The 43,509-nt window shown below is 71.4% G+C and carries 44 protein-coding genes and 2 pseudogenes; 16 read left to right on the top strand and 30 right to left on the bottom strand.

Annotation, left to right across the window (positions count from 1 at the left end):
* Positions 1-1,698: 1,698 nt before the first annotated feature.
* From CG723_RS49040 to CG723_RS37525, 6 genes and pseudogenes are all read right to left on the bottom strand, one after another.
* A pseudogene (locus CG723_RS49040) lies at positions 1,699-1,767 on the bottom strand (zinc-ribbon domain-containing protein); the annotation flags it as partial.
* 168 nt (positions 1,768-1,935) lie between these two features.
* Positions 1,936-2,625: a demethylmenaquinone methyltransferase gene (locus CG723_RS37545; RefSeq protein WP_100598020.1), complete on the bottom strand. Its 690-nt coding sequence runs from the start codon at positions 2,623-2,625 to the stop codon at positions 1,936-1,938.
* 34 nt (positions 2,626-2,659) lie between these two features.
* Positions 2,660-3,259: a hypothetical protein gene (locus tag CG723_RS37540; RefSeq protein WP_100598019.1), complete on the bottom strand. Its 600-nt coding sequence runs from the start codon at positions 3,257-3,259 to the stop codon at positions 2,660-2,662.
* A 7-nt stretch (positions 3,260-3,266) separates the two neighbouring features.
* Positions 3,267-4,466, bottom strand: a complete 1,200-nt coding sequence (mqnC, locus tag CG723_RS37535; protein WP_100598018.1) for a cyclic dehypoxanthinyl futalosine synthase — start codon at positions 4,464-4,466, stop codon at positions 3,267-3,269.
* A gap of 79 nt (positions 4,467-4,545) precedes the next feature.
* The gene (locus CG723_RS37530; protein ID WP_100598017.1) at positions 4,546-5,283 is read right to left on the bottom strand and encodes a prepilin peptidase; all 738 of its coding nucleotides are present in this window, start codon (positions 5,281-5,283) and stop codon (positions 4,546-4,548) included.
* Positions 5,284-5,317: 34 nt separating this feature from the next.
* On the bottom strand, positions 5,318-6,013 hold the full coding sequence (locus CG723_RS37525; RefSeq protein ID WP_100598016.1) for a hypothetical protein: 696 nt from the start codon (positions 6,011-6,013) through the stop codon (positions 5,318-5,320).
* Between the two features lie 51 nt (positions 6,014-6,064).
* Between CG723_RS37525 and CG723_RS37520 the strand changes: the two genes are divergently transcribed.
* A complete protein-coding gene (locus CG723_RS37520; protein ID WP_100598015.1) occupies positions 6,065-6,571 on the top strand; it encodes a hypothetical protein in 507 nt (168 codons plus the stop codon).
* Here the strand turns inward: CG723_RS37520 and CG723_RS37515 are convergent.
* The gene (locus tag CG723_RS37515; protein WP_100598014.1) at positions 6,549-8,246 is read right to left on the bottom strand and encodes a serine/threonine-protein kinase; all 1,698 of its coding nucleotides are present in this window, start codon (positions 8,244-8,246) and stop codon (positions 6,549-6,551) included. The two genes, CG723_RS37520 and CG723_RS37515, sit on opposite strands and share 23 nt — an antisense overlap.
* Before the next feature lie 312 nt (positions 8,247-8,558).
* A complete protein-coding gene (locus CG723_RS37510; protein ID WP_100598013.1) occupies positions 8,559-9,422 on the bottom strand; it encodes a menaquinone biosynthetic enzyme MqnA/MqnD family protein in 864 nt (287 codons plus the stop codon).
* 292 nt (positions 9,423-9,714) lie between these two features.
* Between CG723_RS37510 and CG723_RS37505 the strand changes: the two genes are divergently transcribed.
* Entirely contained in the window at positions 9,715-9,918 is a 204-nt protein-coding gene (locus CG723_RS37505; protein WP_006138897.1) for a cold-shock protein, read from the top strand.
* A 121-nt stretch (positions 9,919-10,039) separates the two neighbouring features.
* Here CG723_RS37505 and CG723_RS37500 read toward each other — a convergent pair whose 3' ends face one another.
* Entirely contained in the window at positions 10,040-10,603 is a 564-nt protein-coding gene (locus tag CG723_RS37500; RefSeq protein ID WP_100598012.1) for a helix-turn-helix domain-containing protein, read from the bottom strand.
* Positions 10,604-10,688: 85 nt separating this feature from the next.
* Here CG723_RS37500 and CG723_RS37495 point away from each other — a divergent pair, with 85 nt between their 5' ends.
* The 3 genes from CG723_RS37495 to CG723_RS37485 all read left to right on the top strand — a co-directional run bounded on the left by CG723_RS37495 (position 10,689) and on the right by CG723_RS37485 (position 13,183).
* Positions 10,689-11,525: an AzlC family ABC transporter permease gene (locus tag CG723_RS37495; RefSeq protein WP_100598011.1), complete on the top strand. Its 837-nt coding sequence runs from the start codon at positions 10,689-10,691 to the stop codon at positions 11,523-11,525.
* Positions 11,522-11,836 (top strand): AzlD domain-containing protein, encoded by a 315-nt coding sequence (locus CG723_RS37490; RefSeq protein WP_100598010.1) that lies wholly within the window; start codon positions 11,522-11,524, stop codon positions 11,834-11,836. Before CG723_RS37495 ends, CG723_RS37490 begins: the two co-directional genes overlap by 4 nt.
* A 297-nt stretch (positions 11,837-12,133) precedes the next feature.
* Positions 12,134-13,183, top strand: coding sequence for an ATP-binding protein (locus tag CG723_RS37485; RefSeq protein ID WP_100598009.1), 1,050 nt, complete (start codon positions 12,134-12,136; stop codon positions 13,181-13,183).
* On the opposite strand, the gene CG723_RS37480 is transcribed toward CG723_RS37485, so the two are convergent.
* Positions 13,180-14,604, bottom strand: a complete 1,425-nt coding sequence (locus CG723_RS37480; RefSeq protein ID WP_100598008.1) for an MFS transporter — start codon at positions 14,602-14,604, stop codon at positions 13,180-13,182. The two genes, CG723_RS37485 and CG723_RS37480, sit on opposite strands and share 4 nt — an antisense overlap.
* Before the next feature lie 264 nt (positions 14,605-14,868).
* Here CG723_RS37480 and CG723_RS37475 point away from each other — a divergent pair, with 264 nt between their 5' ends.
* The 3 genes from CG723_RS37475 to CG723_RS37465 all read left to right on the top strand — a co-directional run bounded on the left by CG723_RS37475 (position 14,869) and on the right by CG723_RS37465 (position 18,044).
* Positions 14,869-15,741: a helix-turn-helix domain-containing protein gene (locus CG723_RS37475; protein ID WP_100598007.1), complete on the top strand. Its 873-nt coding sequence runs from the start codon at positions 14,869-14,871 to the stop codon at positions 15,739-15,741.
* A gap of 132 nt (positions 15,742-15,873) precedes the next feature.
* Positions 15,874-17,187, top strand: a complete 1,314-nt coding sequence (locus tag CG723_RS37470; RefSeq protein WP_100598006.1) for a 3-oxoacyl-ACP reductase — start codon at positions 15,874-15,876, stop codon at positions 17,185-17,187.
* 5 nt (positions 17,188-17,192) lie between these two features.
* Positions 17,193-18,044: a MaoC/PaaZ C-terminal domain-containing protein gene (locus tag CG723_RS37465; protein ID WP_100598072.1), complete on the top strand. Its 852-nt coding sequence runs from the start codon at positions 17,193-17,195 to the stop codon at positions 18,042-18,044.
* Here CG723_RS37465 and CG723_RS37460 read toward each other — a convergent pair.
* The 3 genes from CG723_RS37460 to CG723_RS37450 all read right to left on the bottom strand — a co-directional run bounded on the left by CG723_RS37460 (position 18,024) and on the right by CG723_RS37450 (position 20,822).
* Positions 18,024-18,671 carry a TetR/AcrR family transcriptional regulator gene (locus CG723_RS37460; RefSeq protein ID WP_100598005.1) on the bottom strand — a complete coding sequence of 216 codons (648 nt, stop codon included), beginning with the start codon at positions 18,669-18,671 and terminating at the stop codon, positions 18,024-18,026. The two genes, CG723_RS37465 and CG723_RS37460, sit on opposite strands and share 21 nt — an antisense overlap.
* Before the next feature lie 125 nt (positions 18,672-18,796).
* A complete protein-coding gene (locus CG723_RS37455) occupies positions 18,797-20,143 on the bottom strand; it encodes a dicarboxylate/amino acid:cation symporter (RefSeq protein WP_100598004.1) in 1,347 nt (448 codons plus the stop codon).
* Between the two features lie 382 nt (positions 20,144-20,525).
* Positions 20,526-20,822: a DUF4229 domain-containing protein gene (locus CG723_RS37450; RefSeq protein ID WP_100598003.1), complete on the bottom strand. Its 297-nt coding sequence runs from the start codon at positions 20,820-20,822 to the stop codon at positions 20,526-20,528.
* Between the two features lie 106 nt (positions 20,823-20,928).
* Between CG723_RS37450 and CG723_RS37445 the strand changes: the two genes are divergently transcribed.
* Entirely contained in the window at positions 20,929-21,453 is a 525-nt protein-coding gene (locus CG723_RS37445; RefSeq protein WP_100598002.1) for a GNAT family N-acetyltransferase, read from the top strand.
* A gap of 90 nt (positions 21,454-21,543) precedes the next feature.
* Here CG723_RS37445 and mqnE read toward each other — a convergent pair whose 3' ends face one another.
* Together mqnE and CG723_RS37435 are read right to left on the bottom strand one after the other, a co-directional pair.
* On the bottom strand, positions 21,544-22,707 hold the full coding sequence (gene mqnE / locus CG723_RS37440; protein WP_100598001.1) for an aminofutalosine synthase MqnE: 1,164 nt from the start codon (positions 22,705-22,707) through the stop codon (positions 21,544-21,546).
* Between the two features lie 90 nt (positions 22,708-22,797).
* Complete coding sequence (locus CG723_RS37435; protein ID WP_100598000.1) at positions 22,798-23,253, bottom strand: Lrp/AsnC family transcriptional regulator; 456 nt, start codon at positions 23,251-23,253, stop codon at positions 22,798-22,800.
* A gap of 172 nt (positions 23,254-23,425) precedes the next feature.
* On the opposite strand from CG723_RS37435, the gene CG723_RS48775 reads away from it, so the two are divergent.
* Positions 23,426-23,557, top strand: a complete 132-nt coding sequence (locus CG723_RS48775; protein ID WP_267893758.1) for a hypothetical protein — start codon at positions 23,426-23,428, stop codon at positions 23,555-23,557.
* Here the strand turns inward: CG723_RS48775 and CG723_RS37430 are convergent.
* Genes CG723_RS37430 through CG723_RS37420 form a run of 3 tightly spaced genes read right to left on the bottom strand, consistent with a single transcriptional unit; the run spans position 23,554 to position 26,616 of the window.
* Positions 23,554-24,234 (bottom strand): UbiX family flavin prenyltransferase, encoded by a 681-nt coding sequence (locus CG723_RS37430; protein ID WP_100597999.1) that lies wholly within the window; start codon positions 24,232-24,234, stop codon positions 23,554-23,556. The two genes, CG723_RS48775 and CG723_RS37430, sit on opposite strands and share 4 nt — an antisense overlap.
* Before the next feature lie 31 nt (positions 24,235-24,265).
* Entirely contained in the window at positions 24,266-25,168 is a 903-nt protein-coding gene (gene mqnP / locus CG723_RS37425) for a menaquinone biosynthesis prenyltransferase MqnP (RefSeq protein WP_100597998.1), read from the bottom strand.
* Positions 25,165-26,616 carry a menaquinone biosynthesis decarboxylase gene (locus tag CG723_RS37420; protein WP_100597997.1) on the bottom strand — a complete coding sequence of 484 codons (1,452 nt, stop codon included), beginning with the start codon at positions 26,614-26,616 and terminating at the stop codon, positions 25,165-25,167. The genes mqnP and CG723_RS37420 overlap by 4 nt, the downstream gene beginning before the upstream one ends.
* An 89-nt stretch (positions 26,617-26,705) precedes the next feature.
* Here CG723_RS37420 and CG723_RS37415 point away from each other — a divergent pair, with 89 nt between their 5' ends.
* From CG723_RS37415 to CG723_RS37405, 3 genes are read left to right on the top strand one after another with little or no spacing between them, the layout of a single operon-like run.
* The gene (locus CG723_RS37415; RefSeq protein ID WP_100597996.1) at positions 26,706-27,116 is read left to right on the top strand and encodes a PLD nuclease N-terminal domain-containing protein; all 411 of its coding nucleotides are present in this window, start codon (positions 26,706-26,708) and stop codon (positions 27,114-27,116) included.
* The gene (locus tag CG723_RS37410) at positions 27,113-27,571 is read left to right on the top strand and encodes a nucleoside deaminase (RefSeq protein WP_100597995.1); all 459 of its coding nucleotides are present in this window, start codon (positions 27,113-27,115) and stop codon (positions 27,569-27,571) included. The genes CG723_RS37415 and CG723_RS37410 overlap by 4 nt, the downstream gene beginning before the upstream one ends.
* 60 nt (positions 27,572-27,631) lie before the next feature.
* Entirely contained in the window at positions 27,632-28,615 is a 984-nt protein-coding gene (locus tag CG723_RS37405) for an isopenicillin N synthase family dioxygenase (protein WP_100597994.1), read from the top strand.
* A gap of 79 nt (positions 28,616-28,694) precedes the next feature.
* On the opposite strand, the gene CG723_RS37400 is transcribed toward CG723_RS37405, so the two are convergent.
* The 10 genes from CG723_RS37400 to hemL form a co-directional block, all read right to left on the bottom strand.
* Positions 28,695-29,243, bottom strand: coding sequence for an SRPBCC family protein (locus tag CG723_RS37400; RefSeq protein ID WP_100597993.1), 549 nt, complete (start codon positions 29,241-29,243; stop codon positions 28,695-28,697).
* Positions 29,244-29,308: 65 nt separating this feature from the next.
* Positions 29,309-30,238, bottom strand: coding sequence for a CU044_5270 family protein (locus CG723_RS37395; RefSeq protein WP_100597992.1), 930 nt, complete (start codon positions 30,236-30,238; stop codon positions 29,309-29,311).
* Positions 30,222-30,731 carry an RNA polymerase sigma factor gene (locus tag CG723_RS37390; protein ID WP_351255701.1) on the bottom strand — a complete coding sequence of 170 codons (510 nt, stop codon included), beginning with the start codon at positions 30,729-30,731 and terminating at the stop codon, positions 30,222-30,224. The genes CG723_RS37395 and CG723_RS37390 overlap by 17 nt, the downstream gene beginning before the upstream one ends.
* Before the next feature lie 177 nt (positions 30,732-30,908).
* A complete protein-coding gene (gene ccsB / locus CG723_RS37385; protein ID WP_199842051.1) occupies positions 30,909-32,000 on the bottom strand; it encodes a c-type cytochrome biogenesis protein CcsB in 1,092 nt (363 codons plus the stop codon).
* Positions 31,997-33,697 carry a cytochrome c biogenesis protein ResB gene (resB, locus tag CG723_RS37380; RefSeq protein WP_100597991.1) on the bottom strand — a complete coding sequence of 567 codons (1,701 nt, stop codon included), beginning with the start codon at positions 33,695-33,697 and terminating at the stop codon, positions 31,997-31,999. Before resB ends, ccsB begins: the two co-directional genes overlap by 4 nt.
* A 3-nt stretch (positions 33,698-33,700) precedes the next feature.
* Entirely contained in the window at positions 33,701-34,477 is a 777-nt protein-coding gene (locus tag CG723_RS37375) for a cytochrome c biogenesis CcdA family protein (protein WP_100597990.1), read from the bottom strand.
* 6 nt (positions 34,478-34,483) lie between these two features.
* The gene (locus tag CG723_RS37370) at positions 34,484-35,104 is read right to left on the bottom strand and encodes a TlpA family protein disulfide reductase (RefSeq protein WP_100597989.1); all 621 of its coding nucleotides are present in this window, start codon (positions 35,102-35,104) and stop codon (positions 34,484-34,486) included.
* Positions 35,105-35,203: 99 nt separating this feature from the next.
* Positions 35,204-36,451, bottom strand: coding sequence for a hypothetical protein (locus tag CG723_RS37365; RefSeq protein ID WP_100597988.1), 1,248 nt, complete (start codon positions 36,449-36,451; stop codon positions 35,204-35,206).
* A gap of 175 nt (positions 36,452-36,626) precedes the next feature.
* Positions 36,627-37,322 (bottom strand): histidine phosphatase family protein, encoded by a 696-nt coding sequence (locus CG723_RS37360; RefSeq protein WP_100597987.1) that lies wholly within the window; start codon positions 37,320-37,322, stop codon positions 36,627-36,629.
* Positions 37,319-38,683, bottom strand: coding sequence for a glutamate-1-semialdehyde 2,1-aminomutase (gene hemL, locus CG723_RS37355; RefSeq protein WP_100597986.1), 1,365 nt, complete (start codon positions 38,681-38,683; stop codon positions 37,319-37,321). Before hemL ends, CG723_RS37360 begins: the two co-directional genes overlap by 4 nt.
* Positions 38,684-38,966: 283 nt before the next feature.
* Here hemL and CG723_RS37345 point away from each other — a divergent pair, with 283 nt between their 5' ends.
* Entirely contained in the window at positions 38,967-39,566 is a 600-nt protein-coding gene (locus tag CG723_RS37345; protein ID WP_100597985.1) for a hypothetical protein, read from the top strand.
* Positions 39,567-39,569: 3 nt separating this feature from the next.
* Here the strand turns inward: CG723_RS37345 and CG723_RS37340 are convergent, their stop codons facing one another.
* Positions 39,570-41,039 (bottom strand): sensor histidine kinase, encoded by a 1,470-nt coding sequence (locus CG723_RS37340; RefSeq protein WP_100597984.1) that lies wholly within the window; start codon positions 41,037-41,039, stop codon positions 39,570-39,572.
* A gap of 2 nt (positions 41,040-41,041) precedes the next feature.
* Positions 41,042-41,797 (bottom strand): response regulator transcription factor, encoded by a 756-nt coding sequence (locus tag CG723_RS37335; RefSeq protein WP_324906504.1) that lies wholly within the window; start codon positions 41,795-41,797, stop codon positions 41,042-41,044.
* Positions 41,798-41,959: 162 nt separating this feature from the next.
* Between CG723_RS37335 and CG723_RS37330 the strand changes: the two genes are divergently transcribed.
* Together CG723_RS37330 and CG723_RS48205 are read left to right on the top strand one after the other, a co-directional pair.
* Positions 41,960-43,234, top strand: a complete 1,275-nt coding sequence (locus CG723_RS37330) for a glycosyltransferase family 4 protein (RefSeq protein ID WP_100597983.1) — start codon at positions 41,960-41,962, stop codon at positions 43,232-43,234.
* 19 nt (positions 43,235-43,253) lie between these two features.
* Positions 43,254-43,509: pseudogene (locus CG723_RS48205) on the top strand (hypothetical protein); the annotation flags it as partial.

Genomic DNA, 43,509 nt, shown 5'->3' with positions numbered 1-43,509 from the left:
GGACGCCTGCCTGGTAGTGGTTGCCTTGCACCAGCAGGCCGTCGGTCGGATACATCCAGCCGTGTCCCGCGGGTGTGGTCTCCAGGTCGATGGCGAAGTCGGCAGGGCGGCCGCGACGGCGGGGCTCGGCGGGTCGATGGGGGCGGGCGGCTCGCTGGCGGCGGGCGGCTCGGCGGGCGCTTCCGGCATGGCAGTCGCCGGCGCCGGGACACCCCGCGCGGACCCGAACGCCCCCGGCGGCACCTGCGGTTCCGGCACGATCCCGGTCCGCGCCCCCGCCATCTGCATCAGATACGGCGCGAGGAACGCCGCCGCGAACACCCACAGCAGCCCGAACAGGAGCGCCTCCGCCATGCCGAGGCCCACGCCGGCGCTGCCCGTGCCGCTGCCGCCGAGGTCGGACGCGGCCCCGGTGGCCCGCACCCCGAGGCCGCCGAGCGCGCCGAGCAGCAGGAAGAGACCGAGGAAGATCCCGGCAGAAAGGAGCTGTTCACGACGGTCGGCCGACCTGCGCGCGGCCATCACGCCCACGGTCAGCGCGCAGACGGCGCCGAGGGCCAGCGCCCCCACGACCGCCCAGGCGTTGGTGGCGTCGCCGAGCTCGGAGAGGCCGAACGACTGGTGCTGGTAGCCGCCCCCGTACGTCGAACTGCCGCCCGCCTCGAAGGAGATGGGCGCGCCCCAGCCGAGGCCGAGCGCCATGGCGCCGAGGTTCGGCAGCACGAGCAGGGCGAGGACCAGCGGCGACAGGTCGGCCCGGCCCAGGTCGGACACGTCGGAGACGTCGCCCAGGCCGTCGATCTGGGCGATGCCGATGAAGGCGGCGACCGAGCAGATCACGAGGACGACGGCGAGCGCGCGCAGCGCCGTTCCGATGGCCCGCACCAGCGCCGGCGCCCCCGGCCGTGCGGCGAGCCACTGGGCCAGGTCGTCCCGGTGCAGCATTCCGGCGGCGACGGTGAGCGAGATGAGGAGCGCCCCGAGCGCGGCGAGCACCGGCGACGACGAGATCCGCACGCCCTGGACCGAGGGCTGCGCGAACAGGCCGAGCACGAGGACGCCGACGGTCACCAACAGGGCGACGCGCAGGGCGGCTTCGAGCCCGGGCGTGCCGGGGACGGGCGTGGGGTGACCGTCGGGGACGGCCGCGCGGGCCCGGAGGCGCGAGCGCAGGACGCGTACGCCGATCCAGAGCGCCAGGATCCACAGGGCGGTGACGGTGAGAGGGACGAGGGAGAGCGCGGCGCCACCGCTGAGCTCCGCCCCCATGCCACCGCCCCCGGAGCCGAACGGCGAGTCCCCGCCGCCGAAGGGCGAGGAGCCTGAGGAGGCCGACACCTCGAAGCCGCCGCCGAGCGACTGGAGCAGCAACGCGAGCGAGATCCGCATGCGGTCGCCGAACCCGACGACGACGTCACTGCCCTGCCCGTACGAGGGGACGGCGAGGGCGACAGCGGCGATCACCAGGAGTCCGACGGGCCACAGCGCGGCCTGCGCCGAGCCGGCCCAGTCGCCGCGGAAGGCACGCCCGAGGAAGGCGGCGACGGGCGAGGGCCCGCCGGGGGCGAACGCGGGCGGTGGCGGGGCGGCGGGCGGCGCGAGCGGCGGAACAGGCGGCTGACCGGGCTGACCGAAGGGTGCGGCGGGAGGCGCCGACGGAACCTGAACATCGGGCTCGCGCTCCGGCGTTCGTTCCCGCCCGCACTTCATGCAGAAGCGGGCCTCGTCGGGAGCCTGGGCTCCGCAGTGCGGGCAGAACGACGCCATGGGAAGTGCTCCGTCATCCGGGAAAGTCGTACCGTCACCAAGGGTGACCGGCAGTCACCACGTACTCAACGGACACATCTTTCCCGGTGACCGGTTCCCCGTGACGGGGAATCGGCACAACGGACGGGCACCGAACGGGACTTGAAGGCCCGCTGCTCAAAGGACCGGCTACTTGACGCCCCGGTGCAGCGCCACGACACCACCGGTCAGGTTGCGCCACGCCACGTCCGACCAGCCGGCCTTCTGGAGGCGGGCCGCGAGCGCGGGCTGGTCGGGCCAGCTGCGGATCGACTCGGCGAGGTAGACGTACGCGTCCGGGTTCGAGGACACGGCGCGGGCCACCGGAGGCAGGGCGCGCATCAGGTACTCGGTGTACAGGGTGCGGAACGGCGCCCACGTCGGCTGCGAGAACTCGCAGATCACCACGCGCCCGCCGGGCTTCGTCACCCGGTACAGCTCGCGCAGCGCCGTGTCCGTGTCCTGCACGTTCCTGAGGCCGAAGGAGATGGTCACGGCGTCGAACGTGTCGTCCTTGAACGGCAGCTTCGTCGCATCGCCCGCGGTGAACGGCATCCACGGGTGCCGCTTCTTGCCGACCTGGAGCATCCCGATCGAGAAGTCGCAGGGCACGACGTACGCGCCGGCCTGCGCGAACGGCTGCGAGGAAGTCGCCGTACCGGCCGCGAGGTCGAGGACCTTCTGCGCGGGCCGCGCGTCGACTGCCTTCGCGACCTCCTTGCGCCACAGCCGGGCCTGGCCGAGCGAGAGCACGTCGTTGGTGAGGTCGTACCGGTCCGCCACGTCGTCGAACATCGAAGCGACTTCGTGCGGCTGCTTGTCCAGGGATGCGCGGGTCACGCGTCCATTGTGGCAGTACGCCCCCGGGCAGGCGTCAGCGGCGCCGGTACACCAGGCGCCCTTCGATGACCGTGGCCACACAGCTGGCCGGGCCGAGCCGCACGAGCGAGGCGCGGTCCGGCACGTCGAACACGGCGAACCTGGCCGGTCCGCCCACGGTCAGCGGCGGCAGCAGGACGAGCGGCGCCGGCGAGAAGGACACCGGCCCCGGCTGGTTCGGCGGGCGCTGCCCGAGCGCGAGCCCGGCCCTGCGCACCGCGTCCACCACCGCGCGCGAGCGCAGCTCCCCGGCCACGGCGACCGTGCCGTGGGCGAACAGCTGCTGGATGCCGCGCCGCGCGCTGGCCCCGACCCGGGACGGATCGGCGCGGAAGATCTCCCGCGCGCGCTCCCCGACGACCGGCCGCGTGCCGAACTCGTCGGCCTCGCGCGGGTCCGGGTGGTACGTGCCTTCGAGGATCTCGGGCCCGTACGGGTTGAGCAGGCCGGGCGTGAGGATGCCGGGCCACCGTCGCACCCGCGCCTGCGGGCGGACGGCGGCGAGGTCCTCGTACGGGCCGAGGGCGGCGACGGACGCGCCGTCGACCAGGACCGCGGCCTCGGGCGAGGCCTCGGCCACGTGAATCGTCAGCAAAAGGGCCTCAGTTGGTGGAGACGAGCTTCAGCTCGGGGTGCGCCGTGCCGCCCTCGATCGCGGTGGACGAGATGTGCGACTGGACGCGGTCGTCGACCGGGTCGTTCGCCGGGTCGTCGTGCACGACGAGGTGCTCGTACGTCGTGGCGCGCTGCGCGGGGACGCGGCCCGCCTTGCGGATGAGGTCGATGATCTCCAGGCGGTTCGAGCGGTGCTTGGCACCGGCCGAGGAGACGACGTTCTCCTCCAGCATGATCGAACCGAGGTCGTCGGCGCCGTAGTGCAGCGACAGCTGGCCGACCTCCTTGCCGGTGGTCAGCCAGGAGCCCTGGATGTGGGCCACGTTGTCGAGGAAGATCCGCGCGATGGCGATCATCCGCAGGTACTCGAAGAGCGTCGCCTGCGTGCGGCCCTTCAGGTGGTTGTTCTCCGGCTGGTACGTGTACGGGATGAACGCGCGGAAGCCGCCCGTGCGGTCCTGTACGTCGCGGATCATGCTCAGGTGCTCGATGCGCTCGGCGTTGGTCTCGCCGGTGCCCATCAGCATCGTGGACGTCGACTCGACGCCGAGGCGGTGGGCCGCCTCCATGATCTCCAGCCAGCGCTCGCCGGACTCCTTCAGCGGGGCGATCGCCTTGCGGGGGCGGGCCGGGAGGAGCTCGGCGCCGGCGCCCGCGAAGGAGTCGAGGCCGGCCGCGTGGATCCGCTCGATGGCCTCCTCCACGGAGACCTTGGAGATACGGGCCATGTGCTCGACCTCGGACGCGCCGAGGGAGTGGATGACCAGCTGCGGGTACGCCTGCTTGATGGCGGAGAAGTGCTTCTCGTAGTACTCGACGCCGTAGTCCGGGTGGTGGCCGCCCTGGAACATGATCTGGGTGCCGCCGAGTTCGACGGTCTCGGCGCAGCGGCGCAGGATGTCGTCGAGGTCGCGCGTCCAGCCCTTGGCGGTGTCCTTGGGCGCGGCGTAGAAGGCGCAGAACTTGCACGCCGTCACGCAGACGTTCGTGTAGTTGATGTTCCGCTCGATGATGTACGTCGCGATGTGCTCGGTGCCGGCGTAGCGGCGGCGCCTGATGGCGTCGGCGGCCGCGCCGAGCGCGTGCAGGGGGGCGTCGCGGTAGAGGTCGAGCGCCTCTTCGGGGGTGATGCGTCCACCCGCGGCGGCACGGTCGAGGACGGTCTGAAGGTCGGCCTTCTCGGTCACCGGGCGTCCCTTTCGTTTCGTTCGTAAGGGTTGTGGACGGACCGTCTCAGCGTACGCCAGCACGTCCTGCCGCCCGACGTCAGGCGGCGTACGCGCCCATCAGTACGCCCGCCAGCGCGCCCGCGAGCAGGAACGGCCCGAACGGGATCGCCGTCCTGCGGCCGGCCCGCCGGGCGATCACGAGACCCGCGCCGTACAGCGCGGCGAACAGGAACCCGGCGAACGTGCCGATGAACAGGAGCCCCCACCCGTACCAGCCGAGCACCGCCCCCAGGCCGACCGCCAGTTTCACGTCGCCGAACCCCATCCCCTGGGGGTGGATGAGGAAGAGCACGAGGTAGCCGACGCCGAGCGCCACCGCGCCGAGCAGCGCCGTCGGCCAGTCGCCGCCCGGCTCGGGCAGCAGCGCGGCCAGGCCGAGCAGGACGGGGGCGGCCGCGGCTAGGGGCAGGGTGAGGACGTCGGGCAGGCGCTTCACCCGGGCGTCGACCACCGCGAGGAGCACTGCGGGCGGGACGAGGAGGAGCCAGGCGCCCAGTTCGGGGCGGATGCCGGTGGCGGCGGCGAGGGCTGCGCAGACGGCGGCGGTGAGCAGTACGGGCATCGGGGCGCCCGGGCCGAGGGCCCTGCCGCACTCCCCGCACCGCCCGCGCCCCAGCCATCCGCGCACACCGCCCGGCAGCGGATGCCCGTCCGGGCAACTCGCCCGCCAGGTTTCGTCCGGCTCCACGGACAGCCGGTACGCGGCCCGCGGCACGAACAGCCCGGCCACGGCACCCCAGACCGCCCCGGCCACGACCAGCAACAGATCCACCATCCCCACCCCTTCCCCCCGCACCTGTCGGCGTCGCCTACCGGCCGAGCACCGCCAGCGCGAACGCGAGCCGCCGGTCGAGCCAACCGGCCTGCGGCACATACGACTTGACGTCATCGACGTACCCCTGCGTCAGTACGGTCTCCTCGCCGGCCCGCCATGTCACCGGCTTCGCCGTGCGCGTACCGGACTGGTCGCCGCCCTCGGCGCCCAGGCTGAGCACGGAGTCGACGACGCTGCCGACGAGCGCGCCCGCGCCCCGCACCGCGCCGTCCTTGCCGCGCGTCGCGATGCCCTTCGCGCTGCCCTTGGCCCAGTGGTAGCGGGCGACGGCGTCGGGCCGGTCCGGCTGCCGCAGCCAAAGCCCGTGCTGGACAGTGCGCTTCACGGCGGAGGTGCGGTGGACGCGGCCGAGTTCGGCGCCCGCCGCGTCGGTGACCAGATGTGCGTCGCCCGCCGCCGTCACCGTGCACACGAGCCGCTGCGCGCCCCCGGCCTCGTACAGCTCGTGGGGTCCGCCGTCCTCGCCGTCCCCCACGACGTACGCCGCCGGGGCGAAGTGGCGCACGCCCGCGACCGCCGTGGGGACACGTACGGCGAGGCGGCCCTTCACCGGCTTGCGCGGGAACGAGGCGGCCCTCTCGACGTCGGTCACCACGAACCAGCTGACGTCCTCCCACGCCACCGGCTCGACCAGCGGCCCGGCCGCACCCCTGTTCCTGCCGAATCCCATGTCCCCTGCTCCCCCTCTGTGTGTCCCCCCGCACCGTGACACACTCCCCGGATGCCCCGCCCCTCCAAGCCGCCCAAGCCTCCCCGGCCGCGCAAGGCCCGTGGTGGCAACGCCCTGTTCGGCTGTCTGATCTTTCTCGTGATCGGCGGCGGCATCGTCCTCATGGCGGTCGGCGCCTTCCTGTGGGGCGAGACCGTGTGGCGTTGGGCGGACGACGCGTGGCCCGGCGGTGTGCACGCGTTCGCGGTCGTGCTGGGGGCCGTGTTCCCGGCCCTGGTGTGGGCGTTCGCGTTCTCCGGGTTCCGCGTCAACGGCGTGGCGGGCAAAGGGCGTTCGCCGCTGCACCTCGCCGCGGCCGTCCTTGAGGGGATCGCGCTGGTGCTCCTGCTGAGCCTCGTCGTCGACACCTGGCCGCCGTCGGGCCGCGGCGCGTCGAGCCCGAGCTGGGTGTTCGACCACCACCCCTGGGTCTGCGGTACGGGCCTGGCCGCGACGCTCGCCGCGGCGGCGGCCCTGGTCGTGGGGTACATCCGCGTCAGCCGGCGCGCCGCATCGTAGCGACGGGGTCGCCCGCGCGCGGGTTGTCCGTCTCGTAGGTGAGACGGTCGCCCGACTTCGACTCGATCAGGCGGACTTCGTGGCGGCCGGTGGTGCACTGCCCGCCGTTCGACTTCTTGGCGATGCCCGTGGCGACGATCCGGTCCTTCTCGACCCGCTTGAGGACGAGGACGTCCTCGCAGACTGCGCCGATCGGGTCGGTCTGGTGGAACGTGCCGAACTCCTCGCCGATCCGGCCCTGTTCGACGGTGACGCGGAACGTGCCCATCGGCAGCGTGCCGCCGAGGCCGGTGCCGGGTCCTTCCCAAGTGCCCACGAAGGAGGCGGGGACGGTGCCCTTCGGGGCGGAGGCGGAGGCCGTCGCTGCGGGTGGATGGCCGCCCGCGGTGTCGCTCCCGCCCTTCGAGGAGCCGGGCAATAGGTCGAAGAGGAACACCGAGCCGAGGGTGACGGCGGCGAGCGCGCCCGCGACACCGAGCGCGACCGTGCAGCTGATCCTCCGCCCGCGACCGCCTGAGCCCGGCACGGACGTCGCGGCCACACTGACGGAGAGCTTCCCGGCACCCGGCACCTCGGTGCGCGGCGCGGGGACGGCGGCGTCGGCGGAGGCGGGAGCGGGGGCAGAGTCGGCGGGCGCGTGCACGGGCGGGACGACCGGTCCGTACGCGGGATCGGGGGGCCCGAACACCCCGGCGGGCGCCCCCGCCGCGTCCGACGGCCAGTCGACCGACGGCTCGCTGAATCCGACCGGCCCCGAACGTTCCGCGGCACCCGCCGGCGCCGCGCCCTCCAGGTCCAGAAGCGCCACCGCGCTGCGCCCCACCTGCTCCACCAGCGCGCCCGGCAGCCACCCCGCCGCCACGAGCCGGGCCGCGCCCTGCGGGGCGAGAGCGCTCGCGACTTCCTCGGGCGTGGGCCGCGCGGCCGGGTCCTTCGCCAGGCACGCGGCGGCGACGTCGCGCAGTTCCCCGCGCGCCAGGCCGAGTTCGGGCTCCTCGTGCACCACCTTGTAGAGGAGCGCGGCCGACGAGTCGCCGGAGAACGGAGAGGTGCCGGTCACCGCGTAGACGAGGACCGCGCCGAGGGAGAAGACATCGGCGGCGCCCGTGACGCCCTTGCCGAGGATCTGCTCGGGCGCCATGTATCCGGGCGACCCGATCGAGACGCCGGTGGAGGTGAGGGAGGCGGTGCCGTCGGTGGCGCGGGCGATACCGAAGTCGATCAGGCGCGGGCCGTCCACGGTGAGCAGCACGTTCGACGGCTTCACGTCGCGGTGGACGAGCCCGAGGCCGTGCACCGCCGCCAGCGCCTCGGCGAGGCCCGCACCCAGGACCTGTACGGAGTGGTCGGGCAGGGCGCGCTCCTTCACGGCCTGCGCGAGGGAGGGACCGGCCACGTAACCGGTCGCCACCCACGGCACGGACGCCTCCGGGTCGGCGTCGAGGACCGGCGCGGTCCAGGCGCCCCCGACCCGCCGCGCGGCGTCCACCTCGCGCCGGAAGCGCGCCCGGAACTCCTCGTCGAGCGCGAAGTGCGGATGGACGACCTTCACTGCGACGGTGCGGCCTCCGGCGCTGCGCCCCAGATAGACGCGGCCCATGCCGCCGGAACCAAGCCTTCCGAGCAGCCGGTAGGGCCCGATCGTGGTCGGTTCGCCGGCTTCCAGCGACTGCATGGCCTGGCCTCCCCCTGTGCCCACGCTCCAGTCGGGCCAGGGTAGTCCTCCCCTGTCACGCCCTCCCGTATGTCACGCCTTCCCGTAGTCGCCGCCTCGCGGAACGCATCGCTCCGATATCCGCGCGCCTCGTGTATTCAAAACGTTCACCGGTGAAATTCCTGACGTTCACAGCCGATCGTCACCGAACAGCCCGTTGTTTCCGGATAGCCGGAATTGCCCCGCACGCGAGAGGGGCGGCACGCAGAAGGCGTACGCGAATTCCCGCGGGGGAATTCCCGTACGCCTTCCGGGGACGGCGGAGCTACCGCGTCAGGGTTGCAGCAGATCGACCCGGACATCGGCCGCGAAGCCGGTCGTCGGGCCCACCCGGCGGGCGAACTCCGTGACGCCCTCCAACTGCCGCGCGCCGAAGCGGAAGTCGAGCGTCGTGAAATAGCGCTCGAGGACCTGCTCGTCGAAGACCTCCCAGCGCGAGGCCTGCTCGGCGACCTTGGTGACCTCTTCCAGGGACACGTCCCGGGAGGCGAGGAACGCCTCGTGCACCTTGCGCGTGATGAGCGGCTCGCGCTCCGCGTAGTCCTTGCGGGCGGCCCACACGGCGAAGACGAACGGCAGTCCCGTCCACTCCTTCCACAGGGCGCCCAGGTCGTGGACCTGGAGCCCGAGGCGCGGCGCGTCGTGGAGGTTGGCGCGCAGGGCCGCGTCCCCGATGAGCACGGCCGCGTCCGCGTCCTGCATCATCAGGCCCAGGTCCGGCGGGCACGTGTAGTAGTCGGGCTGCACGCCGAAACGGTCGGCGAGCAGCAGCTGCGCGAGGCGCACGGACGTGCGCGAGGTGGAGCCGAGCGCGACCCGCCGCCCGTCGAGCTGGTCGAGAGGTACCTGCGAGACGATCACGCAGGACATCACCGGGCCGTCGCAGCCGACCGCGAGGTCGGGGAAGGCGACGAGCTGGTCGGCGGCCTTCAGGAACTCGACGAGGGTGATGGGCGCGATGTCGAGGTCGCCCTGGACGAGGCTCTCGCTGAGCTTCTCCGGGGTGTCCTTCGTGAGCTCGAGGTCGAGGAGCGTTCCCGTCCTGGCAAGTCCCCAGTACAGGGGCATGCAGTTGAGGAACTGGATGTGGCCGACTCGTGGCCGGTTGCGCTGCGGGGTCTCGGGAGAATTGTCCACATCGCGAGGCTAGACCCCATGCGGTACGGTGCAGGCTTCAGGGTCCCCGAGTCGGCTCTGTCAACCCTTTGACGCCCCGTGTCAAACCTCCGGGTGACGTGATCTTTCCCTCTATTGCATTCCGGCGCCTGCGTGCTAGGCTCGCCCGCAAGTTGCAGTTTGGTTTCCCTTGCAGTACAGAGCCTGCGGAGCATGTGACCGCGGGCTCTCGTCGTATTCAGACTTTTGCAGTTGTTCGCAAGTGCATTTGCAGGTTCTGGAGCAGGGCGACCCTTTGGCCCAAGGAGGGCTTATGGCTACCGGAACCGTGAAGTGGTTCAACGCTGAAAAGGGCTTTGGCTTCATTGCCCAGGAAGGCGGCGGCCCGGACGTCTTCGTCCACTACTCCGCGATCAACGCAAACGGCTTCCGCTCCCTCGAGGAGAACCAGGCCGTGAGCTTCGACGTCACGCAGGGTCCGAAGGGCCCGCAGGCGGAGAACGTCACCCCCATGTAAGTGGGGCGTCCCCAGGTTTTGCCCTTGGGACGTCGTGACTCCGGAACGGATGCAGTACCCAAGGAGCCCCGCTCCGCCAAGTGCCCCGGCACGAGGCGGAGACGGGGCTCCTGCCTTTTGCTCACGCGTACTGCATGACCAGGACGCACGTCGTACCCGGCTCCAGGGCGCGGCAGGTGTGCGGGACGTCGCCGGGGTACGACATGTAGTCGCCCGGGCCGAGTTCGACCGGGTCGTCCTGGGGTCCCGCGAGGACCCGGCCGGTGCCCACCACGATGTGCTCGACAGCGCCCGGCATATGGGGCTCCGAGTCGCGGGGCGCGCCGGGTTCGACCTGAAGGAAGTAGAGGTCGCGCCGGGAGCCCGGCGGGTTCGGCGAGAGCAGCGTCGCCGCGTAGTCGGCCTGCTCCGACGGGACCGCGACCCCCTCGCCCGCCCTGATGACCTGGACGACGGGGCGGGGCGCGTCGAGCAGCAGACTCGGCGGCACGTCGAGCGCGACGCTCAGCGCCCAGAGGGTCTCCAGACTCGGGTTCCCGCTCGCCGACTCCAGTTGCGAGAGCGTGGACTTGGCGATCCCCGCGCGCTTGGCCAGCTCGGACAGGGAGATCCCGGCCCGGCCGCGCTCCCGGCGCAGGGCCGCGGCGATCCGGTCGAGGGGGAGGCGGGGGGTCTGGCCGGCCATGCTGCTCCTACTCACCGTTCGTTCGCTAGGGCGGACCAGATCGTTCGCCTTGACGAACAGACGGCCCTGTGCCCATTCTACGAGTATGCGTTCGCCACACCGAACAGATGGTCCTCTTGAACGAACAGCCGAGGACCGGGCCGCACCCTCGGACCCCGCCGCCGCTCCCGCCCACAGCGACCGGCGGCTCCTGCGCGACATCGCGCTCGTCTGCCTCGCCGACGCCGTCGTGGGGGTCTCCTTCGGCGCGATCGCGGTCACCGGCGGGCTGCCCGTCTGGGTTCCCGTACTGATGTCGCTGATCGTCTTCGCCGGGTCGGCGCAGTTCAGCACCGTCGCCGTACTCGCGGCGGGTGGCGGCCCCGTGGCCGCCGCGGCGACCGGGCTGCTGCTCAACACGCGCACAGCGGCGTTCAGTCTGGCCGTCGCCGACGCGCTCGGCCGGTCCTGGCCCGCGCGTCTCGTCGGCGCACACCTCGTCACCGACGAGACGGCGGCGTTCGTCCTCGCCCAGCGGGATCCCCGGCGGCGCAGGGCGGCGTTCTGGATATCGGGCCTCGGGCTCTTCGCGGCCTGGAACCTCAGCGTGCTCGCCGGGGCGCTGGCGGGCTCCGCGCTCGGGGACACGGCCAGGTTCGGTCTGGACGCGGCGTTCCCGGCGGTGCTCCTTGCCCTCGTCCTGCCCGCGCTGCGCGGCGGGGCCGGGGTGCGACGGGCCGCGGCGGCCGGTGCGGTGATCGCGGTCGCCGCGACGCCGGTGCTGCCCGCGGGGATGCCGGTCCTGCTGGCGCTGACGGGCCTGCTCGTGGCCCGCACTCCCCGCCGGGGATCCCCGTCCCTCACGACCGGACGGGGATCCTCCTCCCCTACGACCGGCCCGGAGGCCCCGACCCGTACGACCTCCCCGGGAGCCTCCTCGTGAACGCCACGCTCGTCGCCGTCCTCGTCCTGGCCGCCGGGACCTATGCCTTCCGGCTCACCGGGCCCCTGTTGCACGGGCGGGCCGAACTGCCCGCGCGGGTACAGGAGTTGCTGACCGTCGGGGCGACCGTGCTGCTGGTGGCGCTGCTCGCGACGGGGGCGCTGACCGAGGGACACGGGTTCGCCGGGTGGGCCCGGCCCGCCGGGGTGCTGGCCGGCGGGCTGCTCGCGTGGCGGAAGGCGCCCTTCGCCGTCGTCGTCGTGGTGGCCGCCGCGACGACGGGCCTCCTGCGGCTCGCGGGCGTGTCGTAACGACCCCTGCCGATACGGGAATCCGCTCCCGATCGGGCGGGTTACGCCTCCAACTCGCTCCCGGACGGGCCGATTCGGCAACGTACGGACGGATAGCGGACCCGACCGGTCACGCGGACCGCCTTCGTGGGAACCGCCGCTACTCTGATCGGCCCGCGTCACCGACCGGACCCCGGCGCAGAGGTTGGGTATACCGATTTCTGCGCCCGCACCGATGCCAGGGCCCGCCCGCCCGGCACGTGCTGGCCGCATCCGACCGGAACGCAGCACGACGCAGCACGACGGAGGCACCAGAACATGCCGGAGCTCCTGCACACCCGGGCCGCGGGACTCGTCGGCAGGGGCGGCGCCGCGGCCGCGCTCGAACGGCTGCTGCGCGAGAAGCGCCTGGTGACGGTCGCCGGGCCGGGCGGGGTCGGCAAGAGCGCGCTCGCCGCCGAAGTCGTACGGCGCATGCACCGCGAACCCTGGTCCGCGAAGGGCACCGCCGACCTGGCCACGCTCGACATCCCCGGGCTCGTGCCGCACGCGCTCGCCCGCGCCCTGCGCCTCGCCCGCGATCCCGCGGTGCCGCAGCTCCCCGCGCTGGCCGCCGCGATCGGGCGGCGCCCGGCGCTCCTCGTCGTCGACACCTGCGAGCGGCAGGCCGCCGAGTGCGCCGCCACGCTGCTGCACCTCGTACAGGCGTGCCCGGAGCTGCGCGTCATCGCCACCAGCAGGGTCCCGCTGGACACCCCGGTCACGTTCCCGCTGCCCCCGCTCGCCCCCGACGTCGCGGCCCGCCTGCTCAGGACGGCCGCGCTGGCACTCGGCGCGCCGCGGGCCCCGGACCCCGAGCCGGCCCGCCGCATCTGCGCGGCGCTCGGCGGTCTGCCGCTCGCCCTGCGCATCGCCGCGGGCCAGCTGAAGGGCCACGACGCCGACGATCTGCTGTCACTGATCGGCCGCCCCGAGCGCCTGCTCGACCTGCCCGCCCCGATGCCCGGACTGCCGCACCGGCTGCGCACGCTGCGCGCCTCGCTGCGCTGGAGCCAGCGGCTCTGCCCGCCCGGCGAGCGGCTGCTGTGGGCGCGGGCCTCCGTCTTCACGGGACCCTTCACCCTGGCCGACACGGTGACGGTGTGCGCGGACGACCGGCTGCCGCCCGACGAACTCGCCCGTGCCTTCGAGGGGCTCGCGGCCCACTGCCTGATCACACCCGAACCGTCGGGCCCCGGCGCCTTCCGCATGACGGCGGCCACGCGCGCGTACGGCAAGCATCTGCTGGAACGGCTCGGCGAGGACGCCGAGTTCCGGCGGCGCTGCCTGGCGCACTGCCTGCACAACGCCCCCGCCTTGCCGTCCTAGCCCTTCTTGGGCAGGGCCCAGGCCGCCAGCGCCGCCGTCACGCACAGGAGCCCGCCCGCGACGATCAGGCTGGCACGCATGCCCCCGAGGGAGAAGCCGTCGCTCGCGCCGCCGGCGATGAGGGAGCCGAAGAGGGCGACGGCGAGGGCGCCGCCGGTCTGACGGAACGCGTTCAGGAGGCCGGAGGCCGTGCCCGCGCGGGCCGCCGGGACGCTGTCCATGAGCAGGGCGGTGAGCGCGGGGACCGCGAACGCGCCGCCCATGCCCGTCGGGACGAGCAGCAGAAGGATGAGCCAGACCGGGGTGTCCGCGGCCAGGGGCAGGAGGCAGAACATGCCGAGGGCGAGGACGGCCTGTCCGGTCACGATGACGGGACGGCGGCCGAAGCGTTCGGCCATCGGCGGGGAGATCAGGTTGGTCGACGTGATGATCGCCGCCAGCGGTACGAACATGAGGCCGGCCTCGGTGCCGGACATGCCGCGCAGCTGCTGGTAGTAGAGGCCGAGCAGGAAGATCGCGCCGTAGAAGGCCACGTTGACCGCGAAGCCGATGGCGAGGGACACGCTCACGTCGCGCCGCCGCAGCAGGGGCAGCGGGACCATGGGCGCGCGGTGGCGCTTCTCGGCGGCGAGGAAGGCGAGCGCCCCGGCGACGGCCACGGCGAGTGCCGCGAGGACCGACGGGGCGGTCCAGCCGGCGTGGCCGCCCTCGATGACCGCGAAGGCGAGCCCGGCGAGCGCGAGGACCGCGGTGACCTGACCGGCCAGGTCGAGCGGGGCGGGACGGCGCGGGGAGCGCGGGACGCTGACGAGGAGGGCCAGGATCAGGGCGCCCACGGGCAGGTTCAGGAAGAAGACGGCGCGCCAGCCGGCGGCCTCGGTGAGGATGCCGCCGAGGACAGGGCCTACGGCCATGGCGACCGAACCGCCCACCGTCCACAGCGCGATGGCCCGAGCGCGGTGCCGCGCGTCGTCGTAGGCCTGGCGGATCAGCGCGAGCGAGGCCGGCATCACGATGGCAGCGGCGCCGCCCTGGACGACACGGGCCGCGACGAGCGTGCCGATGCCGGGCGCGAGGGCGCAGGCGAGCGAGGCCAGGGTGAACAGTCCGACGCCCCAGGCGTAGGCCCGCCGCGCACCGGCCCGGTCGGCGAGCGCACCGGCGGAGAGCATGAGCGCGGCGAACATCAGGGTGTACGCGTCGACGATCCACTGAAGCCCGGTGATGCCGCCGTGCAGCGACGTACGGATGGCGGGCAGGGCGATGTTCACGGCGGACACGTCGATGGAGATGACGGTGAAGCCGAGGAGCGCGGCGACGAGGGCGTGACCGGACGCCTGTACGGGTGTCGGCGCACCGGCCGCCGGGCCGGGGGCGCGGGTCGGGTTCCGCTGGTCGGGGCGGGTGGCGGCGGACGGCATGTTCGGGGCTCCTCGGGTGGAGAAACGGGTGGGCGACGCGGTCCGTCGGTCCTCCCCGGTAAGGCTTCGTGCGGGCGGCTCCGGCGACCGCGTCCGCGGCCCGGTGTCGTGCACCCCCTGGGTCCGCGGTGGCCGGGCCGCCCGCAACGGGATCAACTCTGCGCGGAGTTGGCGCGAGGTGGCAGGGCGCCGTTCACCGGGGCGCGCTGTTCCTGGCCCTGACACGGCCCCCCACAGACGTCGCCGGGCAGGGAGAATGGGGGTATGGCTGGTGGAGCGACGCAGGACGGCACGGAACTGGGCAGGTACCTCAAGGCGCGGCGCGCGCTCGTGAGCCCGCAGGACGCGGGGCTGCCCGCGGGAGCGGGGATCCGGCGAACGCCCGGCCTGCGCCGCGAGGAGCTGGCGACGCTCTCCGGCGTCAGCGTCGACTACTACACGCGGCTGGAGCGCGGCCGCGAGACGAACCCCTCCACGGCCGTGATCGACGCCATCAGCCGAGCCCTGCGGCTGTGCGGCGACGCGCACGAGCGCCTCCACGACCTGGCCGAGCTGGCTTCGGGCCGCCTCACCGAGCCGCACCCCACGACCGACCGCACGGTGCGCGACTCGGTCCTGCGGGTCCTGGAGGCGCTCAGCCCGCTGCCCGCGTACGTGGTGAGCCGGCACAACTACGTGCTGGCGGCGAACCCGGCGGGCCGCCGCCTCCTGCCCGGCCTGTGGGACTGGCCGGACGAGGAGCGCAACATCACGCGGTATCTGTTCCTGCACCCCGTGGGCCGCAAGCTCTACGTCCCCTGGGAGGAGACGGTCGCGCAGTCGGTGGCGCACCTGCGCGCAGTGGGCGGCAAGGACCCGAACTCGCCGGAACTGGCCGCCCTCGTCGGTGAACTCGTCCTGAAGTCACCGGAGTTCGCGAGACTCTGGGACCGTTACGAGGTCCTGGAGCGCGGCGGCGGCACCAAGACGTTCGCGCACCCCAAGGTCGGCGCGATGACCCTCACGTTCGAGGTCATGCAGCTGGCGCGCACGGGCGGGCAGCGCCTCGTCACCTATCAGGCCCAGCTCGGCAGCCCGGACGAGGCGGCGATGCTGCGCCTGGACCCGGCGGCCCGCCCGGACCGCCGGGAGTCCTGAACTCCCTTACGCCACAGTCCGGTTCGAGTTTCCTCGTGCACCGGGCGCGCAGGGCGTTCCATCTCGACCAATTCCTGACCGTTGAGTAACCTTACTCGGAAGTAAATTACTGACCGAGCAGGGAGCCGGACCATGGCCGACCGCTATCTGAACTTCACCGGCACGGCCCCGGGCCGCTTCCTGACCCGCCGCCTGGGTCTCCCCCAGCCCGCACAGCTGCACCGCTGGACGCCCGAACGGCCCGCGCTGGACGGCCCGTTGCTCCATCTCACGGCTGGCGAATCCGTGCACACGGCGGAGCTCGCGGGGCTGCTTGCGCGCACCGGCCTCGATGTGCGGGCGGCGGCCGAGCGCCCCGCCGCGATCGTCCTCGACGCCACGGCGGTCACGGACGTTCCCACGCTCGCCGAGGTGCAGGCGGCCCTGCACCCGGTCGCGCGCTCGGTCGCGTCCAGTGGCCGGATCGTGGTGCTCGGCGCCCCGCTCTCCCGCGACGACCACCACCAGGCCGCCACCCAGCAGGCACTCGAAGGGTTCGTGCGCTCCCTCGGCAAGGAGACCGGCCGCGGCCGCACCGTCACCCTCGTACGGGTCGAAGGGCCCGTGGCAGCCGCCGAGTCGACGCTGCGTTTCCTCCTGTCCCCCAAGTCCGCGTACGTCAGCGGCCAGGTGATCGAGGTCGCTGCCGGCGAGACCACAGCGCCCGCCGACTGGGCGCGTCCCCTGGCCGGCCGCACGGCCCTGATCACCGGCGCCGCGCGCGGCATCGGCGAGGCGGTGGCGGAGGTCCTCGCGCGGGACGGGGCCCGCCTGATCCTCTTGGACGTCCCGTCCGCGCAGGCGGACCTCGAGGCATTGGCCGCCCGCCTCGACGCGACCGCGCTGCCCCTTGACATCACGTCCCCCGACGCGGCCGAGCGGATCGCGGACGCCGTCCCCGCCCTGGACACCCTCGTCCACAACGCGGGCATCACCCGGGACCGCACCCTGGCCAAGATGCCCGCCGACCGCTGGGCCACGGTCCTCGACGTGAACCTGGCGAGCGTCCTGACCACCACGGACGCGCTGCTCAAGTCCGGCACGCTCAGCCACGGCGGCCGCATCGTCGCCACCGCGTCCATCGCCGGTCTCGCGGGCAACGCGGGCCAGACGAACTACGCGGCGAGCAAGGCGGGCATCGCCGGACTGACCCGGGCCCTCGCCCCCAAGGCACTCGCCGAACACGGCGTCACGGTCAACGCGGTGGCACCCGGCTTCATCGAGACGAAGATGACGGCCGCGGTCCCGCTGTTCATCCGCGAGGCGGGCCGCCGCATGAACTCGCTCGGGCAGGGCGGGCTGCCGGTGGACGTGGCGGAGACGACGGCGTGGTTCGCGCACCCCGCCTCCGGCGCCGTCAACGGCCAGGTCGTCCGGGTCTGCGGCCAGAGCCTGCTCGGGGCGTGACGACCATGACGACCGTCACGCTCACCGCCACCCCGTCCCTGCCGCCCCTCCTCGCCCGCGGCGCCCTCCTCTCCCCCCTCAAGCGCCCGCGCCCCGGCGCCGAGGCCCCCGTGACCCGCCTGGTCCTGCCCGCCGCACGCGCCGACCGCACCCGCCTGGCCGCGTACCGCGAGGTGTGCGGCTTCGACCGGGACGCCGCCGCGCTCCCGGTCACGTATCCGCACGTCCTCGGCTTCCCCCTGGCGATGCGGATCATGGCGGGGCGGCGCTTCCCGCTCCCCCTGCTCGGCCTCGTCCACACCTCCCTCACCGTCACCCAGGGGCACGACCTGCCGGTCGACGAGGCGTACGAACTCTCCGTATACGTCAAGGAGTTGGTACCCCACCGGCGCGGCACCGAGGCCACCGTCGTCACCGAGCTGCGGGCGGGCGACACGCGCGCGTGGACCTCGACCAGCACCTACCTGGCGCGCCACCGCACCGACACACCCCCCAGGGACAACGCAGCGCCCGAGGAGCGTCCCGAACCGCTGCCCGCAGTGGCCGAGTGGAAACTGCCGGGCGACCTGGGCCGCCGCTACGGCGCCGCGTCCGGCGACCGCAACCCCATCCATCTGCACCCGCTCACGGCCCGCCTCTTCGGCTTCCCGCGCGCCATCGCGCACGGCATGTGGACCGTCGCCCGCTGCATCGCCGAACACGGCGCCGAGGGCGAGGTGCAGGTGCGCGCCGCGTTCAAGGCACCCGTACTCCTGCCGGCGAGCGTGACGTACGCGTCCCGGGGGCCCGCCTTCGAGCTCCGGTCGGCGACGCGCACCCATGTCACGGGCGAGGTGCTACGCGCCGGGGGCGGGTGACCAGCGCCGACCCTCCATCAGGTTCCCGAGGCCCGACCAGGCGAAGTTCATCAGCGTGGCCGCGGCCTCCTTGGCCGTGACCGACGGGTCCGTGTTGGCCCAGCCGGCCAGCGACTCCGCGGCCCCGACCAGCGCCTGCGCGAGCCCGGCGACCTCGCGGTCGGGCAGCGCGGGATCGCCGTGCGCCTTTCTGGCCGCCGCCGCGAGCAGCCCGGTCACGAACGCGACGATCTCCTCCCGCACGGCGGTGACCTCGACGACGAACGGTTCGCCTCCCGTCCGCGCGTGGCTGTGCAGGACGGCCCAGCCGTCGGGGTTCTGAGCCGTGTGCGTGAAGAACGCCCGGAGCCCGTCCCACAGCTGCCGGTCGGCGTCCCCGCCTCCGGAGACGCCCACGCGTACCGCCGCGACCAGGGCCGCCGACTCGCGCTGGATGCACGCGGAGAAGAGCTCTTCCTTGGAGTTCAGATAGAGGTAGACCAGCGGTTTCGACACTCCGGCGAACTCCGCGATCTCGTCCATCGACGCGGCCCGGTACCCACGCTCCCCGAACACCCGCACCGCCGCGTCGAGCATCTGACGCTCCCGCACGGCCCGCGGCATCCGCTTCACCCTCACTTCGCCCACCCCGGCCCCCGCCTCTCTCCACACCGCGTCCGCCCGCAAGCGTAGCCACCACAACGCACACACCCCGCACCACGACCGGAGGGAACCGGCGGGTGCGGGGTGCGGACGGGTACGAGCCTGGGGACTCAGGCGGCGGCACCCACCGCCTGAGGCTCGTCCTCGTGCCGGCTCTCGACCACGAGCTCCTCGACGGGAGACGCGGTGGCGTTGTCGTACTTCACGCGGTCCAGGATGTTCTCGCGGGCGGCCACGATGACCGGCACGAGCGCCTGTCCGGCCACGTTGGTGGCGGTGCGCATCATGTCCAGGATCGGGTCGATGGCGAGGAGCAGGCCCACGCCCTCCATCGGGAGGCCGAGCGTCGACAGGGTCAGGGTCAGCATGACCGTGGCGCCGGTGAGTCCGGCGGTCGCGGCGGAGCCGATCACCGAGACGAACGCGATGAGCAGGTACTCCTTGATGCCGAGCTGTACGTCGAAGATCTGCGCGACGAAGATCGCGGAGATCGCCGGGTAGATCGCGGCGCAGCCGTCCATCTTGGTCGTCGCGCCGAACGGCACGGCGAAGGAGGCGTAGTTGCGCGGGACGCCGAGGCGCTCGGCGGACTGCTGGGTGACGGGCATCGTGCCGACGGAGGAGCGGGACACGAAGGCCAGCTGGATCGCGGGCCAGGCGCCCTTGAAGAACTGGAGCGGGTTCAGCTTGGCGACGGTCGCGAGGAGCAGCGGGTAGACGCCGAAGAGGACCAGGGCGCAGCCGACGTAGATGTCGATCGTGAACGTCGCGTAGTTGCCGAGGAGGTCCCAGCCGTACTGGACGATGGCGCGGCCGATGAGGCCGGCGGAGCCGATCGGGGCGAGCAGGATGACCCACCACAGGGCCTTCTGCAGCAGCTCGAGCACCGACTCGGACAGGGAGAGGATCGGCTGGGCCTTCGGGCCGATCTTCAGGATGGCGACACCGGCGACGACCGCCATGAAGACGATCTGCAGGACGTTGAGCTCGGTGAACGGCGTGACGACATCGGTCGGGACGATGCCGGTCAGGAAGTCCAGCCAGGAGCCGGCGTGGTCGGGCTTGGAGCCGTCGGCCGGGGTGAGGTTCGAGCCGTTGCCCGGGTTGGTGATCAGGCCGATCGCGAGGCCGATGACGACCGCGATCAGCGAGGTGATCATGAACCACAGGAGGGTGCGGCTGGCGAGCCGCGCAGCGTTGTTGACCTTCCGCAGATTGGTGATGGACACCAGGATCGCGAAGAAGACCAGCGGGGCCACGGCCAGCTTCAGGAGCTGGATGAAGATGCCGCCGACCTTGTCGAGGGTCGTGGCGAGCCAGGACACGTCGTAGGTGCGGGCGACGTAGCCGAGCACGAGGCCGACGACCAGGCCGAGCAGGACCTGGGCCCAGAAGGGGATGGGTATCCGGAAGCGGGGCTTCTGCTTCTCGGACGCGGACGCGGTGTTCGCGGACACGGACACACTCCAGTGATGACGCGCGGGTGGGGTTGGACGTAAGGAAGCGGCCACCGCGGGAGGAAGAACCAGGGGCGCCGCTGCATCGGGGGGAGTCGCTTCAGAGGCGACAGGCCGCGGACATGCAACGGCAGAGGTCGACATGCAGGCGCGCCACGAGCGGAACACTCATGGGCATGCGGGCTGCGGATGTCTTCATGTCAATCACGTTAACACTCATGCTTTGAGAACATCAAAGGGGTTCTTTGGGGAAGAAATGACCCACTCCATGACCCTTGGGCCTGGAAAACGCAGGTGGCCCCGGCATCGAGCGATGCCGGGGCCACCTGCGTTGTGACGAAGCTTACGAGTCCCTTACACGGGACTTCGGGGACAAGGTGCGTTACGAGGCGCTCTGCGCGCGGGCCGTGTCGTCCGCGATGTCTTCCTGCGTGCGGTTGCGCTCGTAGTTGGCCTTCGTGCGGTCGACGCGCTCGACGATCTTGACCGAGGCCCGGTCGCGCTCCTTGCGCAGCGCGACGTAGCTGATCGGCGCGGAGATGACGAGACCGAGCAGGGCGATCCACAGGAAGTACGAGCCGCCGGCGCCGCGGGGCACGATGCCCGTCGAGGCGAGACCCCAGACGACAAGGAAGCAGCCCGCGAAGATCCCGAAGCGCATCAGCGTGTAGCGGAGCATGTCAATCCACTCTTCCGTTCCGAATCGGTCCTACGCACCACCAAGTGAAGCATGCGGCCCCGGAAGGGCATTGAGCGGTACCGCAAGTAATGGTTAGAGTGACCCAATGACCCTTACGTTTCAGCTGGACCCGCCGACCGATCCGGCGCTGCGGGACGACGTCCTCGCGCTCTGGGCCGACGTGTCCAACGCGGGCGGAGCGGTCGGCTTCGTCCCGCCCGTCACCACCGAGGACATCCGCCCCGAGCTGGTCAGGCACCTCGCCGCGATGGCCGAGGGCCGCACCCGGCTCCTGGTCGGACGTGACGAGGAGGGCGCTGTCGCGGCGACGGCCTTCTTCACGCACAACCAGCACCGCCTGCAGAAGCACTACATCTGGCTGTACACGGTGATGATCCACCCGCGGTACCAGGGCAAGGGGTACGGGCGGGAGCTGATGGCCGCCGCGGCCGACGCCGCCCGCGCCTTCGACGGCATCGAGGCCATCCGTCTCACCTGCCGCGGCGGCACCGGCGCCGACCGTTTCTACGCGGCGTGCGGCTACAAGGAGGTCGGCCGTGTCCCCGGCGCGATCCGGGTGGCCCCCGGCGACGACCGCGACGACATCACGATGCTGCTGCCGGTGACATGACATGAGCGAAGAGGGGCCCCGGCAAACCGGCCGGAGCCCCTCTTCGCGATTGCGTCTGTCGTCAGAGACGTCGTCAGATCAGAGACGACGTCAGACCCGCATCGCCTGCGGCGTCTCGCGCCGCGCCGGGTCCGGGCCGTCGTACTCGCGGATGATCTCGTACCGGGTGTTCCGCTCGACGGGCCGGAAGCCGGCGTCGCGGATCAGGTCGAGCAGGTCCTCACGGGTCAGCTTGTTCGGCGTCCCGTAGTTGTCCGCGTCGTGCGTGATCTTGTACTCGACGACCGAGCCGTCCATGTCGTCGGCGCCGTGCTGGAGCGCGAGCTGGGTGGTCTGCACGCCGTGCATGACCCAGAAGCACTTCACGTGCGGCACGTTGTCGAACAGGAGCCGGGAGACCGCGAAGGTCTTGAGCGCCTCGGCGCCGGTCGCCATGGTCGTACGCGCCTGGAGGCGGTTGCGGACCTTGCCGTCCTTCATGTCGACGAAGTCGTGCTGGTAGCGCAGCGGGATGAAGACCTGGAAACCGCCGGTCTCGTCCTGGAGTTCGCGCAGGCGCAGCACGTGGTCGACGCGGTGACGGGGCTCCTCGATGTGCCCGTACAGCATCGTGGACGGGGTCTTGAGACCCTTCTCGTGCGCGAGGCGGTGAATCCGCGACCAGTCCTCCCAGTGGGTGGCGTGGTCGACGATGTGCTGGCGGATCTCCCAGTCGAAGATCTCCGCGCCGCCGCCGGTCAGCGACTCGAGACCGGCGTCGATCAGCTCGTCGAGGATCTCGGAGGCGGAGAGCCCGGAGATCGTCTCGAAGTGGTGGATCTCCGTCGCCGTGAACGCCTTCAGCGCGACGTTCGGCAGCGCCTCCTTGAGGGCCTTCAGGGAGCGCGGGTAGTAACGCCAGGGCAGCGTCGGGTGCAGGCCGTTGACGATGTGCAGCTCGGTGAGGTTCTCGTTCTCCATCGCCTTGGCGAGGCGGACGGCCTCCTCGATGCGCATCGTGTACGCGTCCTTCTCGCCCGGCTTGCGCTGGAACGAGCAGTACGCACACGAGGCGGTGCACACGTTCGTCATGTTGAGGTGGCGGTTGACGTTGAAGTGGACGACGTCGCCGTTCTTGCGCGTGCGCACCTCGTGGGCGAGTCCGCCCAGCCAGGCCAGGTCGTCCGACTCGTACAGCGCGACGCCGTCCTCACGGGACAGCCGCTCGCCGTCCCGCACCTTCTGCTCCAGCTCGCGCTTGAGCCCTACGTCCATTGCCATTGCTCCTCACCAAAGACTGCGGCCAACCGTACTCCCCCACCCTTCGGGCGGGAGGGGCCCCCATCAGGCACTACGTGCCCGCCCCTACTCCTCCTCCGGCAGCTCCCCCACTCGGTTCTCCCACTTGGTGGACAGCACGATCGTGGTGCGCGTGCGTGAGACACCCTTCGTGCCGCTGAGCCGGCGGATGGTGCGCTCCAGGCCGTCCACGTCGCCGACCCGCACCTTGAGCATGTACGAGTCGTCGCCCGCGATGAACCAGCAGTCCTCGATCTCGTGCAGGTCCTTGAGCCGGTGCGCCACGTCCTCGTGGTCGGCGGCGTCGGAGAGCGAGATGCCGATCAGGGCGGTGACGCCGAGGCCGAGCGAGGGCGAGTCGACGGTCGCGCGGTACCCGGTGATGACGCCGGCCGCTTCGAGACGGTTGATGCGGTCGGTGACGCTGGGCCCGGACAGGCCTACGAGGCGTCCCAGCTCGGCATACGAGGCGCGGCCGTTCTCGCGCAGAGCCTGAATGAGCTGCCTGTCCACGGCGTCCATAGGTCCATGCCTTTCATTATTCTGCGTTGACGCGAGTTTACGTGTAGAATCTAAGGCGTGCAGGGCGTTGCCCCTGTGAATCTTTCAGCCGAAACCCGGTTTCACCTTCGGCTGACCTTTCAAGCGATCTTCGACTACCGATCAAAGACGATCATTCAGGAGTGTTGCCACCGTGTACACGATCGAGATGGCCTACGCCCGTATGCGCGAGCTGCAGGACCAGGCCAACCGCTCGCGTGCCCACCAGTCCGCCGTCGAGGCGCGTGCCGCTGAGAAGCGGGCCGCGCGCGCCAAGAAGCGCTAACGGTCCGGAGAGCCGCCCCCGAGCTCTCCCTGCCACCGGCGGTAGAGCCGATGCGGCACCCCCGCCGCGTCGAGCGCCCGCCCGGCGACGAAGTCCACCAGATCCTGGATGTGCGTCGCCCCCGCGTAGAACGCCGGAGAGGCGGGCAGCACCACGGCGCCCGCCTCGTCCAGCGCCACCAGATGCTTCAGCGTCTGTCCGTTCAGCGGTGTCTCGCGCACCGCGACGACCAGCCTGCGCCCTTCCTTGAGCGTCACGCTCGCCGCGCGCTGGAGCAGATCCTTCGACAGGCCGAGCGCCACACCCGCCACGCACGCCGTGGACGCGGGGACGATGATCATGCCCTTCGCCGGATACGACCCGGACGACGGTCCCGCCGCCAGATCCCCGGCGGACCAGTACCTGACCTGGTCGAGCCGGTCGCCCATCGCGAACGTGGCCGGCTTCCCGTCCGCCCCGCGCGCCAGCCACTCACCCAGGTCCTCGCGCCAGTGCGCGTCCCGGAACGCGATACCCGTCTCGTCGAGCAGCGTCAGCCGCGAGGCCCGCGAGACGACGAGGTCCACGCTCTCCCCCGCGTCGAGCAGCGCGCGCAGAACCGCGGCGGCATACGGGGTCCCCGACGCGCCGGACACCCCCACGATCCAAGGCCGGCGCCCATTTTCTCCTGCGGTCATGCCGTCGAGCCTATCCGGCACCCGGCCGCAGTCAGACAGTCAGGCCGCGCACGAGGAGGTCGAGCAGCGCGCACACGAACAGGGCGATCCCGATGAAGCCGTTGACCTGGAAGAAGGCCCGGTTGAGCCGGGAAAGGTCGCGCGGCCGCACGATCGTGTGCTCGTAGAGGAAGGCGCCCGCGACGATGACGAGGCCGAGCCAGAAGAACGCACCCGCGTCCGTGGCCAGGGCGTACCAGACGAACAGCGCCGTGGTGAGCGTGTGGCAGCCGCGCGCTCCCCAGATCGCCGCCGGGATTCCGAAGCGGGCCGGCACCGACATCACGCCGACCTCGCGGTCCGTCTCCACGTCCTGGCAGGCGTAGATGAGGTCGAAGCCGCCGATCCAGATGCCGACCGCGAGCCCGAGGATCACCCCGTCCCACGACCACTCGCCGGTGATCGCCAGCCAGGCGCCGACCGGCCCCATCGCCTGGGCGAGACCCAGGATGGCCTGCGGGAAGTTCGTGAACCGCTTGCCGTACGGATAGACGACCATCGGGATCACCGCGATGGGCGCGAGCGCCAGGCACAGCGGGTTGAGCAGGGCGGCCGCGCCGAGGAAGACGACGAGCGCGATGAGCGCGCCGGTCCAGGCGGACTTCACGGACATCGCGCCCGTGACGAGTTCGCGGTGCGCGGTCCTCGGGTTACGGGCGTCGATCTCGCGGTCGATGATCCGGTTCACGGCCATCGCGAACGTGCGCAGGCCGACCATCGCGATCGTCACGAGCAGCAGCCGCCACCAGTGGATGTTCCCGTCCATCCGGAACATCGCGGTGAGCGCCGCGATGTACGCGAACGGCAGCGCGAACACCGAGTGCTCGATCATGACGAGCCGCAGGAACGCCTTGGTGCGGCCCGGCTGCGGGATCGCGGCGGAAGCGCTGGTCACAGGCCGTACTCCTTCCAGCGGCGGTCGACCGTCGCCGCCGTCTGCGGGTCGGACAGCACCATCTCGGGCCAGCCGCCGTCCCGCGTGTAGCCCTCCTCGGGCCACTTCTTCGTCGCGTCGATGCCCGCCTTGCCGCCCCAGAACTGCTGGTACGACGCGTGGTCGAGGTGGTCGACGGGACCCTCGGCGACCGTCAGGTCACGGGCGTAGTCCGTGTTCCCGAGCGCCCGCCACGCGACCTCGTGCAGATCGTGCACGTCGCAGTCCGAGTCGACGACCACGATCAGTTTGGTCAGCGACATCATGTGGGCGCCCCACACGGCGTGCATCACCTTCTGCGCGTGTTTCGGGTACTTCTTGTCGATCGAGACGATCGCGCAGTTGTGGAAGCCGCCCGACTCGGGCAGGTGGTAGTCCACGATGTCCGGCACGATGATCTTGAGGAGCGGCAGGAAGAAGCGCTCCGTGGCCCGGCCGAGGGGACCGTCCTCCGTCGGCGGGCGCCCCACCACGATGGACTGCAGCAGCGGACGCTTGCGCATCGTCACGCAGTCGATCGTCAGCGCGGGGAAGGGTTCCTGCGGCGTGTAGAAACCGGTGTGGTCGCCGAACGGGCCCTCGGGGAGCATCTCCCCGGGCTCCAGCCAGCCCTCGAGAACGACCTCGGCGTTCGCCGGCACCTGGAGCGGCACCGTCTTGCAGTCGACCATCTCGATCCGCTTGCCCTGGATGAACCCGGCGAAGAGGTACTCGTCGATGTCCCCGGGCAGCGGGGCCGTGGACGCGTACGTCACGGCGGGCGGGCAGCCGAAGGCGATCGCGACCGGCAGCTTCTCGCCCTTCCTGGCGGCCACCTGGTAGTGGTTGCGGCTGTCCTTGTGGATCTGCCAGTGCATGCCGATGGTGCGCCGGTCGTGGCGCTGGAGCCGGTAGAGCCCGAGGTTGCGGATGCCGCTCTCAGGGTCCTTGGTGTGCGTGAGACCGAGGTTGAAGAAGGAGCCGCCGTCCTCGGGCCAGGTGAACAGGGCCGGGAGCTGGTCCAGGTCCACGTCGTCGCCGCGCAGGACGACCTCCTGCACCGGCGCGTCCTTCACCTTCTTCGGCGGCACGTGCACCATCGAGCCGAGCTTGCCGAACGCCTCGCGCACGCCCACGAAGCCGTGCGGCAGCTCGGGGCGCAGCAGGCCGCCGATCTTGTCGCTGATCTCCTCGTAGGACTTCAGGCCGAGCGCCTTGAGCAGGCGCCGGTCGGTCCCGTACACATTCATCGCGAGCGGCATCGAGGAGCCGCGCACGTTCTCGAAGAGGAGAGCGGGGCCGCCGGACTTCTGCACCCGGTCGACGATCTCACCGACCTCCAGATAGGGGTCGACCTCGGCCTTGATGCGCTTGAGGTCACCCTCGCGCTCCAGCGCCCGCAGGAGGGAGCGAAGATCGTCGTAAGCCATGCGTCCCAGTATCGAGCACCGGCTACCCTGACCCGGTCACCGGGGGGCCTGCGTCGTCCCCACGCCGCTCCTTGGGGGATCGCGACACCATGCTCCGCTACTTGCCGTTCCTGCTGGTCCTGGCGTTGTGGATCTACGCCTTCATCGACTGCCTGAACACTCCGGAGGAGGAGGTCAGGGGCCTGCCGAAGGTCGTGTGGGTCATCATCATCCTGCTCTTCGGCGAAGTGCTCGTCGGCCCGATCGCCTGGCTCGTCGCGGGCCGGCACCGGCACGCGCCCGCGAACGGCTCGACACCGTCCGAGTGGCACCGCAGCCACCGCACCACGTTCGTCGCACCCGACGACAACCCCGAGTTCCTGCACTCCCTGCGCGAGGAGGCTGCGTCTTCTGAAGAAGTGAAGGACGAGTCGCTCCTCAAGGACTGGGAGGCCGATCTGCGCCGCCGCGAGGAGGAGCTCAGGAAGCGCGAGGGTGAGCAGGGCGGGGAGCCTGCGTGAGCGCCTTCGACCCCGAACTGGCGCGGACCTGGCTGGCCACGGCCGTCGAGGAGGCGCGGGCGGGGCTCGCCGAGGGCGGCATCCCGATCGGCGCGGCCCTCTACTCGGCGGACGGGAAGGTCCTCGGGCGTGGGCACAACCGCCGTGTGCAGGACGCGGATCCGTCCGTGCACGGCGAGACCGACGCCTTCCGCAACGCGGGCCGGCAGCGCTCGTACAAGGGCACGACGATGGTGACGACGCTCTCGCCGTGCTGGTACTGCTCCGGTCTGGTGCGGCAGTTCGGCATCTCGCGGGTCGTCGTCGGTGAGGCTCGGACGTTCCACGGAGGCCACGACTGGCTGGCCGAGCACGGCGTGGAGATCGTGATGCTCGACGACCCCGAGTGCGTCGCGATGATGGAGGAGTTCATCGCGGCCCGTCCCGAGCTGTGGAACGAGGACATCGGCGAGTAGCGCGGATCCGGCCGGTCGGGCGTCGTTGCCCGCGTGCCGCGCCGCGTCCACAGTGGAGCCATGACGGAACCCCGTGCGCCACAGCCCCGTATCCCCACGATCGATCTGCGGCCCTGGCTCCTGGGCGGTCCGAACGCGCGCGCCGGAATCGCCCGTACCGTCGACGAGGCGCTGCGGACGGCCGGATTCCTGCTGGTCACCGGGCACGGCGTGGACCCGGGCCTGCGCTCCCGGATCCGGGAGGCGGCGCGCGGCTTCTTCCGGCTGCCGCCCGCGGTGAAGGAGCCGTACGCCGTGAAGGTGGGCGGGCGCGGCTGGCTGGGCCCCGGCGCCGAGGCGAACGGCTACGCGGAGGGCACCGAGACCCCGCCCGACCTCAAGGAGTCCCTGTCGTACGCCTCCGAACTGCCCACCGGGGACGCGGAGATCGACGCGGAGTGGTTCCTGCCCAACACCTGGCCCGCCGAGACGCCCGAGCTGCGCGCGCTCGTCGAGACGTATCTCGGGCGGATGCGGGAGCTGTCCGACCTGCTGCTCGAACTCCTCGCGGTCGCGCTCGGCGAGGAGGAGGACTTCTTCACCCGGCACACCACGCACCCCACTTGGGGCTTCAACATCAACTGGTACCCGGGCAGGGATGTCGTGGGCGAGCCCGAGGAGGGCCAGTTCCGCATCGGCCCGCACACCGACTTCGGGACCGTCACGGTCCTCGACCGGCAGGCCGGCAAGGGCGGGCTCCAGGTCTACACCGACGAGGGCGGCTGGCAGGACGCGCCGTTCGACCCGGAGGCGTTCACCATCAACATCGGCGACTTGATGGCGCGTTGGACCGGCGACCGCTGGCGCTCCGGCCGCCACCGCGTCCTGCCGCCCCCGGCCGACCTGCCCGCCGAGGAGCTGATGTCCCTCGTCTACTTCTACGAGTGCGACCCGCGCACGACCGTCGAGTCCGTGCCCGCGCCGAAGGGCCGGGTCGCGCACGAGCCGGTCGACTCGCACACGTATCTGCGGGCGAAGCTGGACACGATCACTGTGGAGCCTTGATCACTGCGGCGTCCGATCACTGCGGCGTCTGATCACTGCAGCGTCTGATCACTGCAGCGTCTGATCACTGCGTATCCGATCACTGTGGAGCCTCGAGATAGCCGTCCCGGAGCTCCTGCCATCGGGACGGGGTCCAGGCCGCCCAGGCCCGCTCGTCCGTCGGGCGCCCGTCGAGGGCGGCGGCCAGGTGCTCGAAGTGGTCGTGCCAGGCGGCCAGGTAGTCCAGGCGCGCCGAGTCGTCGCCGTCGATCTCGCCGGTGAACCGCAGGGTCGTCGCGTCGGGGGCCGTCGGCTCCAGGTGGAAGCGCAGGCGGCCGTGCGGGCCTTCGAGCGTGTACTCGGCGACGCGCTCGCCGTCCCACGCGGTGACCCGGCCCTGGTGGGCGCGCCCGTTGTTGAGCCACCGCAGCGTGACCGCACCGCCGAGCCGTGGTTCGAGCACATCGGCGGCGGCCAGCCACCCCGGCAGACCCTCCGGGGTGGCCACCGCCGCCCAGACCTCCTCCACGGGATGCGGAAGAGGGATCGTGAAGTGCAGGCTGTGGGTGTGACCCTCGGTCCGGCTCGTGCCGGGCGCGACGGGTGTGGCAGGTGCCGCGGGCTCGGTGGGGTGGCTGGATTCGGTCATACCTCCAGGCTGGCGCGCCCGCGCGCTTCGCGCACCCGTACGGACCGGGATCCGCTGCCCCGTGCCTAGGGCCGCTGCCCCGGCTTGTCGACGACGGCCCGGTCCACGACCGCCGTATTACTCGTGACCTGGCCCTTCTTCACCCCGCCCGACCAGGCTTCGGTGGCGACGGTGCGCTCGCCCAGGAACTCATGGGTCTTCACGTCGAAGATCCACTCGTCGCGGCTGGGGTTGTCGGGGTCCTTGCGGGCCACGGCGATCCCGGGCCGGCCCGCGGCGTCCTTCACCCCCTTCACCACGGTCACGCCGGGGATCCTGGCGGCGGCCCGGTAGAGCGCGGCGCCCACCTCCGGCGGCACGAGCGCATCCCTGATCAGGTCGCCGACCAGCACGAACATGGCCTGGTCGGCCTGCTGGCCACTGTGCTCGGGGCCCGTTCCGCGCAGCCAGCGCAGCATCGCGTCGGGGTCGGTGGGCAGGGTGGACAGGTGCCGGTAGCTGGTGGACGTCTCGTAGCCGGGCTTGCCCGGGACCGGCCCGGTTTCGGTCGCCCACTGGCCTCGGCCCTTCTCGCGTACGAGTCCCTTGCGGGTGCCGTCCACGGACTGCCAGGTCTCCAGCCGGTGCAGCGGCGGGATCTTCGTCTTCATGCCCTCGCCGCTCTGCGAGTACGACACGAGGCTGTCGACGTAGACGAACTGGTCGTCGCGGATGCGGGCGGGCGTATCGGAGTGCTCAGCGGCGAGCGCGACGTCCTCCAGGAGCGCCACGGCCTCCTTGGTCGGCGGCGGGGCGCCCGCGCCGTCCGACGGCAGCGCGACGAAGGTGACGGCCGCCGCGGTCGCCACGGCGACGGCGGCGAACGCGGGACGCAGCCACTTCCGGCGCGGCGGTGCCTGCGCGGGTACTTCGGTCTCCCGGATCTCGGTCATCAGATGCTCCTTGAGGAGTCGGTGCCGGCCCGGCGGAAGGTCCTTCTCAGGAAGCGTGTTCATGGTTTCCCTCCTGTATGGGCCCGGCCACGGGAGCGTGGCCGCCTTTCATCTGTCCGTCGGGGCGCGGGAGTTCCATGGCACCGGCGAGTTTCCTGCGGGCTCTGAAAAGCCGGGAGCGGACCGTGCCGACGGGGACGCCGAGCGCCCTGGCGGCGGACGGGTGGTCGAGGCCCGACCAGACGCACAGGGCGAGCACCTCGCGTTCGGGGCGCCGCAGTGTGGCCGGCGCGGTGTGGACGAGGGCTATGCGGGCCTGGTCGTCGGCCTCGGCTTCCGCGCGCGGGAGGCGGGAGACTGCGGCGGCGTGTCTGCGGGTGGCACGGCGCAGGTTGCGCGTGACGTTCGTGGCGACGCCGAGCAGCCAGGGCCGCAGCGAGCCGCCCTCGGGCTCGACCCTGTCGCGCAGCCGCCACGCTTCGAGGAAGGTCAGCGAGACGACTTCTCGGCGGTCGACCAGTCGCCGGTCAGGCTGTAGGCGTGGTTGTAGACGGATCGGGCGTAGGCGTCGAAGAGCTCGCCGAACGCGCCGGCGTCACCGTCCCTCACCCGGGTTCTGCGTGCTTGATGTGCCCCCTGATTCTTCTTCACGCCCCCCATCTGTCCGTACGACGAAGGCCGGTTCCCGTGACTCACGTCACATGGGAACCGGCCGTCGTGGGATGCCGCGGTGTCAGACGCCGGCGTAGGAGTGCTTGCCGGTGACGAAGATGTTTACGCCGTAGTAGTTGAACAGCCAGCAGGCGAAGGCGATGAGGGCCAGGTAGGCGGCCTTGCGGCCCTTCCATCCGGCGGTCGCGCGGGCGTGCAGGTAGCAGGCGTACGCGACCCAGGTGATGAACGACCAGGTCTCCTTGGGGTCCCAGCCCCAGTAGCGGCCCCACGCGTCGCCGGCCCAGATCGCGCCCGCGATGATCGTGAACGTCCACAGCGGGAAGACGGCCGCGTTCACGCGGTAGGAGAACTTGTCGAGCGAGGCCGCGGCGGGCAGGCGCTCCATGACAGAGGTCGCGAACTTCCCGGGCTTGCCGCCGTTCGCCAGCTTGTTCTCGTACGAGTCGCGGAACAGGTAGAGCAGCGTGCTGACCGCGCCGACGTAGAACACCGCGCCGCAGAAGATCGCCGTGGAGACGTGGATGTACAGCCAGTACGAGTGCAGGGCGGGAACCAACTGGTCGCTGGCGGTGTACAAGACAGTGACAGCGAGGCCGAGATCGAGGAGGACCGTGGTGACCAGCGGGAGGCCGAGCCAGCCGATGTTCTTCTTCGCCACGAGCAGGCCGAGGTACACAGCGACGGCGACGGTGGAGAAGGTGATGTTGAACTCGTACATGTTGCCCCACGGCGCACGCTGCACGGAGAGCGCGCGGGTGAGCACCCCGCTCGCCTCGACGAGGAACGCGAGCACGGTGAGGGACACCGCGATACGGCCGTAGAGGTCGCCCTGCTCGTCGCCGCCGGAGGCCCCGGGGCCGTCCGGCACGTCACGCGTGCCGGAGACGGCGCGCGTCACGACGCTGGGCCGCTCCAGGACGGCGGTGCCGCCGTTCTTCTCCTTGACCTGCACCTTCACGGAGCCGGCAGCGGCCTGCGCGGTGGCCTTCTGCGTCAGCGCGGCAGCGGTGCGGCCGACCTTGCTGCGGCTGCCGAAAAGCCACTCGGCCATGTGCGCGAAGAAGGCCAGGAGGTACACGGCCATCGACGAGTAGATCAGCACATTGCTGATGTGCGCGAGATTCTCGTTGGTTGCGGCGGCGAGATTCACTTCTCAGCCCCTTCGGCAGGAACAGCAGGTTGGGGATCGGCGGCGCTGGGCGCCCGTTCGTGGAGGTGTGCGGCCAGGTCGCCGAGTTCTTCGGCCACCTTCGAGGACTCGCTGCGGCCGAGACCGCCCATCTCGACGACGGTGACTCCGTCGGCTCCGGGGGTCGCCCGGACCCAGACGCGGCGGCGCTGGATGAACAGGGAGCCGGCGAGGCCCGCGATGGCGGCGAGCGCTCCGGCGAGGGCCCAGCCGTCGCCGGGCTGGTGGGTGATCTGGAAGCTCGCCCACTGCTTGATGTCCTTGTCGAACGTGATCGACCCGGCACCGTTCGGAAGCTTCATGGTCTCGCCGGGCCGCAGCCGCGTCTTGAGCAGCTCCCCCTTCGAGTCCGTGAACTTCTTCATCTTGGAGGTGTCCAGTTGGTACACGTTCTGCGGGATCCCGGAGTCGACACCCAGGCTTCCGTGGTACGCGGACAGCGCGAGGACGGGGTAGTCGAGCGCGGGGAACTGGGAGAACATGCTGCCCTTCCCGGACCCCGCGAAGGTCGGCACGAAGAAGGCGTTGAAGCCGAGCTGTTCCCGCTTGCCGCTCTTGTCGCGGTAGCCGTCCATGACCTTGATGGCACCGGTGGAGGTGACGTTCGAGTCGATGGGCAGCAGCGGCACGGCCTGCCGGGAGACGATCTTGCCGCGGCCGTCCCGGACGGTGACGGTGGGCGCGTATCCGTGGCCGTTGAGATAGACCTTGGTGCCGTCGATCTCGAGGGGGTCGTTGACCTGGATCGCGGTCTTCTGCTCCTTGCCGGTCGCGCCGACGCTGTAGGTGACGTTCGCGCGGTAGACGCGCGGGCTCCCCTTGTTCGGCCCGTTGCGCTCGTACGTCCCGTCGAACTTGTCGAGCTGGAAGCTGAACGGCGTCAGGTCGGTGTCGGAGTTGAAGAGGTTGCCCGACTTGAAGTCGTCGTACATCGGCAGGGCGTTGGAGAAGCCTCCGTCGCCCTCGACCATCAGCTTGCCGCCCTCGGACTTGAAGAGCTGGCCCCAGGCGAAGGCGATCAGCATCACGATCAGCGCGATGTGGAAGACCAGGTTGCCCGCCTCGCGCAGATAGCCCTTCTCGGAGGCGACGGAGTCACCGGAGACGTGGGCGCGGAAGCGGCGCTTGCGGAGGATGTCGAGGGCCGCCGCGCGGACCTGCTCGGGCTCGGCGTCGGTGCACCAGGTCGCGGACGCGGGCAGGTGCGTGAAGCGCTTGGGGGCGCCCGGGGCGCGGCCGCGCAGCTGCCCGACGAACTGCCAGGTGCGCGGGACGATGCAGCCGATGAGGGAGATGAACAGCAGGATGTAGATCGCGGAGAACCACACCGAGCTGTAGACGTGGAACAGGCCCAGCTTGTCGTAGACCGGCGAGACCGTGGTGTGCGCGTCCTTGAACGTCTGCACCTTCATCTCGTCGACCCCGGACTGCGGGATCAGCGAGCCGGGGATCGCCCCGAGCGAGAGCATGAAGAGCAGGATCAGCGCGACGCGCATCGAGGTGAGCTGCCGCCAGAACCAGCGGACCCAGCCGATGACGCCCAGCCGGGGCAGGTTCGGGCCGCGGTCCTCCTGCGGTGCGGTGGACAGGTGCGAGCCGGCCGCGCCGAGCTCGTCGCCGCTCACCTCGCCGGTCTTGCCGGATTCAGTCGTGCTCATGAATCAGATTCCCACCGTGAAGCCGTTGGACCAGGTCTGCATCTGCTGGACGAGGGTGTCCCAGGCTCCTGTGAGCAGCAGCACTCCGGTAAAGATCATCATGATGCCGCCGATGCGCATCACCCAGGCGTAGTGCTTCTTGACCCAGCCGAAGGCGCCGAGCGCCTTGCGGAAGGCGACCGCGGCGAGCACGAAGGGGACACCGAGCCCGGCGCAGTACGCAACGGTCAGTATGGCCCCGCGCCCCGCGCTCGCCTCGTTGAACGACAGGGCGGTCACGGAGGCGAGCGTCGGACCGATGCAGGGGGTCCAGCCGATGCCGAACAGGGCGCCGAGCACCGGAGCGCCGATCAGCCCGGTCACCGGCCGCTTGTGGAAGCGGAATTCGCGCTGGGTGAGCCAGGGCATCATGCCCATGAAAAAGATCCCCATGAGGACCATCAGGACACCGAGGATCTTGGTGAGGGTGTCCTGGTACTCCTGGAGCGTCTCGCCGAAGTAGCCGAAGAGGGCCCCGCCGGAGACGAAGACGGCGGTGAAGCCGAGGACGAACAGTCCGGCGCCGAGCGCCATCCGGCCGCGCCGCGCGTCGGCCAGGTCGGTGCCGCTGACCCCTGTCACGTAGGACAGATAGCCGGGCACGAGAGGCAGGACGCAGGGCGAGAAGAACGAGAGGAGACCGCCGAGCACGGCGATCGGCAGAGCGAGCAGGAGCGCACCGCTCTCGACGGTGTTGCTCACTCCGCCTTCAGCGGCGAGAGCGGTGAGCGTGGCGTGCACCGTCGCTCACTTCTCCGCGATCACGGGGTCGACCATCTTGCGCAGCTTGTCCTCGCTGAGCGCGCGCAGCGAGCGGGCGGCGATCTTGCCGTCGCGGTCGATGACGAGCGTGGACGGGATGGACTGCGGGTTGAGGGTGCCCTTCTCGAACCGCAGCATCAGCTTGCCCGAGGGGTCGTAGAAGCTCGGGTACGGGATGTTGTGGTCCTTCTCGAACTGGAGGGCCGGTTCGGTCTGCGGATCACGGGTGTTGATCCCGATGAACTGGACGTCCTTGCCCTTGGTCTCGTTCGCGACCTTGGCGAAGTAGTTGGCCTCGGCGCGGCACGGCGGGCACCAGGAGCCCCACACGTTCAGCACGATGACCTTGCCCTTGTAGTCGGCGAGGTCGAGGGGCTTGCCCTCCAGGTCCTTGCCGTCCAGCTTCGGGGCGTCGTGCCGGTCGCCCTGGTCGACGGTGGAGACGCCGCCGGAGTTCGTCACGAAGTTGGTGTTGTTGCCGCCGCCCGACGTTCCGCCGGAGCTGCATGCGGAGAGCGTCAGCGCAGCGACCGCGGCCCCCGCGGCGAGAAGGGCGGTACGGCGCTTGGATGCAGCGAGGGGGGAAACGCGGCAGTCGGCACTCATGTGAAAAGTTTCGCATGTCTGTTTAGGGGATCTTCCGCACCCCCCTTGCGTACGGAAAACCCCATTTCAGAAGGGGTCATTCAGGGTGCGGCGCGAGGCTCACGCCGCGGCTTTCAGATAGCTCTTCCAGCCGCCGTCGGGGCGCACTCCGACGTCGAGCGAGCGCAGCTTGTCGAGGACCTTCGGGTCCTGGACGTCCAGCCAGTCGACGAACTGCCGGAAGGAGACGAGGCGTACGTCCTTCTGGCCGGCCATGTGCTTGAGCGCCTCTTCGACGGAGTCCATATAGATCCCGCCGTTCCAGTCCTCGAAGTGGTTGCCTATGAAGAACGGCGCCCGGTTCGTCTCGTATGCCCGGTCGAAGCCGGCTATGTAGGCATCGGCCGACTGCTTGCGCCAGCGCGGGTAGTTGTAGGCGGGCGCCCTGGTCGTGTTCACCGACTGGTTGGCCAGCATGTTGTAGTCCATCGAGAGGACCTCGAAGGTGTGCCCGGGGAACGGCACGGCCTGCAGTGGCAGATCCCACACCCCGCCGCGCTTGGAGGGCCAGCGCTGCCGGCCGCCCGGCGACGAGGCGTCGTAGCGCCAGCCGAGCTCGCGGGCCGTGGGCAGCAGATTGTCCTGGCCGAGCAGACAGGGCGTGCGGCCGCCGACGAGTTCCTTCTCGTAGTCGAAGGGCAGCGAGGGCAGGTCGTGCCAGCCCGTGTTCGTGCGCCACTCCTTGACGAACGACTTGGCCTGGTCGATCTCGCTGCGCCACTGCGCCGGGGTCCAGTTGGCGACGGTGCCGGTGCCCGCGCAGAAGTGGCCGTTGAAGTGCGTGCCGATCTCATGGCCTTCCAGCCAGGCCCGGCGGACGTACTTCAGCGTCTCCTTGATGTGGGCATCGGTGAGATAGCCGATGTCGGAGGCGCCGACCCCGTTGTTCGGCGGGCGGTAGAGCCGCTTCTTCGACTCCGGCAGCAGATAGAGGCCGGAGAGGAAGAACGTCATGTGCGCGCCGTGGTTCTCGGCCAGGTCGAGGAAGCGCGGGAAGAGGCCGTTGCCGACCTCGCCCGCGCCGTCCCAGGAGAAGATCACGAACTGCGGCGGCGTCTCGCCGGGTTCGAGGGGGACGGGCTTGCCCGGCTGGTTCGGCTGCTTGCCGGTGTACGACGTCGAGCCGTCGCCGATCGGCCGGGCCGCGGGCTTGTCGGGCTTACCGGCGCCGCCCTCGCCCTGGTCGCCCAGCGGCACGGACGCCGCCCCGCCACCCTGCCCGTTACTGGTACCGCACCCGGCGAGCGCGGCGGCCGCCGCCGCACCCGCTCCCAGCCCGATCAGTCCCCTTCGTGTGATGTCCGGCATTCCCTGGTCCCCATTCGTCGCGCCCCGTCCCGTACGAGACGGGCACCCCCTTAGAGGGCGCGACGAACACCGCGGTTCCGGCGCGGAGAACAAAGTTGGGCAATGCCGACGGCTTTGCGCCGAATGTTCCGAGTGCCGAATGGGCTCAGGCCGAAGGCGCTCAGAACCGAAGGCGCTACGCGCCGAACGCCTTGTCCTTCCCCTTCACGGGCTTGGCACCCGCGAGGAGATGGGCGGGCACGAGATCGCGTGCGGGCTCCGTGTAGCCGACGGACACGATCTTGTCCCCGCGATAGGTGAACGTCGTGAGCGAGGCGAGCGTGCACTGCCGCTTGCGCGGGTCGTGCCACAGCCGCCGCTTCTCCACGAAGCTGCGCACGATCCAGATCGGCAGCTGATGGCTGACGCACACCGCCTCGTGACCGCGCGCCGCGTCCTTCGCCGCGTCGAGGGCGCCCATCATCCGCACGACCTGCTCGACGTACGGCTCGCCCCACGACGGCTTGAACGGGTTGACGAGGTGCTTCCAGTTCTCCGGCTTGCGCAGCGCGCCGTCGCCGACGCCGAACGTCTTGCCCTGGAAGACGTTGCCCGCCTCGATGAGCCGGTCGTCGGTCGCCAGGTCGAGCCCGTGCGCCTTCGCGATCGGCGTCGCCGTCTCCTGCGCCCGGTCCAGCGGTGAGGCCACGACATGGGTCACATCACGCGAGGACAGGTGCTCGGCGACCCGGTCGGCCATCTGCCGGCCGAGCTCGGAGAGGTGGTAGTCGGGCAGGCGCCCGTACAGGATCCCCTCCGGGTTGTGCACCTCTCCGTGCCGCATCACGTGGACGACGGTGATGTCCTGGTCGGACTTGCCGGCAGTGGTCATGCTTGCGTGGCCTCCGCAGCCGCGCGCGCGGCACCGGGGAGCGCGGCGGCGATGCGCTCGACCGCCCGCTCGTCATGGGCAGTGGAGACGAACCAGGACTCGAAGGCCGACGGCGGCAGATAGACGCCCTGCTCCAGCATCGAGTGGAAGAACGCGGTGAAGCGGAAGGACTCTTGGCGCTTCGCGTCCTCGTAGTTGCGCACCTCGTTCTCCGTGAAGAACACCGAGAACATGTTGGAGGCGCTCTGCACGCGGTGCGCGACGCCCTCCTTCGTGAGCGCGGCGCCCACCAGGGTGCGCAGCTGCTCGGAGACCGCGTCGATCTTCGCGTACGCGGCGTCGTCGAGCAGCCGCAGCTGCGCGACGCCGGCCGCCGTCGCGACCGGGTTCCCGGACAGCGTGCCCGCCTGGTAGACGGGTCCGGCCGGGGCGAGGTGCCCCATGACGTCCGCGCGGCCACCGAACGCGGCGGCCGGGAAGCCACCGCCCATGACCTTGCCGAACGTCATCAGGTCGGGCGCCACCCCGTCGACGCCGTACCAGCCGGCCTTCGACGTGCGGAAGCCGGTCATGACCTCGTCGGAGATGTAGAGCGCGCCGTTCTCCCGGCACAGGTCCGCGAGGCCCTGGTTGAAGCCTTCGAGCGGCGGGACGACGCCCATGTTGCCCGGCGACGCCTCGGTGATGACACAGGCGACCTGGCCCTCGTTCGCGGCGAACGCGACCCGCACGGCGTCGAGGTCGTTGTACGGGACGACGATGGTGTCGCCCGCCTGGGCACCGGTCACACCCGGGGTGTCCGGCAGCCCGAGGGTCGCCACACCGGAACCCGCCGCGGCGAGCAGCGCGTCCACGTGCCCGTGGTAACAGCCGGCGAACTTGATCACCTTGGCGCGCCCGGTGAACCCGCGGGCGAGCCTGATCGCGGACATGGTCGCCTCGGTGCCGCTGGACACCAGCCGCACCTGCTCGACCGGCGCGATCCGCGCGACGATCTCCTCGGCCAGGGCCACCTCGCCCTCGCCCGGCGTACCGAAGGACGTACCGCGCGCGACGGCTTCCTGGACGGCCGCGATGACCTCGGGTCGGGAATGGCCGAGGATCATCGGCCCCCAGGAGCAGACGAGGTCGACGTACTCGCGACCGTCGGCATCCGTGAGGTACGGACCGGTACCGGACACCATGAACCGGGGCGTACCGCCCACGGCACGGAACGCGCGTACGGGCGAGTTCACGCCGCCCGGCGTCACGAGGGCCGCACGGTCGAAGAGACCCTGCGAGACCGGTGCTTCATAGGGGTACGGTGCGGTCGCGCCCGACGGCGGCGCCGCGGACCCGGGGATGTTGTTCGCCTCTGCCATGCCTCTCAGCGTACGGGCAGGCTCTCCGGACCCCGGCTCATCCCCTGCTTCTCTGGCCACGGCGGGAACCGACTACCTAAACTCCCAGGGGACGGGCCGCTCGCGGACAGTTCACGCTGCACGCCGGCACGGGGTTCGCTCCCCGGCCCGCGCGGGTGGTTCACCGCACGTTTCGGCGAGTGACCGTGGGGGAGGTCACTGACACGATGATCGGGTTGCGCGGTGGTGGCCGCGCGGCCTAGAAAAGGGGCCAGGCGCCCTGGAAAAGCAGTCGGGTGGAGATATGCATCGCGGTGGCGGACTGGGCGAGGGGACCGACGACCTGGGCCCCCGGCGTGCCCGGCGGGGAAAGCACCGGCGCGACGCGGAGGCGGCAGCGGCACCAGCGGAGGAAGCGGACGCCGGGCAGGAACTGAGCGGGACCGGGAGCAGGAATGGTGGCCGGGTGGGGGTGACGTACAAATACTTCGGCGCGCCCGACGGCGCCACGGCGGCCCGTGTCCCCATCTCGATGCGCCCCGAGGAGCTCGGCGGTGACGAGCTCGGCATGGGCGGCATGTTCACCAAGATCAAGCCGGAGACGATGGCCGCGATGGTCCTCACCGGCATCGAGGGCATACCGCTGCACAAGGTCCCCCCGCTGGAACTGGTCGTCCTGCATCCCGACTACGCGGTCGTGAAGCTGCCCATGACGGTCGTCGACCCGCTGCGCGGCGTCGGCGAGGAGGCCGTGGGCGCCGCGGCGTTCATCTGGTCGACGGTCCCGGACCGCGGCGGCCCGCGCGACGCGTTCTACGTGTACCAACTCCTGCACGAATGGCAGGACTTCAGCCACCGGCTGCACGACGCGGGACACCAGGCCTACTGCCTCGTCTGGCCCTGACCCTCACTCCTCGTCGGGCAGCACACCCCGCACCGTGAACCCGATCGCCGCTCCCCCGCCCGGACGCGCCTTCGCGAACGGCGCGCCCCCGTGGGCCGCAGCCACCTCCTGGACGATGGACAGGCCGAGGCCGGAGCCCGGCAGGCTGCGGGCAGCCGGCGCGCGGTAGAAGCGGTCGAAGACCCGGTCCAGATCCGAGTCCGCGATGCCGGGACCCCGGTCGAGCACCTCGACACGCACGCCGTCCGGGAGGCCTCCCGTGACCACGATCTCGATCAGCTCCGTGCCGTCGCGGTCGAACTTGGCGGCGTTCTCCACCAGGTTCGACACTGCGCGCTGGAGCGAGGCCGGCCGGCCCCGGACCACCGTGTCGCCCCGCGAACGCACCGTGACCGTGCGGCCCGTGCGGCGGCGCGCGAGGACCGCCGTGTCCTCCGCGGTCTCGGCGAGCGCCACCTCGACGACCGGCTCGTCGTCCTCCTTGCCCGCGGCCAGCTCCACCAACTCGTTGACCAGATCGGTCAGTTCACGCGACTCCTGCGCCAGGTCGGCGATCAGCTCCTCACGGGCGGCGGGCGGCAGGTCCTCGATACGGCGCAGCAGCGAGATGTTCGTACGCAGCGAGGTGAGCGGCGTGCGCAGTTCATGACCGGCGTCCTGCACCAGGCGGCGCTGGTCCTCCATCGAGCGCGCAAGACGCCCCAGCATCCGGTCGAAGGAGCGGCCCAGGCTGCCCACCTCGTCGCCGCCGGTCACCGGCACCCGCACATCGAGGTGCCCCGTCCCCGCCACGTCCTCCGCCGCCTCCGCGAGCGTCACCAGACGCCCCGTGATCCGGCGCGCCAGCCACCAGCCGACAAGTCCCGCCGCCACGATCACGGAACCCGCCAACAGGCCCGTGCGCTGCTGGAGATCACGCAGCAGGTCCTCCGTGTCGCTGAACTCCTGCGCGACCTGCACGGCGCCGCGCCCGCCGCCCAGCGACACGGCCGTCATCCGGTACTCGTCCCCGCCGATCTCCACATCGCGCCGCGAGCCGCCCTTCTCCGCCCCGTCGGCCTCCTCCGTCACACCGGCGTGCGCCTCGTCGGCGGTGCGCCGGTCCGCCGCGTTCACGGGCAGCTGCGGGCTGCCGCGGTCGACGACCCGGCCGCCGGGCCCGAGCACCTGGACGTCCGTACGGGCCGGCCGGATCAGGTCGTCGCGCGGCCCGTCGTGGTCGGGGTCCCCCGACGCGAAGTCGTACGGGGTGAGCTTGGCGTCCTTCACCTGCTGCCGCAGATCGGTGACGACCTCGTCGAACACGGCCTGCTGGTCCACGCGGACGAGCCGCGCCGCGGCGTCGTAGGAGAGGAAGCCGACCAGGACGGTGACGGCCGCCGCGACGGCCGCGAACGACACGGCGAACGTCGTCCGCAGGGACCGGGCGCGCGGTCGCCCGTGCAGGAACGCGCGCAGGCGGGGGCGCGGCATCCTCAGTCCTCCCGCAGCACGTAGCCGACGCCGCGCACGGTGTGGATGAGGGAGGTCGTACCGGGTTCGTCGACCTTGCGGCGCAGATAGCCCACGTAGACGGCGAGGTTCTTCGACCCGGGACCGAAGTCGTAGCCCCAGATGCGGTCGTAGATCGTGGCGTGGTCGAGGACGATGCCCGCGTTGCGCACGAGCAGCTCCAGAAGGTCGAACTCGGTACGGGTGAGCTCCAGTTCGCGCTCCCCGCGCCAGGCCCGCCGCGCCTGCGGGTCCATTCTGAGGTCGGCCGCCGTGACCTGGCCGTCGGGCTCGGGCGACCCATCGCGCCCGCCGCTCCCGTCGTCGGAGGAGGCGCCGTTGCTGCGGCGCAGCAGGGCACGGAGCCGGGCGAAGACCTCATCCACGTCGAACGGCTTCACGACATAGTCGTCGGCGCCCGCGTCCAGGCCCGCGATCCGGTCCGGCGTCTCGACGAGCGCCGTCAGCATCAGGATCGGCGTGCGGTCCCCCTCGGCACGCAGCACCCGGCACACCTGAAGACCGTCGATGCCCGGCATCATCACGTCCAGCACGAGGATGTCGGGCGCGCTGCGGTGTGCCTGCGCGATCGCCTCCACCCCGTCGGCGACGGCCGTGACCTCGTAACCCTCCAGAGTCAGGGCCCGCTCCAGGGCATGGCGGATGGCACGGTCGTCCTCGGCGAGCAGCACGGTCGGGGACGCGGCGTGGGGCGTGGCGGACGCAGCGGTAGGGGACACGCGTTCCAGTGTGCCCCCCGCGTCCGGCGGCGTACCCCCTGACCAGGGGCCCGCCGGACGCCTTCTTACCCGTCTCTCACCCAGGCGCGAACGGTGGCTTACCCGGCTGGACCAGGCTGCCGCCGTATGTTGCGGGCAAAGCGCCCGCCGGGAGGGTTGTCCATGAAGATCGTGTTCCTGCTGCACAACGCGTACGCGATCGGCGGGACCGTGCGAACCACGCTCAACCTCGCCGCGGCGCTCGCCGGGCGCGGCGGCCACGAGGTGGAGATCGTCTCTATGTCCCGGCATCGCGAGGTGCCGCGCTTCACGGTCGACCCCGCCGTCTCACTGGTCCCACTCGTCGACACGCGTATCGGCGGCGTCGACACGCGGTACGCGGCGTACGAGGAGCCCGCACGGGACTTTCCCGCCGCCGAGAAGCGGCGCAAGCAGTACACCCGTCTGCACGATCTGCGCGTGCGTGAGTACCTGGAGCGCTGCGACGCTGACGTCGTGATCGGTACGCGCCCCGGCATCAACGTCTATCTGGCGATGTACGGCCCGCGCACCGCACTGCGGATCGGGCAGGAGCACCTGCGCCACGACGCGCACAGCAAGAAGCTCCGGGCGGTGCTCGCCCGCCACTACCGCTCCCTCGACGCCGTCGTCACCATGACCTCGGCGGACGCCGAGGTGTACCGGGCGCGCATGGCCCTGCCGGGCGTACAGGTCCTGTCGGTCCCCAACATCGTGCCGGAGGCGCCCTGCCCGCCGTCCGACGGCGCCGCCAAGGTCATCGCGAGCGCCGGGCGTCTCGCGCCGGGCAAGCGCTTCGACCTCCTCCTGGAGGCGTTCGCGGCCGTCGCCGCGCAGGAACCCGAGTGGCAGCTGCGGATCTACGGCGGCGGGCCTGAGGAAGCGAAGCTGCGCGATCTCATCGCCGGACTCGGACTGACCGGGCGCGCCCACCTGATGGGGGCGCGCTCGCCCATCGAGCCGGAGTTCGCGAAGGCCTCGATCGTGGTGTCCGCGTCAGATGCGGAGTCCTTCGGAATGACGCTCGTCGAGGCGATGCGGTGCGGGGTTCCGGTGGTCAGCACCGACGCGCCGCTCGGCCCCGCCGAGATCATCACCGACGGCGTCGACGGCCGGCTCGTGCCGCTCGGGGACGCGCGGGCTCTCGCCGAGGCGGTCGTCGGCCTCATTGACGACGCGCCGCGCCGACACGCCATGGCCCGCGCCGCGTTCGCGTCCGCCCGCCGCTACGACCCCGATCCGATCGTCGCCCGGTACGAGCTCCTGTTCGCGGAACTCCGTGAGACGCGGCGCCTGCGGTCGTGGCAGCGGCTGCGCTCTCGCGCGGCCGACTGGGCCCGCCGCAAGGCCCGTTCGACCCACGGCCCGGCGCGGACCGCGTCCGCGCGCGGCGCCCGCTCGGACCCACGCCCCACGTGACGCACGAGCGGGAAGGCACATGACGACCAACGACACCCAACTCGGCGCCCCGGAACCGGCCCGCCCGCAAGGCCCCAAGGCCCCCGGAGCCAAACGGGACAGGGCCACCGAGGGCCGGGGCAGGCGGGCCGACCAGAACCGGCGGCGGCCCGCCCCCCGGCCCGACCTCCAGCCGGGTACGGCAGCCACCACTGCCCGACCGGATGCGAGTCGACCGGAGCCCGGAGCCACAGCCCCGACCTGGGCCGAACCCCCCTCCGCACCAAGCCCCACCA

Source organism: Streptomyces sp. CB01635 (assembly GCF_002803065.1).
Taxonomy (GTDB): Bacteria; Actinomycetota; Actinomycetes; order Streptomycetales; family Streptomycetaceae; genus Streptomyces.
This window is presented reverse-complemented; position numbering and strand designations above follow the sequence as displayed.

Coding starts and splice junctions, on each gene's coding strand:
- CG723_RS37530 (WP_100598017.1), bottom strand. CDS start 5,283: ATGGTGGATCTGTTGCTGGTCGTGGCCGGGGCGGTCTGGGGTGCCGTG.
- CG723_RS37525 (WP_100598016.1), bottom strand. CDS start 6,013: ATGGGATTCGGCAGGAACAGGGGTGCGGCCGGGCCGCTGGTCGAGCCG.
- CG723_RS37520 (WP_100598015.1), top strand. CDS start 6,065: ATGCCCCGCCCCTCCAAGCCGCCCAAGCCTCCCCGGCCGCGCAAGGCC.
- CG723_RS37515 (WP_100598014.1), bottom strand. CDS start 8,246: ATGCAGTCGCTGGAAGCCGGCGAACCGACCACGATCGGGCCCTACCGG.
- CG723_RS37505 (WP_006138897.1), top strand. CDS start 9,715: ATGGCTACCGGAACCGTGAAGTGGTTCAACGCTGAAAAGGGCTTTGGC.
- CG723_RS37500 (WP_100598012.1), bottom strand. CDS start 10,603: ATGGCCGGCCAGACCCCCCGCCTCCCCCTCGACCGGATCGCCGCGGCC.
- CG723_RS37495 (WP_100598011.1), top strand. CDS start 10,689: ATGCGTTCGCCACACCGAACAGATGGTCCTCTTGAACGAACAGCCGAG.
- CG723_RS37485 (WP_100598009.1), top strand. CDS start 12,134: ATGCCGGAGCTCCTGCACACCCGGGCCGCGGGACTCGTCGGCAGGGGC.
- CG723_RS37480 (WP_100598008.1), bottom strand. CDS start 14,604: ATGCCGTCCGCCGCCACCCGCCCCGACCAGCGGAACCCGACCCGCGCC.
- CG723_RS37475 (WP_100598007.1), top strand. CDS start 14,869: ATGGCTGGTGGAGCGACGCAGGACGGCACGGAACTGGGCAGGTACCTC.
- CG723_RS37470 (WP_100598006.1), top strand. CDS start 15,874: ATGGCCGACCGCTATCTGAACTTCACCGGCACGGCCCCGGGCCGCTTC.
- CG723_RS37465 (WP_100598072.1), top strand. CDS start 17,193: ATGACGACCGTCACGCTCACCGCCACCCCGTCCCTGCCGCCCCTCCTC.
- CG723_RS37450 (WP_100598003.1), bottom strand. CDS start 20,822: ATGCTCCGCTACACGCTGATGCGCTTCGGGATCTTCGCGGGCTGCTTC.
- CG723_RS37445 (WP_100598002.1), top strand. CDS start 20,929: ATGACCCTTACGTTTCAGCTGGACCCGCCGACCGATCCGGCGCTGCGG.
- mqnE (WP_100598001.1), bottom strand. CDS start 22,707: ATGGACGTAGGGCTCAAGCGCGAGCTGGAGCAGAAGGTGCGGGACGGC.
- CG723_RS37435 (WP_100598000.1), bottom strand. CDS start 23,253: ATGGACGCCGTGGACAGGCAGCTCATTCAGGCTCTGCGCGAGAACGGC.
- CG723_RS37430 (WP_100597999.1), bottom strand. CDS start 24,234: ATGACCGCAGGAGAAAATGGGCGCCGGCCTTGGATCGTGGGGGTGTCC.
- CG723_RS37420 (WP_100597997.1), bottom strand. CDS start 26,616: ATGGCTTACGACGATCTTCGCTCCCTCCTGCGGGCGCTGGAGCGCGAG.
- CG723_RS37415 (WP_100597996.1), top strand. CDS start 26,706: ATGCTCCGCTACTTGCCGTTCCTGCTGGTCCTGGCGTTGTGGATCTAC.
- CG723_RS37405 (WP_100597994.1), top strand. CDS start 27,632: ATGACGGAACCCCGTGCGCCACAGCCCCGTATCCCCACGATCGATCTG.
- CG723_RS37400 (WP_100597993.1), bottom strand. CDS start 29,243: ATGACCGAATCCAGCCACCCCACCGAGCCCGCGGCACCTGCCACACCC.
- CG723_RS37395 (WP_100597992.1), bottom strand. CDS start 30,238: ATGAACACGCTTCCTGAGAAGGACCTTCCGCCGGGCCGGCACCGACTC.
- resB (WP_100597991.1), bottom strand. CDS start 33,697: ATGAGCACGACTGAATCCGGCAAGACCGGCGAGGTGAGCGGCGACGAG.
- CG723_RS37370 (WP_100597989.1), bottom strand. CDS start 35,104: ATGAGTGCCGACTGCCGCGTTTCCCCCCTCGCTGCATCCAAGCGCCGT.
- CG723_RS37365 (WP_100597988.1), bottom strand. CDS start 36,451: ATGCCGGACATCACACGAAGGGGACTGATCGGGCTGGGAGCGGGTGCG.
- CG723_RS37360 (WP_100597987.1), bottom strand. CDS start 37,322: ATGACCACTGCCGGCAAGTCCGACCAGGACATCACCGTCGTCCACGTG.
- hemL (WP_100597986.1), bottom strand. CDS start 38,683: ATGGCAGAGGCGAACAACATCCCCGGGTCCGCGGCGCCGCCGTCGGGC.
- CG723_RS37345 (WP_100597985.1), top strand. CDS start 38,967: ATGCATCGCGGTGGCGGACTGGGCGAGGGGACCGACGACCTGGGCCCC.
- CG723_RS37340 (WP_100597984.1), bottom strand. CDS start 41,039: ATGCCGCGCCCCCGCCTGCGCGCGTTCCTGCACGGGCGACCGCGCGCC.
- CG723_RS37330 (WP_100597983.1), top strand. CDS start 41,960: ATGAAGATCGTGTTCCTGCTGCACAACGCGTACGCGATCGGCGGGACC.